The 55039-nt window shown below is 62.9% G+C and carries 60 protein-coding genes and 1 pseudogene (2 of these 61 running past the window's edge); 42 read left to right on the top strand and 19 right to left on the bottom strand.

Annotated elements, in window-relative coordinates; all coding sequences use genetic code 11:
• The 3 genes in view from LB541_RS00585 to LB541_RS00575 are tightly spaced (at most 28 nt apart) and all read left to right on the top strand, a layout consistent with a single transcriptional unit that may run on beyond the window.
• On the top strand, window positions 1-687 hold the 3' end of the coding sequence (locus tag LB541_RS00585) for a RelA/SpoT family protein (protein ID WP_140565002.1). 1542 nt of this gene lie to the left of the window's left edge; only the last 687 of its 2229 coding nucleotides appear in the window; its start codon lies beyond the left edge, outside the window; its stop codon occupies window positions 685-687.
• Window positions 688-715: 28 nt separating this feature from the next.
• On the top strand, window positions 716-1294 hold the full coding sequence (pyrE, locus tag LB541_RS00580) for an orotate phosphoribosyltransferase (protein ID WP_140517801.1): 579 nt from the start codon (window positions 716-718) through the stop codon (window positions 1292-1294).
• A gap of 10 nt (window positions 1295-1304) precedes the next feature.
• Complete coding sequence (locus LB541_RS00575) at window positions 1305-1685, top strand: VOC family protein (protein WP_140666271.1); 381 nt, start codon at window positions 1305-1307, stop codon at window positions 1683-1685.
• Window positions 1686-1691: 6 nt separating this feature from the next.
• Here LB541_RS00575 and LB541_RS00570 read toward each other — a convergent pair whose 3' ends face one another.
• Window positions 1692-1865 carry a hypothetical protein gene (locus LB541_RS00570; protein WP_224617592.1) on the bottom strand — a complete coding sequence of 58 codons (174 nt, stop codon included), beginning with the start codon at window positions 1863-1865 and terminating at the stop codon, window positions 1692-1694.
• A gap of 209 nt (window positions 1866-2074) precedes the next feature.
• Here LB541_RS00570 and LB541_RS00565 point away from each other — a divergent pair, with 209 nt between their 5' ends.
• The 9 genes from LB541_RS00565 to LB541_RS00525 all read left to right on the top strand — a co-directional run bounded on the left by LB541_RS00565 (window position 2075) and on the right by LB541_RS00525 (window position 9601).
• On the top strand, window positions 2075-2674 hold the full coding sequence (locus LB541_RS00565) for a DUF2062 domain-containing protein (protein WP_224617589.1): 600 nt from the start codon (window positions 2075-2077) through the stop codon (window positions 2672-2674).
• A complete protein-coding gene (gene acpS / locus LB541_RS00560) occupies window positions 2671-3084 on the top strand; it encodes a holo-ACP synthase (protein WP_140494597.1) in 414 nt (137 codons plus the stop codon). The genes LB541_RS00565 and acpS overlap by 4 nt, the downstream gene beginning before the upstream one ends.
• A 77-nt stretch (window positions 3085-3161) precedes the next feature.
• Complete coding sequence (gene lepB, locus LB541_RS00555; RefSeq protein WP_140517805.1) at window positions 3162-3911, top strand: signal peptidase I; 750 nt, start codon at window positions 3162-3164, stop codon at window positions 3909-3911.
• A gap of 4 nt (window positions 3912-3915) precedes the next feature.
• On the top strand, window positions 3916-4641 hold the full coding sequence (rnc, locus tag LB541_RS00550) for a ribonuclease III (protein WP_140494593.1): 726 nt from the start codon (window positions 3916-3918) through the stop codon (window positions 4639-4641).
• A complete protein-coding gene (gene era / locus LB541_RS00545; protein WP_140494591.1) occupies window positions 4638-5570 on the top strand; it encodes a GTPase Era in 933 nt (310 codons plus the stop codon). Before rnc ends, era begins: the two co-directional genes overlap by 4 nt.
• A gap of 5 nt (window positions 5571-5575) precedes the next feature.
• On the top strand, window positions 5576-6466 hold the full coding sequence (locus LB541_RS00540) for an aminoglycoside phosphotransferase family protein (RefSeq protein ID WP_224617588.1): 891 nt from the start codon (window positions 5576-5578) through the stop codon (window positions 6464-6466).
• Between the two features lie 581 nt (window positions 6467-7047).
• Window positions 7048-8184 carry a porin gene (locus tag LB541_RS00535; RefSeq protein WP_140580884.1) on the top strand — a complete coding sequence of 379 codons (1137 nt, stop codon included), beginning with the start codon at window positions 7048-7050 and terminating at the stop codon, window positions 8182-8184.
• A gap of 131 nt (window positions 8185-8315) precedes the next feature.
• Window positions 8316-9086, top strand: coding sequence for a DNA repair protein RecO (gene recO / locus LB541_RS00530; protein WP_140494585.1), 771 nt, complete (start codon window positions 8316-8318; stop codon window positions 9084-9086).
• On the top strand, window positions 9083-9601 hold the full coding sequence (locus LB541_RS00525; RefSeq protein WP_140555803.1) for a PaaI family thioesterase: 519 nt from the start codon (window positions 9083-9085) through the stop codon (window positions 9599-9601). The genes recO and LB541_RS00525 overlap by 4 nt, the downstream gene beginning before the upstream one ends.
• Window positions 9602-9646: 45 nt before the next feature.
• Here LB541_RS00525 and LB541_RS00520 read toward each other — a convergent pair whose 3' ends face one another.
• Window positions 9647-10111, bottom strand: a complete 465-nt coding sequence (locus tag LB541_RS00520; protein WP_140580886.1) for an NUDIX domain-containing protein — start codon at window positions 10109-10111, stop codon at window positions 9647-9649.
• A gap of 255 nt (window positions 10112-10366) precedes the next feature.
• Here LB541_RS00520 and LB541_RS00515 point away from each other — a divergent pair.
• The 8 genes and pseudogenes from LB541_RS00515 (at window position 10367) to LB541_RS00480 (ending at window position 18348) form a co-directional block, all read left to right on the top strand.
• Window positions 10367-13098 (top strand): annotated as a pseudogene (locus LB541_RS00515) (DUF2339 domain-containing protein).
• Window positions 13099-13159: 61 nt separating this feature from the next.
• Entirely contained in the window at window positions 13160-13402 is a 243-nt protein-coding gene (locus LB541_RS00510) for a type II toxin-antitoxin system VapB family antitoxin (protein ID WP_140494579.1), read from the top strand.
• Window positions 13402-13818, top strand: a complete 417-nt coding sequence (locus LB541_RS00505; RefSeq protein ID WP_140494577.1) for a type II toxin-antitoxin system VapC family toxin — start codon at window positions 13402-13404, stop codon at window positions 13816-13818. Before LB541_RS00510 ends, LB541_RS00505 begins: the two co-directional genes overlap by 1 nt.
• A 157-nt stretch (window positions 13819-13975) precedes the next feature.
• Window positions 13976-14488 carry an RNA polymerase sigma factor gene (locus LB541_RS00500; protein ID WP_140494575.1) on the top strand — a complete coding sequence of 171 codons (513 nt, stop codon included), beginning with the start codon at window positions 13976-13978 and terminating at the stop codon, window positions 14486-14488.
• 2 nt (window positions 14489-14490) lie between these two features.
• The gene (locus LB541_RS00495; protein ID WP_140517812.1) at window positions 14491-15282 is read left to right on the top strand and encodes an anti-sigma factor family protein; all 792 of its coding nucleotides are present in this window, start codon (window positions 14491-14493) and stop codon (window positions 15280-15282) included.
• Between the two features lie 207 nt (window positions 15283-15489).
• Window positions 15490-16587, top strand: coding sequence for a GNAT family N-acetyltransferase/peptidase C39 family protein (locus tag LB541_RS00490; protein WP_140657959.1), 1098 nt, complete (start codon window positions 15490-15492; stop codon window positions 16585-16587).
• Between the two features lie 5 nt (window positions 16588-16592).
• Window positions 16593-18056 carry a RimK family protein gene (locus tag LB541_RS00485; protein ID WP_140494569.1) on the top strand — a complete coding sequence of 488 codons (1464 nt, stop codon included), beginning with the start codon at window positions 16593-16595 and terminating at the stop codon, window positions 18054-18056.
• A 19-nt stretch (window positions 18057-18075) separates the two neighbouring features.
• The gene (locus tag LB541_RS00480) at window positions 18076-18348 is read left to right on the top strand and encodes a DUF3303 domain-containing protein (protein ID WP_140520682.1); all 273 of its coding nucleotides are present in this window, start codon (window positions 18076-18078) and stop codon (window positions 18346-18348) included.
• A gap of 18 nt (window positions 18349-18366) precedes the next feature.
• Here the strand turns inward: LB541_RS00480 and LB541_RS00475 are convergent, their stop codons facing one another.
• Window positions 18367-19284: a LysR substrate-binding domain-containing protein gene (locus LB541_RS00475; protein WP_140520681.1), complete on the bottom strand. Its 918-nt coding sequence runs from the start codon at window positions 19282-19284 to the stop codon at window positions 18367-18369.
• A 115-nt stretch (window positions 19285-19399) separates the two neighbouring features.
• Between LB541_RS00475 and LB541_RS00470 the strand changes: the two genes are divergently transcribed.
• Window positions 19400-20290, top strand: coding sequence for a fatty acid desaturase family protein (locus LB541_RS00470; RefSeq protein ID WP_140520680.1), 891 nt, complete (start codon window positions 19400-19402; stop codon window positions 20288-20290).
• A 9-nt stretch (window positions 20291-20299) separates the two neighbouring features.
• On the opposite strand, the gene LB541_RS00465 is transcribed toward LB541_RS00470, so the two are convergent.
• The 3 genes from LB541_RS00465 to LB541_RS00455 all read right to left on the bottom strand — a co-directional run bounded on the left by LB541_RS00465 (window position 20300) and on the right by LB541_RS00455 (window position 23994).
• Window positions 20300-22438 (bottom strand): putative bifunctional diguanylate cyclase/phosphodiesterase, encoded by a 2139-nt coding sequence (locus tag LB541_RS00465; protein WP_140686394.1) that lies wholly within the window; start codon window positions 22436-22438, stop codon window positions 20300-20302.
• A 69-nt stretch (window positions 22439-22507) separates the two neighbouring features.
• Window positions 22508-23134 carry an HD family hydrolase gene (locus tag LB541_RS00460; protein ID WP_224617586.1) on the bottom strand — a complete coding sequence of 209 codons (627 nt, stop codon included), beginning with the start codon at window positions 23132-23134 and terminating at the stop codon, window positions 22508-22510.
• Window positions 23134-23994, bottom strand: coding sequence for a YgfZ/GcvT domain-containing protein (locus LB541_RS00455; RefSeq protein ID WP_140520678.1), 861 nt, complete (start codon window positions 23992-23994; stop codon window positions 23134-23136). The genes LB541_RS00460 and LB541_RS00455 overlap by 1 nt, the downstream gene beginning before the upstream one ends.
• Before the next feature lie 82 nt (window positions 23995-24076).
• On the opposite strand from LB541_RS00455, the gene LB541_RS00450 reads away from it, so the two are divergent.
• The gene (locus LB541_RS00450) at window positions 24077-25408 is read left to right on the top strand and encodes a dihydroorotase (RefSeq protein WP_140555787.1); all 1332 of its coding nucleotides are present in this window, start codon (window positions 24077-24079) and stop codon (window positions 25406-25408) included.
• 52 nt (window positions 25409-25460) lie between these two features.
• The gene (locus tag LB541_RS00445; protein ID WP_140555786.1) at window positions 25461-25676 is read left to right on the top strand and encodes a hypothetical protein; all 216 of its coding nucleotides are present in this window, start codon (window positions 25461-25463) and stop codon (window positions 25674-25676) included.
• A gap of 115 nt (window positions 25677-25791) precedes the next feature.
• Here LB541_RS00445 and LB541_RS00440 read toward each other — a convergent pair whose 3' ends face one another.
• The 4 genes from LB541_RS00440 to LB541_RS00425 form a co-directional block, all read right to left on the bottom strand.
• Window positions 25792-26586, bottom strand: coding sequence for a hypothetical protein (locus tag LB541_RS00440; RefSeq protein ID WP_181167196.1), 795 nt, complete (start codon window positions 26584-26586; stop codon window positions 25792-25794).
• 69 nt (window positions 26587-26655) lie between these two features.
• On the bottom strand, window positions 26656-26913 hold the full coding sequence (locus LB541_RS00435; RefSeq protein ID WP_008874920.1) for a hypothetical protein: 258 nt from the start codon (window positions 26911-26913) through the stop codon (window positions 26656-26658).
• A 387-nt stretch (window positions 26914-27300) separates the two neighbouring features.
• Window positions 27301-27675, bottom strand: a complete 375-nt coding sequence (locus LB541_RS00430) for a TIGR02301 family protein (RefSeq protein ID WP_140494550.1) — start codon at window positions 27673-27675, stop codon at window positions 27301-27303.
• A 62-nt stretch (window positions 27676-27737) separates the two neighbouring features.
• On the bottom strand, window positions 27738-28172 hold the full coding sequence (locus tag LB541_RS00425; RefSeq protein ID WP_140494548.1) for an NUDIX hydrolase: 435 nt from the start codon (window positions 28170-28172) through the stop codon (window positions 27738-27740).
• A 123-nt stretch (window positions 28173-28295) separates the two neighbouring features.
• Here LB541_RS00425 and LB541_RS00420 point away from each other — a divergent pair, with 123 nt between their 5' ends.
• Window positions 28296-29072, top strand: coding sequence for an SOS response-associated peptidase (locus LB541_RS00420; protein WP_140517820.1), 777 nt, complete (start codon window positions 28296-28298; stop codon window positions 29070-29072).
• A gap of 65 nt (window positions 29073-29137) precedes the next feature.
• On the opposite strand, the gene LB541_RS00415 is transcribed toward LB541_RS00420, so the two are convergent.
• Window positions 29138-29293, bottom strand: coding sequence for a hypothetical protein (locus LB541_RS00415; RefSeq protein WP_140494544.1), 156 nt, complete (start codon window positions 29291-29293; stop codon window positions 29138-29140).
• Between the two features lie 416 nt (window positions 29294-29709).
• Here LB541_RS00415 and cysS point away from each other — a divergent pair, with 416 nt between their 5' ends.
• The 9 genes from cysS to rarD all read left to right on the top strand — a co-directional run bounded on the left by cysS (window position 29710) and on the right by rarD (window position 37593).
• A complete protein-coding gene (gene cysS / locus LB541_RS00410) occupies window positions 29710-31158 on the top strand; it encodes a cysteine--tRNA ligase (RefSeq protein ID WP_224617577.1) in 1449 nt (482 codons plus the stop codon).
• Between the two features lie 268 nt (window positions 31159-31426).
• Window positions 31427-31771, top strand: a complete 345-nt coding sequence (locus tag LB541_RS00405) for an endonuclease domain-containing protein (RefSeq protein WP_246674178.1) — start codon at window positions 31427-31429, stop codon at window positions 31769-31771.
• The gene (locus tag LB541_RS00400; RefSeq protein ID WP_224617575.1) at window positions 31768-32154 is read left to right on the top strand and encodes a VOC family protein; all 387 of its coding nucleotides are present in this window, start codon (window positions 31768-31770) and stop codon (window positions 32152-32154) included. Before LB541_RS00405 ends, LB541_RS00400 begins: the two co-directional genes overlap by 4 nt.
• A gap of 6 nt (window positions 32155-32160) precedes the next feature.
• On the top strand, window positions 32161-32652 hold the full coding sequence (locus tag LB541_RS00395; protein ID WP_140494536.1) for a GFA family protein: 492 nt from the start codon (window positions 32161-32163) through the stop codon (window positions 32650-32652).
• Window positions 32649-33125, top strand: a complete 477-nt coding sequence (locus LB541_RS00390; protein WP_140520673.1) for a GFA family protein — start codon at window positions 32649-32651, stop codon at window positions 33123-33125. Before LB541_RS00395 ends, LB541_RS00390 begins: the two co-directional genes overlap by 4 nt.
• A complete protein-coding gene (pip, locus tag LB541_RS00385; RefSeq protein ID WP_140517824.1) occupies window positions 33122-34081 on the top strand; it encodes a prolyl aminopeptidase in 960 nt (319 codons plus the stop codon). The genes LB541_RS00390 and pip overlap by 4 nt, the downstream gene beginning before the upstream one ends.
• 187 nt (window positions 34082-34268) lie before the next feature.
• Window positions 34269-35885 carry a citramalate synthase gene (cimA, locus tag LB541_RS00380; RefSeq protein ID WP_140494530.1) on the top strand — a complete coding sequence of 539 codons (1617 nt, stop codon included), beginning with the start codon at window positions 34269-34271 and terminating at the stop codon, window positions 35883-35885.
• A 3-nt stretch (window positions 35886-35888) separates the two neighbouring features.
• Window positions 35889-36401, top strand: coding sequence for a hypothetical protein (locus LB541_RS00375; protein WP_140494528.1), 513 nt, complete (start codon window positions 35889-35891; stop codon window positions 36399-36401).
• A 265-nt stretch (window positions 36402-36666) separates the two neighbouring features.
• Entirely contained in the window at window positions 36667-37593 is a 927-nt protein-coding gene (gene rarD / locus LB541_RS00370) for an EamA family transporter RarD (RefSeq protein ID WP_140494526.1), read from the top strand.
• Here the strand turns inward: rarD and LB541_RS00365 are convergent.
• Window positions 37571-38569: a transporter gene (locus LB541_RS00365; RefSeq protein ID WP_224617573.1), complete on the bottom strand. Its 999-nt coding sequence runs from the start codon at window positions 38567-38569 to the stop codon at window positions 37571-37573. The genes rarD and LB541_RS00365 overlap by 23 nt on opposite strands.
• Window positions 38570-38746: 177 nt before the next feature.
• A complete protein-coding gene (locus LB541_RS00360; RefSeq protein WP_140555775.1) occupies window positions 38747-39037 on the bottom strand; it encodes a muconolactone Delta-isomerase family protein in 291 nt (96 codons plus the stop codon).
• 119 nt (window positions 39038-39156) lie between these two features.
• Here LB541_RS00360 and LB541_RS00355 point away from each other — a divergent pair, with 119 nt between their 5' ends.
• Window positions 39157-40053 (top strand): LysR substrate-binding domain-containing protein, encoded by an 897-nt coding sequence (locus tag LB541_RS00355; RefSeq protein WP_224617572.1) that lies wholly within the window; start codon window positions 39157-39159, stop codon window positions 40051-40053.
• Window positions 40054-40082: 29 nt separating this feature from the next.
• Here the strand turns inward: LB541_RS00355 and LB541_RS00350 are convergent, their stop codons facing one another.
• A complete protein-coding gene (locus tag LB541_RS00350) occupies window positions 40083-40694 on the bottom strand; it encodes a TIGR00730 family Rossman fold protein (protein ID WP_140517827.1) in 612 nt (203 codons plus the stop codon).
• Between the two features lie 128 nt (window positions 40695-40822).
• On the opposite strand from LB541_RS00350, the gene LB541_RS00345 reads away from it, so the two are divergent.
• From LB541_RS00345 to LB541_RS00335, 3 genes are all read left to right on the top strand, one after another.
• On the top strand, window positions 40823-42190 hold the full coding sequence (locus LB541_RS00345; protein WP_140517828.1) for a LysM peptidoglycan-binding domain-containing protein: 1368 nt from the start codon (window positions 40823-40825) through the stop codon (window positions 42188-42190).
• Between the two features lie 121 nt (window positions 42191-42311).
• Complete coding sequence (locus LB541_RS00340; RefSeq protein WP_140494514.1) at window positions 42312-42659, top strand: ArsR/SmtB family transcription factor; 348 nt, start codon at window positions 42312-42314, stop codon at window positions 42657-42659.
• Between the two features lie 25 nt (window positions 42660-42684).
• Entirely contained in the window at window positions 42685-44568 is a 1884-nt protein-coding gene (locus LB541_RS00335) for an ABCB family ABC transporter ATP-binding protein/permease (protein WP_140494512.1), read from the top strand.
• 31 nt (window positions 44569-44599) lie between these two features.
• On the opposite strand, the gene LB541_RS00330 is transcribed toward LB541_RS00335, so the two are convergent.
• Window positions 44600-45481, bottom strand: a complete 882-nt coding sequence (locus tag LB541_RS00330; protein WP_224617567.1) for an SMP-30/gluconolactonase/LRE family protein — start codon at window positions 45479-45481, stop codon at window positions 44600-44602.
• A 232-nt stretch (window positions 45482-45713) separates the two neighbouring features.
• On the opposite strand from LB541_RS00330, the gene LB541_RS00325 reads away from it, so the two are divergent.
• The 3 genes from LB541_RS00325 to LB541_RS00315 all read left to right on the top strand — a co-directional run bounded on the left by LB541_RS00325 (window position 45714) and on the right by LB541_RS00315 (window position 48596).
• On the top strand, window positions 45714-46985 hold the full coding sequence (locus LB541_RS00325) for a DUF4375 domain-containing protein (RefSeq protein ID WP_140517831.1): 1272 nt from the start codon (window positions 45714-45716) through the stop codon (window positions 46983-46985).
• 90 nt (window positions 46986-47075) lie between these two features.
• Window positions 47076-47774: a phosphatidylserine decarboxylase gene (locus tag LB541_RS00320; RefSeq protein ID WP_140520667.1), complete on the top strand. Its 699-nt coding sequence runs from the start codon at window positions 47076-47078 to the stop codon at window positions 47772-47774.
• Window positions 47775-47777: 3 nt separating this feature from the next.
• On the top strand, window positions 47778-48596 hold the full coding sequence (locus tag LB541_RS00315; protein WP_140494505.1) for a CDP-alcohol phosphatidyltransferase family protein: 819 nt from the start codon (window positions 47778-47780) through the stop codon (window positions 48594-48596).
• A gap of 118 nt (window positions 48597-48714) precedes the next feature.
• Here the strand turns inward: LB541_RS00315 and LB541_RS00310 are convergent, their stop codons facing one another.
• Complete coding sequence (locus LB541_RS00310) at window positions 48715-50937, bottom strand: AMP-binding protein (protein WP_140672057.1); 2223 nt, start codon at window positions 50935-50937, stop codon at window positions 48715-48717.
• A gap of 135 nt (window positions 50938-51072) precedes the next feature.
• On the bottom strand, window positions 51073-51480 hold the full coding sequence (locus tag LB541_RS00305) for a tautomerase family protein (RefSeq protein ID WP_140657941.1): 408 nt from the start codon (window positions 51478-51480) through the stop codon (window positions 51073-51075).
• 113 nt (window positions 51481-51593) lie between these two features.
• Here LB541_RS00305 and LB541_RS00300 point away from each other — a divergent pair, with 113 nt between their 5' ends.
• Complete coding sequence (locus LB541_RS00300) at window positions 51594-52457, top strand: LysR substrate-binding domain-containing protein (RefSeq protein WP_140657939.1); 864 nt, start codon at window positions 51594-51596, stop codon at window positions 52455-52457.
• A 168-nt stretch (window positions 52458-52625) separates the two neighbouring features.
• Here the strand turns inward: LB541_RS00300 and LB541_RS00295 are convergent, their stop codons facing one another.
• Both LB541_RS00295 and LB541_RS00290 read right to left on the bottom strand, forming a co-directional pair.
• Window positions 52626-53528, bottom strand: a complete 903-nt coding sequence (locus tag LB541_RS00295; protein ID WP_140657937.1) for a DMT family transporter — start codon at window positions 53526-53528, stop codon at window positions 52626-52628.
• A 55-nt stretch (window positions 53529-53583) separates the two neighbouring features.
• On the bottom strand, window positions 53584-54471 hold the full coding sequence (locus LB541_RS00290) for a DMT family transporter (RefSeq protein ID WP_140520663.1): 888 nt from the start codon (window positions 54469-54471) through the stop codon (window positions 53584-53586).
• A gap of 323 nt (window positions 54472-54794) precedes the next feature.
• Here LB541_RS00290 and LB541_RS00285 point away from each other — a divergent pair, with 323 nt between their 5' ends.
• Window positions 54795-55039: the beginning of a VOC family protein gene (locus LB541_RS00285; protein ID WP_224617565.1), read on the top strand. Its footprint extends 337 nt past the window's final position; only the first 245 of its 582 coding nucleotides appear in the window; its start codon is at window positions 54795-54797; its stop codon lies off the right edge, out of view.

Raw genomic sequence — 55039 nt, 5'->3', positions numbered from 1 at the left:
GTCCTGCACCGGCTGGCGCGCAAGGACATCGAGGATGTGCTGGCATCCGTCGGCCGCGGCGAATTGGCGTCCACCGACGTCATGAAAGCCGTCTTCCCCGATTACAAGGACGAGCGCGTCACGCCGGCGGCGCCCAAGCAGCGCGAGGAAGGCTGGTCGAAGATTCGCAACGCCGCCGGCATGCTGTTCCAGATCCCGGGCCGTGCCGCGCGCAAGGACAAGGACCAGCCGCGCGACGGGGCGGTGCCGATCCGTGGCGTGCGCGGCGACCTGCCGGTGCGTTTCGCGCCGGAAGGGGCGGTGCCTGGCGACCGCATCGTCGGAATCGTACAGCCGGGCACCGGCATCACCATCTATCCGATCCAGTCGCCGGCGCTGCAGGCTTTCGACGACCAGCCCGAGCGCTGGATTGACGTGCGCTGGGACATCGACGAGCGCACCAAGGAACGCTTTCCCGCTCGTGTTTCCGTCACCGCCATCAATGCACCGGGATCGCTCGCCGACATCGCTCAGGTCGTTGCCTCGAACGATGCCAACATCCATACGCTGTCAATGGTGCGCACCGCGCCCGATTTCACCGAAATGCTGATCGATCTCGAAGTCTGGGATCTGAAGCATCTCAACCGGCTGCTGTCGCAGCTCAAGGACAATTCGAGCGTCAGCGATGCACGGCGTGTCAATGGCTAACTCGGCTGATCTACACGGGGATAGACGGATGAATACGGACGAAGTGCTAGATATTTTTCGCCAGGCTGGTGCTGTCCTGGAGGGGCATTTCATCCTGACGTCGGGTCTGCGCAGCCCGGTCTTCCTGCAGAAGGCGCGCGTGTTCATGCATGCCGATAAGACCGAGCGGCTGTGCAAGGCGCTGGCCGAAAAGATCCGCGCCGCCGTGCCGGGTAAAATCGACTATGTCGTCGGCCCGGCCATCGGCGGGCTGATCCCGGCCTACGAGACTTCGCGCCATCTTGGCGTGCCGGCGATCTGGGTCGAGCGGGAAGGGGGCGAGTTCCGGCTGCGCCGCTTCGAGATCGCGCGCGGCGCGCGTGTCGTCATTGTCGAGGACATCGTCACCACTGGATTGTCTATCCGCGAGACCATCGACTGCCTGCGCGAACTTGGCGCCGAGGTCACGGCGGCGGCCTGCATCATCGACCGCTCCGCCGGCAAGACCGATGTCGGCGTGCCGCTGATCGCCCTCGCCGAGTACGAGGTGCCGGCCTATCCGGCCGATCGGCTGCCGCCGGAACTCGCCGCCATACCGGCGATCAAGCCGGGCAGTCGCAATATCTGAGAGGGGCGGGATGATCATCAGTATCGATCATTTCGTGCTGACGGTGGCCTCACTCGAGGCGACCTGCGCCTTTTACCAGCGCGTTCTGGGCTTTAAGCGCATCGATACGCCGAGCCTGCCGACAGCCCTGGCTTTCGGCAACCAAAAGATCAATGTCCACGAGGTCGGCCGCACCTTCGAGCCGAAGGCGAAGTCGCCGACGCCCGGAGCCGGTGATTTCTGCCTGATCACCGATCGGCCGCTCGGCGAACTCCTCGCCAGTCTCGAAGCCGATCGTGTGGCGGTGGAACTTGGACCAGTAGAGCGGATCGGCGCACGCGGCCGCATGATGTCTGTCTATTTCCGCGATCCCGACGACAATCTGATCGAGGTCAGTGAATATCTGGAATAGCCGCCGTTAAATCCGCGCGAGATCGAGCAGCATTGCGCAGCGCCGGCTCACCGGCATGCCGTGCGCGATCCAGGCGAGGTCCGGTATGGAACGAAACGCCAGCCCGGCGGATTGCTCGATATCGGGCAACTCTTTCGCGTCGTCCTCTCGCGCTGGTCGAATGGTGGTCATGCCGGCCATCCTTCTCTTCTCCTCAGTTTCGCCTCAATGGCGATCTTGTTACCCCCTGCGGCAGACCATCGCGGCAGCGTTTCGTTGTTCCGAAGGCAGCCTGTCGCTATATCAAAGTCGTTGTTGCCTTCCTGCGCCCCGGAAGCGCAAGATAAGTTGCTGTGACCTGGCTTGGGTGGCAGGACGGCGGGTATTGGTAGATCAGGAATTGGAATAGAGTGCTTTTTCGACGCCGCGAGCCTGATGGCCTCTTGGAGCGGGTGCGTACCTATCTATGGCCGCGCCGGTCGTTTTCGCGCTCGCTGCAGTACTTCTCCAAGCGCATCCTGCGGCTGAAGGCCACGCCGCATGCGGTGGCGGCCGGCGTCGCCGCTGGCGTCTTTGCTTCGTTCTTTCCGGTGGGTTTCCATTTCGCCATTGCCGCGGTGCTGTGCTGGCTCATAGCCGGCAATCTGGTGGCGGCCGCACTTGGCGCCGTATTCTTCGGCAATCCACTGACGTTCCCGCTGCTGTGGGGCGCCTCCTGGGAGACCGGCAAGCTGATCCTGCACAGCCGCCTGCCGGCGCACGGCCCGCCAGCACATCTGGGCGAGATGCTGCACAACCTTTCCTTCGCGCAATTGTGGGCCCCGGTGCTGAAGCCGATGCTGATCGGTGCGATACCGCTTGGACTGGCCTTTGGGGTTCTGTTCTACGCCATCACGCGCTGGGGCATGAACGCCTTTCGCGAGCAGCGGCGCAAACGGCTGGCAGAGCGCGCGGCCCGCCATGAGCAATCGTCTCACCCAAGCGCAAGCATCGGTTCCACCGCGCGATGATCATCGGCATCGGCAGCGATCTGATCGATATCAGACGCATTGAAAAGTCCTTGGAGCGCCATGGCCAGCGCTTTATCCAGAGAATCTACACCGAGGTCGAGCAAGCCCGCTCCGAAAACCGTCGGGCGCGGGCGGCCTCCTACGCCAAGCGCTTCGCAGCCAAGGAGGCCTGCGCCAAGGCACTGGGCACCGGCCTGGCGCAGGGCGTGTTCTGGCGCGACATGGGTGTCGTCAATCTTCCGAGCGGCGCGCCCACCATGGCACTGACCGGTGGCGCCGAGGCGCGGCTGAACGCGATTCTGCCAAAGGGCCATCGGGCGATGATCCATCTCACCATCACGGATGATTTTCCGCTTGCTCAAGCCTTTGTGATCATCGAAGCGTTGCCCGTCGAACAAGCGCCACATTGATTGCATCTGACCACCGGCATGACGTTGCCCAGCGCGCGCCGAGACTCTATACCATCCAACGCACAATCGAGGACGACATGAGCGTGGCTGAAAAACCCCAGAAGAAATCCGGCGGGCTTGGCGAAACCGTCAGCGTCATCGTCCAGGCGCTCTTGCTTGCCTTGGTCATTCGCACGCTCTTGTTCCAACCCTTTTCGATCCCGTCGGGTTCGATGCGGCCGACGCTGCTCGAGGGCGACTATCTCTTCGTCACCAAATGGTCTTACGGCTATTCCCGTTATTCGCTGCCCTTCGGCCCGGACATCTTCTCGGGCCGCATCTGGGGCTCCGAGCCGAAGCGCGGCGACGTGGTGGTGTTCAAGTTCCCGCCGGACCCGTCCGTTGACTACATCAAACGTGTGGTGGGCCTGCCCGGCGACAAGATTCAGGTGAAGGACGGGCAGCTGTTCATCAACGGCGTCGGAGTCCCGCGCGTGAAGACCGGTCAGATCGACAATCCCGACATCACCGAAAAGGACTATCCGATCGACGTCTATCGCGAGACGCTGCCCAACGGCGTCAGCTACGACACGCTGGATCTGTCGCCGAACTCGATCGGCGACAACACGCGCGAGTTCGATGTTCCGCCCGGTCACTATTTCATGATGGGCGACAACAGGGACAACTCCGCCGACAGCCGATTCTCCGTCGGCTACGTTCCGGCCGAAAACCTGGTTGGCCGGGCCAACCTTGTTTTCTTCTCGATCGCCGGCAAGGCGAGCCCGCTCGAAATTTGGAAATGGCCGTCGCTTATGCGTGCTTCGCGCCTCTTCCACTTCGTTAATTAGGGTCATGGCGGCGACAAGACGGCTGACCGCCGACGCGCTCGCCGAAGCGCTGGTGGAACGCACGGGCCATGCCTTTGCCGACCGCCGGCGCCTGCAGCGTGCCTTGACCCATGCCAGCGCCCGCGGCGCCAATGCCGGCACCGACTATGAGCGCTTTGAGTTCCTGGGCGACCGGGTTCTCGGCCTGGTGGTGGCCGATATGCTGCTGGCCGCGTTTCCCGATGCGGCGGAAGGCGAATTGTCGCTGCGTTTCAACGCGCTGGTCAATGCCGAGGCGCTGTCGGAGATCGCCGAACATATTGGTCTGCCGGAGCTGATCCGCGCCGGATCCGACGTTCAAGGGCTCGAGGGACGCAAGCGCGTCAATCTGCGCGCCGACGCACTGGAATCGCTGATCGCCGTGCTCTACCTCGACGGAGGGCTGGAAGCGGCGCGCGCTTTCATCCACAAATATTGGCAGCCGCGCTCGCAGGCGTCGGGCGCCGGCCGACGCGACGCCAAGACCGAGTTGCAGGAATGGGCGCATCAGGCGGCAAGCGCCGTGCCCGTCTACCGCATCGATAGCCGCGAGGGGCCGGATCACGATCCGCTGTTCACCGTCAGTGTCATGGTTGGTGGGTTCCAGCCGGCTGTCGGCAGCGGCCGCTCCAAACGCGAGGCCGAGCAGGCCGCCGCCGCCGCCCTTCTGATTCGTGAAGGTGTCTGGATCGATCAGGGAGACGCGGCATGACAGCCACGGAAGACACGGTTCCGGCCGCGCCTGCGGCCGTTACGCATTCCGGCTTCGTAGCGCTGATCGGTGCGCCCAATGCCGGCAAGTCGACGCTGGTCAACCAGCTTGTCGGCGCCAAGGTGTCAATCGTCACCCACAAGGTGCAGACGACGCGTGCCATCGTCAGAGGCATCGCCACGCACGACAACGCGCAGATCGTCTTCGTCGATACGCCGGGCATCTTCAAGCCAAAGCGGCGTCTCGACACGGCAATGGTGACGACAGCCTGGGGCGGCGCCAAGGATGCCGATATCGTGCTGCTCCTGATCGATGCCGAGCGTGGCATTAGAGGTGATGCCGACGCCATTCTCGAACGCCTGAAGGATGTGCGCCAGCCGATGGCGCTGATCCTCAACAAGGTCGACCGCGTCAAGCCGGAGGCGTTGTTGGCTCTGGCGGCAGCAGCGAACGAAAGAGTGCCGTTCAAGCGCACCTTCATGGTTTCGGCGCTGACCGGCTCCGGCTGCAAGGACCTTCTCGATTACCTTGCCGAGGCGCTCCCGGTGGGGCCCTGGTATTATCCGGAAGACCAGATCTCCGATCTGCCGATGCGCCAGCTCGCCGCCGAGATCACTCGCGAGAAGCTCTATCTCAGGCTGCATCAGGAACTGCCCTATTCCTCGCACATCGAAACCGAGAAATGGGAAGAGAAGAAGGACGGCTCGGTGCGCATCGAGCAGGTCATCTATGTCGAACGCGACAGCCAGAAGAAGATCGTGCTCGGCCACAAGGGCGAGACCATCCGTGCCATCGGCCAGGCGGCGCGTATGGAAATCGCCGGCATCCTCGAGCAAAAGGTGCATCTGTTCCTGTTCGTCAAGGTGCGCGAGAACTGGGGCGACGATCCCGAACGCTACCGTGAGATGGGGCTCGAGTTTCCGCACTAGGATGGATGGATAGCAAGTCGAACATCGACGCAGCTTTGGTCAGCCGGTTGATCGCGGCGCAATTTCCTCGCTGGAGGGATCTTGCGGTTCGGCCGATTGAACCTGGCGGATGGGACAACAGAAGCTTTCGTCTCGGCGACGAGATGACCGTTCGGTTGCCCAGTGCCGCCGCCTATTCCCTGCAAGTGGAGAAGGAACATCGCTGGCTGCCGAGGCTGGCGCCGCTGTTGCCGCTGCCCATCCCTATACCGCTGGCGATGGGAGCCCCGGCCGAAGGCTATCCGTGGCATTGGTCCGTCTACAGGTGGATCGAAGGTGAGACTGCAAAGCGCGAGCGTATCGCCAACCTGTCGGAATTCGCGGCGGACCTGGCCGGCTTTCTGATTGCGCTGAAGCGGATCGACCCGGCTGGCGGACCGGGGCCGGGCCAACACAATTTCTTTCGCGGCGGGCCGCTGAACGTCTATGACGGCGAGACGAGACAAGCGATCGCGGCGCTCGACACCCGTATCGACGCCGGCGCGGCAAGCGCTGTCTGGGAAACGGCTCTTGCCGCCCCTTGGCAAGGCCCACCCGTCTGGTTCCACGGCGATGTCAGTTGGGGCAATCTTCTGGTTGAACACGGCAGGCTAAGCGCGGTGATCGACTTCGGCACCTCCGGCGTCGGCGATCCCTCATGCGATCTGGCGATTGCCTGGACGTTGTTCGAGGGGCAAAGCCGTGAAGTGTTCCGCGCTGGCCTCGGCGTCGACGACGCGACCTGGGCGCGCGGCCGCGGCTGGGCACTGTGGAAGGCGCTGATCACCGCCGCCGGCGAGATAGACGTCAACTCGGCCGAGATCGAACAATCCTGGCACGTGATCGACGCGGTGTTGGCCGACCACAAGCGCCGGTAATAATGACCCAAACCGTTGGCTGGTGGCTATCGACCAGGGACGCCGAGGTTCCGTTGGGTCGACTTCTCAGTTGGCCAGCGCGGATTCTTGCAGACGAGTCCGCCGACGTTGGATTGATCTTCCCATCATGGCCCATGGTCCGTCGCGGCGTGCCCGTGACCCGCTGAAAAGACTCCTTCGAGGGGATCGGCTTCGGTTTCACGTGGCTGGGGAATGGCTAGGTAGAAACGACCACGGAAGTGGATTTATTTAAGCGAAATTTCTCAAACAATCGGTATCCGTGGAATATCATCATAAAATTGGAGCATACAGGGAATTATTTCGGAAATATGACAATGTTCCACTTGTGCGGTTCCGTAATTTGAAGTGAATTCTCCAGTGATATTTCTGCAACACGGATTTAATCTATGTCATCAATCCCGAATGTTTGTGGAATTGTCATTGAAGGCGGAAGATTGATGGGTATGTTCGCCGCGAAAAGGGGACGCGGTGCGGGCCTTTTTCGTTGTGGTGAGGCGGGAAAATATATCCGCCAACCAAAATCCGAAGCCATTTTTAACTTTGACTGGAGAGGTCAGAAAATGAACATCAAGAGCCTTCTTCTCGGCTCAGCCGCGGCACTGATCGCGGTCTCCGGCGCTCGCGCCGCTGACGCTGTCGTCGTCGCCGAGCCGGAACCCGCTGAATACGTCAGGATCTGCGACGTCTACGGCGCCGGCTACTTCTATATCCCCGGCACCGAGACCTGCCTGCGCATCGGCGGCTATCTCCGCTATGACATAGGCGTCGGCGACAGCGGCACGCTGGATGGCGTCAACGACGTTGCCGATCACATGGACGGCGATAGCCACGACACCTACTACAAGAACATGCGCTTCGCGCTGAAGACCTGGACCGGCCAGGAAACCGAGCTCGGTACGTTGAAGACCTACACCGAGACTCGCTTTCAATTTGGCAACAGCAGCGGCGACTATGAGACTGGCGGCACTGGCTGGCAGGCCGGCAACAAGGCGACGACCCTCAACTTCGCCTGGATTCAGCTCGGCGGTCTGCGCGTCGGTAAGGATGAAACGGCATACGATTCGTTTATCGGCTATGCCGGCAACGTCATCCAGGACACGATCATCCCGTACGGTATCAAGGATACCAACGTCGTGCAGTACTATTTCGACGCTGGCAGCGGCTTCTCGGCCGTGGTCTCGCTCGAAGAAGGTACCGGCGTCAACACGATCGACAGCTATGTTCCGCATGTCGTCGGCGGCTTGAAGTACAAGGGCGACTGGGGTGCGGTCACCGGCGTCGTCGCCTATGACAGCAATTACGAGGAAGTGGCCGGCAAGGTTCGCTTGGACGTCAATGTCGGCAAGGAACTGACGCTGTTCGTCATGGGCGGCTACGGCACCAACGACAACATCAACGACTTCGGCACGGGCCGCACCCAATACAAGCCGTGGGGTGGAAACTGGGCGATCTGGGGTGGCGGCACCTACAAGTTCAACGACAAGACCTCGTTCAACGCCCAGATCTCCTATGACGACTGGAAGAACCTCGGCGTCGCTGCCAACGTCGCATACACGATTGTGCCCGGTTACACGATCACGGCTGAAGTCGATTACCTCAATGCAGGAAAATTCGACGACGCCGACTTCAACAACTGGACCAAGGCCGACAAGAAGAGCAGCGTCGGCGGCATCCTCCGCTTCCAGCGCTCGTTCTAACGGATCGACTGACCCCACCAGACCGCCCGCCGCTATGCTGCGGGCGGCTTTTTATGCACCCTTGCGAGAGCCAGCCCAGGCACCAAGCCCGTACCTTGATTTCGCCACCCGATCGGTGAAATGCTCCAGGCATGGAATGGCGCGACGAGGGAATCATTCTCGGCACCCGCAAGCATGGCGAAACCAGCGCCATCCTCGAGGTGATGACGCGTGCGCATGGCCGCCATCTCGGCCTCGTGCGTGGCGGGCGCTCGCGCAAGCAGCAGCCTGTTCTCCAGCCCGGCAACCGTGTCGACCTGCTTTGGCGGGCGCGCCTTGATGAGCACCTCGGCACGTTCCAGGCCGAAGCGATCGAGATGAATGCGGCCAGGTTGATGGAGAGTGCGGTCGCCGTGTATGGCCTGCAGACCATGGCCGCGCATCTGCGCCTGTTGCCCGAGCGCGACGCCCATGGCGGCCTCTACGAGGCGCTGTCGGTGATGATTGTGCATCTCGATGACGTCGATGCGGCCGGCGAACTGGTGGCCCGTTTCGAGCTCCTGATCCTCGACGAACTGGGTTTCGGTCTCGATCTCAGCCAGTGCGCCGCGACCGGCACGCGGCAGGATCTTGCCTATGTCTCGCCGAAATCGGGCCGAGCGGTGTCGCGGGAAGCCGGCGCGCCCTGGCGCGACAAGATGCTGGCGCTGCCGGCCTTCCTGCGTGGCTCCGGCCTGCGCGCCGATCCGGCGGCGATCCAGGATGCCTTCCGGCTCACCGGCTTCTTCTTCACCCGTCACGTCTACGAGCCGCGCGGCATCGAGCAGCCGGACGCGCGCTCCGGCTTCCTCGCCGCGCTGCGCAAGCACCACACGACAAAAGGCCTGTCGGGAGAAACCGCCGCGAGAGAAATCATCACATGAGCGAAGTGGAACTTTATCCAGGCCGGGTCTCGCCGCTCGGCCTCGGCACCATTCCGCATGCCGACATGCTTGCCTACACCGGCCTGGAACTTTTGCAGCGCATCATCGATGGCAAATATCCGGCGCCGCCGATTTCCTTCCAGCTCAGCTTCGCGCTGACCGAAGTCTCGGAAGGCCGTGCCGTGTTTCGGGGTGTGCCGAACGAGCGCCACCTGAACCCGTTGGGGGGCGTGCATGGCGGCTGGGCGGCGACACTGCTCGATTCGGCGCTTGCCTGCGCCGTGCAGACGCTGCTCGCAAAAGGCGAGGCCTATACGACGGCGGAATTCAAGGTGAACCTGACGCGGCCGATCACGCCCAGGACCGGAGAGGTGGTCTGTGAGGGCAAGGTCATTCACAAGGGCCGCACGCTGGCCGTTTCGGAAGCGACGCTGAAGGACGCCGGCGGCAAGCTGCTGGCTTTCGGCACCGAGACATGCTCGATCTTCCCGGCCTCCAATCTGGCGGCACGATAGGAATCGTCCTAAGGCGCACTGGGCGAGCGGTGATAACAGCGGATGTTATCCGGCATTTTGCCGTTCCACGAAATCGTCCAGGATCGCGCGCTGGCCTTTGAGTATCTTGAGACCGGCCTCCAACTCTGAAAACCAACCGGCCCGGTCCACTTCGGGAAATGCCTTCATGGATCCCGACCGTGGTGGCCACTCCATGGTGAACATGTTGCTTTTGATGGCATCGGTGTCGACGTCGGCCTCGACGCTCCACGCACTCACGATCTTGCCGCCAGGCTGCCGATAACTGCCGACAGGCTGGAAGTCGCCGTTGATGGCGACGCCGAGTTCTTCTTCCGCCTCACGTTGGGCGGCTTTCAACTCGTCCTCGCCTTCGTCGACGAGCCCTTTGGGGATAGACCATGCCCCCTCGTCTTTTCTTGCCCAGAACGGTCCACCCGGATGGACGAGCAGGAACTGGAGGGCCCCGGCGTTTCGCCGGTAGATCAGCAGTCCTGCGCTTCGTTGCGGCATACGTATTCCCATGACATCGCTTGGAGAACCCTTTGCGGCCAAGGTATCATAGGCCATCGGCTGCGGGTTTGGCAGGCAATGTTCCGGAAACCGGCCATTCGCAAGCGATGCCGAGGGCCAATGGGCGCAAGCCGCTGGCTTTCGACGCCGAAACATGCTCGATCTTTCCAGCCGCCGATCCGACGGCCGTTGGCTGGTCGTTTGCAGGCCACATTTGATTGTCAGTAGCAACTGGTCTGGTTTGGGGGAGCCGCCATGTTTGAAAGCCTGATCGGCCTTGTCGCCATCATCGCGCTGTTCGTCATCATTTCGCGCCAGCAGAGCCGCATCGGACTGATCGAGCGTGAGCTAGGCGCACTGCGGAGCCTCGTCCTTTCCGGCGCCGTGCCGCCTCTCGCCAAGCAGTCCGAACCGGCGGCGACCGAGGGCCAGCCGGCCGAAGCCGTTGTTGCTGCGGCCGTGGTCGTTTCGCCAACGGCCAGCGAGGCAGCCACCGGGCAGGCGCTGCCGGCTCTGGAAACCGACGCCGTGACGGACGAGGTCAAGCCGGGACCATGGACACCAGGCGAGGCGGCGCCCAAGGTAGCCGAGCCTGTCGCAGCGGTGAAAGCGCCCGGCAAACCCGATATCGAAACGGCGCTCGGCACCCGCTGGGCGGTCTGGGTCGGCGGTTTGGCACTGGCGCTGGGCGGCCTGTTTCTCATCCGCTACACGATCGAAGCCGGAATTTTCGGCCCCGGTGTGCGGCTGACCATGGCCGGGCTGCTCGGCCTTGTGCTGATTGCAGCCGGCGAATTCATTCGCCGCACCGGCTTCAGGGTGCCCGTGCAAGGCGCCGCAGGCGCCTACATCCCGGCGATCCTGACTGCGGCGGGCGCCTTCATCCTGTTTGGCGCCGTCTATGCCGCACATGGCATCTACGGATTTATCGGGCCGGCGCTCGCCTTCACGCTGCTCGGCGCCATCGGCATAGCGACGATTGCCGCCGCCCTTGTCCACGGCCAGGCGCTGGCTGGTATCGGCCTCGTCGGCGCCATGGGGACGCCGATGCTGATCGCTTCTCGGGCGCCCAATCCCTGGGCCCTGTTCGGCATCTGGCGATCGTGCTTGCCGCCAGCGGCGTCATTGCCCGCATGCGCGATTGGAAGTTGCTGATGACGGCGGCCTTTGTCGGTACCGGCATCTGGACGATCCTCTACATGACCGATGCGCCGGGCGCGAATTTATCCGTGATCCTGTTCGTGAACACCGTCACGCTGGCCGTGCTCGCCTTCGTCTGGCTCGGCCGCCGCAGCGACGAAAGCGGATCAGGCAGGGCTTTCGACTGGCCCTCCGTCGCGCCGGGCTTGTTTGTTGCCCTCTCGGCGCTGGACCTTTCGGTCGATGCGGCCTTCGTCGCTGCCGGCGATGCCTTGCCGGGAGCCGTCGTGCTCGCCGCGATGGTGGCCGTCGCGCTCTACCGCCCCCCGGCGCTGCCACTGCTCTATGCGGCGGGACTGGTGACGGTGCTGATCTATCTCGGCATCATCCCGCCGACTTCGATCGCTTCCGATTTTTCCGGCGACGTCTTGGGTATCGACGCCGTGCCCCTGGCGACATCGAACGCACTGACCTTGCGCATCGGTGTTGCGCTTGGCCTTGTCTTCATCGGCGCCGGTTTCTGGGCCGCCCGCAAATTTGCCGCCGCGCCCCACTTCCGCGCTGCGTCATGGGCGGCGTGGGGCGTCATCGTGCCGTTGGTCGTCCTGCTGGCACTCTGGTTCACGTTCGGCAATCTCGACCGCGATCTTGCCTACGCCGCCGTGGCGGCGCTGCTGGTCGTGGTTTTCGCTGCCGGCGGCGAGTGGATCGCGCGCGGCGAGCAACCGCCGTTGCAGGGCAGGGCGGCCGTATCCTTCGCGCTCGGCGGAGCCGCGCTCGCAGGCCTGCTGATGCTGCATATGGCCTTCAGTTCCGGCTGGACAACCATCCTGCTTGGTGCGGCCGCAATCGTGCCGGCGCTGGCCACACGCTGGCGTTCCTATCCGGTGCTCGGCTGGATTTCGGTCGGCGCGGTCGCGGCGGTGCTTGGACGTGTCATCTTCGATCCGACCGTCGTCGGTGCCGGGTTCCTGTCGACGACCCCGGTTTTCAACTGGCTGCTGCCGGGCTATGGCGTGCCGGCGCTCGCCTTCGCTTTCGCCGCCTGGCAACTGGCCCGCACCACCGACGGCCGGCCGCGCCTGGCCATGGAAGCTTCGGCGGCGCTGTTTGCACTGCTGACGCTTGCCATGCTGGTGCGCCACGCCATGCATGGCGGTGTCCTCAACAGCGATGCGCCCACACTTGCCGAACAGGCCATCTACACGCTGATCGCGATCGGCGCCGGCGCCATACTCGTGGCCATCGACAGGCGCTCGCCAAGTTCCGTGCTACGCTACGGGTCCATGGCGGCGGGCGTGATTTCGGTCGCCTTCATCGTCGTGCAGCATTTCCTGGTGCTGAACCCGCTCTTCACCGACGAGTCGACCGGGCAGATCCCGGCCTTCAACCTGTTGTTCCTCGCTTATCTCCTGCCGGCGGTCGCGGCCGGAGGGCTTGCGCTCTATGCCCGCAACAAGCGGCCGAAATGGTATGCCGCCATGCTGGCGCTGGTGGCGGCACTGCTTGCCTTCGCCTATGCCACGTTGTCGGTGCGGCGCCTGTTCAAGGGCGAGTTCATCGGCTTGTGGAGCGGCCTTGGCCAGTTGGAAACCTACACCTATTCGGCACTCTGGCTGATCATCGGCGTGGCGCTGCTGACCGCCGGCGTCTGGCTGAAATCACAGGTGCTGCGCATCGCCTCGGCCGCATTGATCGCGGTCGCCGTACTGAAGGTGTTCCTCTTCGACATGTCGGAGCTGGAGGGTGTGCTTCGCGCACTGTCCTTCATCGGCCTTGGCGCCGTGCTGATCGGCATCGGCCTGTTTTACCAGCGGCTTTTGACCAGGGCGGCGAAAGAGACTTGAGGGTTAGCATTGTTTGAATATTCAAAATGGAATATATGAATATTCCACGGGAGATATTCAAATGCCGCTCTATATCCGCGACGATGAGGTAGATGCTCTGGCGACGAAATTGCAGCGCGAGACGAATGCGCCGAGCAAAACGGAAGCCGTGCGAACCGCGCTTTTGCACGAACTTGAACGAAGCCGCGCCCGCAAACCGCTGCGGGAGAGGATTGCCGTTCTTCAAGCGCAAGCAGCGGCGTTGGGGCCGTCCGACACCACCTTCGACATCAAGGCATTCATGGACGAGATGTGGGAAGACTGATGTTTGTCGACGCATCGGTTGTCGTTGCAATTCTCGCCAAGGAATCGGGTTGGGAGGAATTGCTGAAGCGGATCGCCGACGTCGACGGTCAGCTGTACATTTCAGCGCTTGTTCGGCTCGAAGCTACGCTTGCCCTCGGGCGAGTGAATGCCGGTGCCAAAAAGCCGACTCCCGAAATGCTGTCTGCGGCGCGCGATCTGGTCGATGCGTTCATTGTTGAGATCGACGCTCGCAATGTAGCCATCAACGAGGATATCGGGGGGCGCGCCATTGATGCCAGCATCCGGTACGGCAAAGCGGTCGGTCATCCGGCCGACCTTAATTTTGGTGATTGCTTTTCCTACGCCTGCGCCAAGGCTCTTGATGTTCCGTTGCTCTTTAAAGGCAATGACTTTCTCAAGACCGATTTGGCATAGTTGGCCTCCTATTGATTGCGGGAATAAACCCGCCGCTTCCATCGTTACATCATTGCTTGGGTGACCGGGGCGGTGGACCGCTTCGCACTGGCTGCTTGCGTCGCGCCGCGAAGGCGCGTTCAATCTGATGAATAGGGCAATTCCGAAACCAGCGGTCATGGACGAAAAGAAGGCAGCAATCCTCGGCGAAATACCGCGCCTGCGCCGCTACGCACGCTCGTTGTTGCGCGACCGCGACGCCGCCGACGATCTCGTCCAGGACTGTCTCGAACGGGCCCTCATGCGGCTCGACAACTGGCAGACGGGAGAAAGCCCCAGGAGGTGGCTGTTTACGATCATGCATCATTTGTTCATTGACCAGATGCGCAAAGTGAACCGGCGCGGCGAAGCCGCGATGCTGTCGCTGGAAGCGGGCGAGGCGGTTGCACAGCCGGCCGAGCAGGTGGAAAGCATCGCCTCGCGCGAGATCGTCGACGCATTGCAGGCGATCAGCCCCGACCGCCGTGCCGCACTCGTCATGGTCGCGATCGAAGGCTTTTCCTATGCCGAGGCCGCCAACATCCTGGGAGTGCCGGCGGGAACGCTGATGTCGCGCATCGCGCGCGGGCGCGAGGAGTTGCGCGGACTGCTGGACGACACGGCACGCCGCCGTTCGATAAGGATCGTCTAGAAATGATCCGCCGCGATTTCTCCGAACGCGACATCCACATGGCACTCGACGGCGAGTTGCCGGCCGATGAGCGCGCCGCCTATGACGCATGGCTCGACGCCACTCCCGAGATGAAGGCGAAAAGCGCCCGTTTCATCGCCGACAGGACGGCATTGCGAGATGCCTTCGCTGGCGTGATCGACGAGCCGGTGCCGGTGCGGTTGCGCAAGGTGGTGCTTGGCGAGACGCCAGCCAGGACGCCAATGCCACGCTCGCGCTGGTGGCTTGCCGCCGCCGCTGCCGGTCTACTGGCCGCGGGCGGGCTTGGCGGCTACTTTGCCGGCAGCGACGGTATTGGCCGGGAAGATCAGGCCGAGGATCAGTTGGCCGAGCAGGCGATCGCCGCGCATGTCATCTATGCCGCCGAGAAGCGGCATGCAGTGGAAGTGCCGGCAAGCGACAAGGATCATCTGCTGACCTGGCTGTCCAACCGGGTCGGATTGAAGCTGGTTGCGCCGGACTTGACCGGCAGCGGGTTCCAACTGGTCGGCGGCAGGTTGCTGCCGGCTGGCGAGAGCAAGGCGGCAATGCTGCTCTATGAAGACGACAAGGGCGAGCGCATATCGCTCTTTGTAACGGCCGAATCGGTGGAGAACGCCAGGGGGACCTACGCTTCGGCGCAAGCCGGCCCGCAGGCCGTCTACTGGCTGGACAAGGGCTATGGCTGCGCTGTCGTCGGCTCAGTGCCGCGCGAGCAATTGGCCATCGTGGCCAAGAGCGCCTACAGCCAGCTTCTGGCCGGCCTGGCGAGTTGAACAGCATCGTTTTTTTGGCGGCGCCGCCTACTCGAAAACGGTGACCTGGTTCAAAGCCTTTGTCCTCCCGGGCTGGCGCCGAATCTGTCACAATTCGGCCCTAATCGAGGTGCGATAGCGCTGGATGGGCGCTGCCGTTCTGGGCTGGTGTCTGGACGTTTCGAATAGGGCCTTCATCACAACCCAATCGAGGTTTTCCAAGCCCGCATGCCTGCCGAGATCCGCACGGCCCGCGCGACTGACGTCGATGATCTCGCCGCCATCGAGAAAGCTGTTTTCTCCAGCGACCGCATTTCCCGTCGCTCCTTCCGACAGTTCATCGAGCGCGAGACCGCCGAGACGCTGGTCGCCGAAAGAGATGGCCGCGTCGCCGGTTATGCGATTGTGCTGTTTCGCAAGGGCAGCGGCGTGGCGCGCCTTTATTCGATCGCCACCAGTCCCTTTTTTGGCGCCCTCGGCATCGGCCGCCGGTTGCTAACGGCGGCGGAGGAGGCGGCCTTCGAACACGACCGCATGATGCTGCGCCTAGAAGTGCGGGAGGATAATGCCCGCGCCATCAGCATCTACGAGCGGGCCGGCTACCGCAAGATCGGTCGCGAACCCGATTACTACGAGGACGGCGCCACGGCGCTGCGCTACGAGAAGACTTTGCGCGGCGAACTTCCGGCCGCCACCAGCGTGCCGTTCTACCAGCAGACCTGCGAATTCACTTGCGGTCCCTGCTGCCTGATGATGGCCATGGGCAATTTCGATCACGACTTCGTACCGGACCCGGTCAGGGAAATTCGTCTTTGGCGCGAAGCGACGACCGTCTTCATGATGTCGGGCCCGGGTGGCTGCGAGCCGTTCGGCCTTGCGGTCGCCGGCTATGAGAGCGGCCTTGCGGCCGAGATTTACGTGTCTTTCTACGGCGCGTTGTTCCTCCAGTCGGTGCGCAGCGCGGACAAGCGCCGGGTGATGGAACTGGCCCAGGTCGACTTTCGCCGACGCGCGGAACTTTACGGCATCCCGGTGAATTACCGTTCATTCACCATCGACGACATTCGCGCCGCGATCGCGAAAGGAAAATTGGTGCTGGTGCTGATCAGCGGCTTCCTGATGTTCGGCAAGAAGGTGCCGCACTGGGTGTTGGCCATCGGCGACGACGGCGACCATATCCTGATCCACGATCCCTGGGTTGAGGACGAGAGGCAGGAGACCATCCTTGATGCCGCCAACATTCCCGTGCCTTACGGCATCTTTATGAACATGGCGCAGTTCGGCCGCGACGGACTGCGCGCCGCCATCACTCTGGGGAAGCGCTGATAACAATGACCTGGGTTATCTTAACTGGCCGGCAGAGCGATCTCGACCAGGTGGCGACACCGCACAAGATTATCACGAACCGCGACTATCTCGCGCATCCGGCGCTGTTTCGCGGCCAGCGTCCCAAAGTCATCAACCTGTCGAACAATTACGGCTACCAGAGCCGCGGCTATTATGCCTCTCTGCTGGCGGGTTCGCGCGGCCACAAGGTCATCCCGACCGTCGAAACCATGATCGATCTGTCGGAGCGCAAGCTTTACGAACATGCGCTGCCCGAACTGGAACTGGCGCTCAACAAGTGCCGTAAGGATCTTGGCGGCGCTTTTCCGGCGAAGGTCTGCATCTTCTTCGGCATTGGCCCGTCCAAGGTGTGGGACCGATTCGCCAAGCTCCTGTTCGACTGGTTCCGCGCGCCGGCGCTCGAGGTCCACATCAAGGATAGTGCCGAATGGGCCTCGATCCGCAAGATCGGCTTTCATCCCCTGGCGCGCATGACCGAGGAGGAGGAGAGCTTCTTCCTGCAATGCCTGGACACCTATACCAATCGCGAATGGCGCGACACCAAGGGCCGCACGCCGGCGCGCTACACTTTCGCCACGCTGGTCGATCCGCATGAGGAATTGCCGCCCTCGGAAATCTCCTCGCTGCGCTACTGGGCCAGGATCGCCGAAAAGATGGGCGTCGAAATCGAGCCGATCACCAAGAGGGACCTCGCCAAGCTCGCCAATTACGACGCGCTGTTCATCCGCGAAACCACCTCGATCTCCAACCATACCTATCGTTTCGCGCGCCGCGCCCAGCAGGAAGGCATGCCGGTCATCGACGACCCGCTGTCGATGATCCGCTGCACCAACAAGGTCTATCTCAACGAGCTGATGGCCTACAACAAGGTGCCGGTTCCGCCGACCGTGATGATAGCCGGCACTTCCGACCTTGAACTCGCGGCGCAGACGCTGGGTTTTCCGCTGGTGCTGAAAATCCCGGATTCCTCCTTCTCGCGCGGCGTCAAGAAATGCGCCAATTTCGAGGAATTGAAGACACTCGCCACCGAATGGCTGGAGGATTCCGATCTTCTGATCGCGCAGAAATTCATCCCGACCGAATATGACTGGCGTGTCGGCGTGCTCGGCGGCCAACCGCTGTTTGCCGTACATTACCTAATGGCCAAGAAGCACTGGCAGATCGTCAACCACAAGGCCAGCGGCAAGCCCGACCAGGGCGGCATCAAGACCTTCACGCTGAAGGAGACGCCGCCCCATGTCGTCGAGACGGCAGTCAAGGCGGCGCGCTGCATCGGCGACGGCCTCTACGGCGTCGACCTCAAGGAGACCAAGGACGGCGTCTTCGTCATCGAGGTCAACGACAATCCCAACCTCGATCATGGCTGGGAGGACTCCGGCGAGAAGGACGAGGTCTGGGTACGGCTGACGCAATGGTTCCTGGAACGTTTGGAGCGGCCGGGCCGATAATTATCCGATTGGGGCAGAGATGCTGTTTTTGGTGACCGAGGATTTTCGCGGCTGCGACCGCAAGGAGATCTACCGCCGCTTCCGCGATTACGGTCGCCTGAACCCCGAGGAGCTTCTGGTGCACCATAGCTGGATCGCGGCGGACATGAGCCGCTGTTTCCTGCTGGTGGAGACCGACGACGTCACGCTGCTGCAGCGCTGGGTGATCGAGTGGGCGGATCTGGTGGAGTTCGAGATCGTGCCCGTGGCGGCGAACAAGGACATGGTCGAGGCATTGAGCGGGCACCTCTGACCATCGCCGCTTGCCGGCTCAGCGGAGCGCCGGCGAGCCCACCGCGCGCTGGCATTCATCGACCAGCCAGTCACGGAACGCCGCCACGACGTCCCTTCTTGCGCTCCGCTGCGGAATCGTCAGGCAATAGGGCTGGCGCAGCGCAATCGCCTTGGCGACAGGCCGGACCAGCCGGCCGTCCTCCACGGCCTCGGCGCAATAGATCCCTTGCGCCAGCGCCACGCCCAGTCCCGAAATGGCGAGGTCGAGCGCCGCGCGCGAGGAGTTTGCCGATAGGCCGCGCTGAATGCCGCGCCCAGGCGCGATGCCGGCCGCCTCGAACCAGCTGCGCCATGAGGGAAAGGATGCGCCGGTCGGTCCCCAGTCGGTGTGGATCAGGGGCAGCCCGGCGAGCGGACCGCCATCCGCCTTCAGCACGCTGGCAAGCTTTGGCGCGCAGACGGGATAGACCGCGTCCTGGACAATGTCCTCGATCGGGTGCTCACGATAGTGCGGACCGTAGGAGAGCCTGACGTCGATCAGGTCGCGGTCGAACGACACCGGGTCGTCATCGCCCCTGAGAGATATGTCGACGGCACCGTGGATGGCGATGAAGCCGGCAAGGCGCTCGGAAAGCCAGCCCATGGCCATGGACGGAGGGACCGAGACAACGAGCCGCGGGCGGAACGCATCGCCTGCAAGCTGGCGCGAGACGCTGCCGATTTCCTGGAAGGCCATGGTCAATCGAGGCAGCATCTCGACGCCAGCCTCGCTCAGGACGACACGCCGGTTGGCGCGGTGGAAGAGCTTGCGGCCAACTTGCTCCTCGACGATGCGGATGAGCTGGCTGACTGCGGCGGCCGAGACCGATAGCTCTTCCGCCGCCGCGGCGAAGCTGCCGGTGCGCGCAGCCGCCTCGAAGGCCTGAAGACCTCGCAACGATGGCAGTGCAACCATGGCGGTGACCAAAAAGATAAGCTCAGCTTATCTATATTGCAGAAATCCTCGTTGTTAGAAAGGTTTCTTGCTGGGGTATGCTGACCGAATGAATTCAATCAGCCGGAATGCCCCTATGGATCATCGTGACGTGATCGCCTCGCTGACGAATGAGGAGCGCAGCCGGCTAACCGGCAAGTCGGATGGGCCCGGCCTTGTTCAGCTCGCTTTCCACCTCGGCGCGATCCTGCTCCTCGGATCGTTGATCGCCGCCAAGGTGCCGTTCTGGCCGCTGCTGATGCTGCCGCAAGGCATACTGATCGTGTTCCTGTTCACGCTGCTGCATGAGACGGTGCATCGCACGGCTTTCGAAAGGCAATGGCTGAACGACGCAGTCGCGCGTGTCTGCAGCCTGGCGATCGCGCTGCCGGCCGACTGGTTCCGCTATTTCCATTTCGCCCATCACCGTTTCACACAGGATCCCGAACGCGATCCGGAACTGGCTTTCCCGAAGCCGGAAACCTGGCGGCAGTACCTGGTCCACGTTTCCGGACTTCCAGTGTGGTTGGGGCATTTGAAGACGCTCTACGCCAATGCTGTGGGACGTTGCCAGGACAGCTACGTGCCCCCCAAGGGGCGTCCGAAGGTACGCGCCGAGGCGCGCGCGATGATTGCCTTCTACGCCGTCGTGCTGATGCTCGCGCTGTGGTTCAAGGCGAAGGTGCTGCTCCATGTCTGGATCTTTCCCGCGCTGCTCGGCCAGCCGTTCCTGCGGCTCTATCTGCTGGCCGAGCATGGCCGCTGCCCCTTCGTCGCAAACATGCTGGAGAATACCAGGACGACGCTGACCAACTGGGCTGTGCGCAAGCTTGCCTGGAACATGCCCTTCCATGCCGAGCATCACGCCTATCCGGGCGTGCCCTTCCACCGGTTGCCGGAGTTTCATGCGCTGATCGAGCGGCATCTGAAGGTTGTCGAGCCGGGTTATATCGGCTTCCATGAAAAATACATCGAGACGCTGCGCTGATTTATGGCGTCAGCCGGTCTGGCTGCGCACCGCGCTCGATTTCAACAGGTGCTGAATCTCCGCCGCCTTTGACGGCACGCCGATCAGATAGCCTTGCGCCTCCACGCAGCCGTTTCGGCGCAGCATGTCGAGCTGTGCTTCGGTTTCTACGCCTTCGGCGGTGACGGTGATGCCCAGTTCGGCGCCCAGTCCGATGATGGTGCGCACGATCGCTGCGGTGTCGAGATTGCCGATGTCGGAGATGAAGGAACGATCGATCTTGATCTTGTCGACGGGAAAGCGCCTGAGATAGCCGAGTGAGGAATAGCCGGTGCCAAAGTCGTCGAGCGCGATGCGGATGCCGAGTTCACGCAACTGTCGCAGCGTCTTCAGGACGGCTTTGCTCTCGTCCATCAGCACGGTTTCGGTGATCTCCAGTTCCAGTCGTCCGGCCGGCACGCCTGAAAAGGCCAGGGCGGAGATGACGCTGCGAGCAAAGCCGCCGCTTTTGAGCTGCACGGCGGAGACATTGACCGCAATGCGCAGGCCAGGTGGCCAGGCTGCCGCCGTCGCACAGGCCTTTCTCAGCGCCCATTCGCCAAGCGGCACGATCAGCCCGGTTTCCTCGGCGACCGGAATGAATTCGTCCGGCGCCACAGTGCCGCGCGACGGCGAATGCCAGCGCATCAGGGCCTCGGCGCCGACAATCTCGCCCGAAGCTATGGCCATGATCGGTTGGAAATCGAGATCGAATTCCCGGCTCGGCAGCGCCGTATCGAGATCGGCTTCGAGCGCCCGGCGCGCGCGCACCGTGGCATCCATGCCGGGCTCGAAGAAACGGTACAGGTTGCGCCCTTCGCTTTTTGCCCGGTAGAGCGCCATGTCGGCGTTTGTCAGCAATGTATCGGCGTCCCTGCCATCGCCGGGAGAAAGCGCGATGCCAACGCTGACGCCAACATGCATGTCCCGGCTCTTGTCATGAAATGGTTTGGCGATGGCCTCGACAATGCGTTTCGCCAGTTTTTCCGCGCTGGCCAGGCCCTCGACGTTGAACTGGACGATCACGAACTCGTCGCCGCCAAAACGGGCGACGATATCTGCGTCGTTGTCCACGCAGCGCAGCAGTCTTGCGGCCACGCCTTTCAGCAGCCGGTCGCCAGCCGGATGTCCCAGCGTATCGTTGACGACCTTGAAGCGGTCGAGGTCGAGCGAGAAGATTGCCAGCGGTCCCGCGGCCGCATCCTCCAGTGCCCGGTCGAGCCGGTCGCGAAACACCGAGCGATTGGGCAACCCGGTCAGCACGTCGTGATGCGCAAGATGGGTCATGCGCTCCTCGGCAAGCCTGCTCTCGGTCACGTCGTCGAAAGTGGCGACCCAGCCGCCGCCGCTCATCGGCCGGCGGGCAACCATCAGCGTTCGTCCGTCGGCGAGCCGGCGGGGGGTCGACCGCGTCTGGCCGGCCAGCACGCGAGCCTCGGTCCTCGAAACTTCGTCCTCGACATCTATGGGCGCATAGACGCCAAGCCGCACCAGCCGTTCGAGGAGTTCGCGGTGAGTCATGCCGAGCGGCAGATCCGCCTCGGTCACACCATAAAGCTCCAGGATGCGCTGATTGCGTACGATCAGCCTGCCGCCGGCGTCATACATCAGCAGGCCCTGCGACATGTTCGCGAGCGCCGCGTCGAAGCGGCGATGCTGTTCCTTGAGATCCTGTTCGGCGCGCCGCTGCTCGGTGATGTCTTCGTAGATCGAAACCCAGCCGCCCGATGCCAATGGCCGGTGCGAGATGCTGATGATGCGTCCATCAGAGAGCGCCTCCTCATAGGTCGAGGGTTTCGCTCCATCGATATAGGGCTTGCGGATGGCGTAAAGTTCTTCGGCGCTTTGCGAGGCGATGCCGACATCGACGCTGTGCCGCAGGATGTCGATGAAATGGATGCCCGGCTGCGCCACGTTGGCGTCGAGGCAGAAGATGTTGATATAGTTGCCGTTGCAGATGATCATGCGCTCGTCGGCGTCGAACATGCAAAGACCATGCGACATGTTCTCGACGGCGGCCGAAAAGCGTTCGTTTTGTTCGCGCAGTTCGTCTTCCATATCACGACGATCCACGCCTTCGGCCCCCTGTTCAGGGACGGTCGAACCATCCTTGTCGTCAACGACGGGCATGAGCGTGCCTGCGGCTCGTGATCGAACACCGCACTGTCGGCTGTTCCGGTTAATTTAGCGTTTTCTACCCTACGCCGTAGCAACCTTGCGCCGCGACTTCTCGATCGCGGAAAAACGCTTCAGGAAGGCATTCTGTGCCCAGGTTACCGAGCGCGGCGTGAAATCGAAGCGCTCGGCACTGAAGCCGCGTGGACGACCGAAGAACTCGGTCGCCTCCGCGGTCGAAAAGCCGGCGAGCAGCGTTGCCTCGAAATAGGCGGCGATCTGGTCCGCGCGCTTGATCTCCTTGCGCAGGCCGGCGCCTGGTTCCGGCGGTAGCGAGAAGCGCAGATGGATGGCGCGCTGCAAGCGCAGTTCACAGTCCTTATAACTGCCGCCCATCACCGATTTGAACGGCGAGATCATGTCGCCGATTACATATTCGGGCGCATCGTGCAGCAATGCCATAAGCCGGGCGTCCGCCGGCGCATCGGGCATCAGGTCGCAAAACAGCGCTTCCACCAGCAACGAATGCTGGGCGACCGAGAAGGCGTGCTCGCCGCGGGTTTGGCCGTTCCAGCGCGCGACGCGGGCGAGCCCGTGGGCGATGTCCGAAATCTCGATATCGAGGGGTGAGGGGTCGAGCAAGTCGAGCCGGCGGCCGGACAGCATGCGCTGCCAGGCGCGTGGCGGCGCACCGATGCGGTCGGCCGCCATCAGGCCTCCTCCGTGCCGGCGGCTTCCTGGGGAAAGCTGAATTTGGCGAAAGGTGGAATGGCCACCGTAACCGGCACGTCTCCGGCCAGGATCGGCTGGCCGGCGTCGAGCGCTGTCTTGACCCTGTCGATACGGGCGATGCCGAGGCCGATCGTGCCGGCATTCGAGCCGAGAGTGCCCACCGATCGCCCGTCGACGGTCAATTCGGCGCCGGCCTCAGGCAAGGCCCGTTCGGCCCTGACGATCAGCACCCGCCGCCTTGCCGTGCCACGATGCTGCATGCGCGAGACGACCTCCTGGCCGACATAGCAGCCCTTCCTGAAGCCGACGCCACCGGTCTCGTCGAGCAGCACGTCATGCGGGAAGGCGTCGCCGAGCTGGTAGTCGGTGCCGCTCTCGGCAATGCCATGCGCGATGCGCAAGGCCTGCCATGCGGCACCGTCGTCAGTCTCTTGAGCGCTGCCATAGGAGCGGGTGACGCTTTCATCGCGAAAGCGCCGGTCGGCCAGCACGGTTGAATCCTTTTGTGAGGGAGCTGACTCATTTCCCCAGGCAATGGAGACAAGCGTCTGTTCGGATTTGGCAATCTCGACCTTGGCGCGCAACTTGTACAGCATCAGCCGGCGTACGAAATCGTCAGCGATCTCGGCGCGGCATTCGAGGCGGAACGCGTTTTCGCCGGCCCGTGAGATCAGGAAGTCAAACAGGATCTTGCCTTGCGGTGTCAAAAGCGCGCCCGGTTTTGCCTCGCCGGCGCCGAGCGCGTCGAGATCGGTGGTCAGGATGTTCTGCAGGAAGTGTTCGGCATCCGGACCGGAGACGGAGATCAGCGCGCGGTCTTTCAGCAGGGCAAAGGGCATGGGGCGGATAAAAGCCTGATCTTGCAAAACAGATGGCCATTACGTAAGCCGCTGACACTTCCCCTGCAAGAGATCGATCAGCATGGCCAACACCTACGACCTCATCCTGACAGGCGGCATGGTGGTCAACCATGACGGCGAGGGGCAACGCGATGTCGGCGTGAAGAATGGGCGCATCGCCGCCATCGGCGATCTGCGCCAGGCCTCGGCCGGCGAGACGATCGACTGCCGGGGCCTGCATATCCTTCCGGGCGTCGTCGACAGCCAGGTGCATTTCCGCGAGCCGGGACTGGAGCACAAGGAGGATCTGGAGACTGGATCTCGGGCGGCGGTGCTCGGTGGCGTCACCGCCGTGTTCGAAATGCCCAACACCAATCCATTAACCACCAGCGAAGAAACGCTTGCCGACAAGGTCCGACGCGGCACCGGCCGTATGCACTGCGACTTCGCCTTCTGGGTCGGCGGCACCCGCGACAACGCCAACGATGTCGCCGAGCTCGAGCGCCTGCCGGGCGCGGCCGGGATAAAGGTTTTCATGGGCTCGTCCACCGGCGACCTGCTGGTCGAGGACGATGAAGGCGTCGCCTCGATCCTCAGGAACACCCGCCGCCGCGCCGCTTTCCATTCGGAAGACGAGTTCCGGCTGCGCGAACGCCTTGGCGAGCGCATCGGGGGCGATCCTTCATCGCATCCGGTCTGGCGCGACGAGATCGCCGCCTTGCGCTGCACCGAGCGGCTGGTGCGCGTCGCGCGGGCCGCCCGTGCCCGCATCCACGTCCTGCACATCTCCACGGCCGAGGAGATATTGTTCCTCGAACAGCACAAGGATGTCGCCACCTGCGAGGCGACACCGCACCATTTGACACTGTCGGCGGACGACTACAAACGGCTCGGCACGCTGATCCAGATGAACCCGCCCGTCCGTGCCCCGCGCCATCGCGACGGCGTCTGGCACGGAATCGCGCAAGGCATTGTCGACGTACTCGGTTCCGACCATGCCCCGCACACATTGGCCGAAAAAGCAAAACCATATCCGGCATCGCCCTCGGGCATGACCGGCGTGCAGACGCTGGTGCCTATCATGCTCGACCATGTCAATGCCGGTCGGCTGACCTTGCAGCGCTTCGTCGATCTTTCAAGCCACGGCCCGCAGCGCATCTTCGGCATGGCCAGGAAAGGCCGTATCGCCGCCGGCTATGATGCCGATTTCACAATCGTCGACATGAAGCGGCGCGAGACCATCACCAATGCACAAGCCGGCTCGAAGGCCGGCTGGACGCCTTATGACGGCAAGGAAGTCACCGGCTGGCCGGTCGGCACTGTCATTCGAGGCCAGCGCATCATGTGGGAGGGCGAGATCGCGACGCCGGGCCAGGGCAGGGCAGTGGAGTTCTCCGAAGCGCCGCCCGCATAGGCATTTCACATCGTTGGATTTCTTAGGCACGATCCACTAAGTTGAGTGGGTTATGCGCACAGATATCACGCCAATGATTGTCCCCGCTGAGTTTCCGGAGCTACACGCACTCGTCTGGAGCCGCGATGCAACGCGCCCGATTCCTGCCGAGGAAGCTTTCGCCATCTACGAGCGCAACTGGCGGTTTGTCGATCAAGAGCGCCTTACAACATCTGAAAGGCTGCTTATCCAGAACCTGACGGAAAAATTCGGCCAGGGCTTCTTTTGACCACTGGCTGAAGTTTCGTTTCCTTCCTGATTTCTCCGCAACTGGAATATTAACGGGCCCGATGCAGCCATTCGACGAGGCGATCCGCACGAATAGGCACTCGCGTGTCCGAGTTTCAGTCGCCGGCGACGAAAAACGTCCATTGCCCAGCGGGCGTGATGCCGACGCGGTAGAAGATGTAGGCGCCGAACTGCTTCATGTCGTCGAAGTCACTCGCGGTGACGATCTTGAACAGCTCGACCCGTTGCCTGGCGTCGAGCTTGTCCAGGGGTAGAGCGAAGAAATACGGCCAGACATAGAGCTCTTGTGGCGTCCCGGCATCGACATGGACATAGCCGGCATTGAGCACCTCCTCCAGTATGGCAAGAATCTCCTGGCCATCCTGGTCGCCGGAGAGCCCCTTGAGGAAGGTAATGGCATCGCCATCTATGTCGGTCAGTGACAATTGGGTCATGCCGTCGCCCTTGCCGATCAAAGGCCTCAGTCTTTCGACGTCGCCGCTCTCGCAGGCTTCGATGATCAGGTCATGCATGCGCCGCACCGGTTCAGGCAGCTTGCCGAGGTCGTAGACGACCTCCGGCGTGGGCGCGTCGGGATCGACGCGCGGCCTGTTGGTGGCACCGTCGCCGTTCGGCGGGGTGACCGGCTCGGCCTTGTCCGGAGTGGTTGGCTGGCTGGTCGAAGATGGCGTTCCGACCGGATCGGGTATCGGCACGGTGCTTCCCGGCGACGACACGTCGTCGTCCACCATCGGTTGGACCGGCGACGGGAATTCTTCGCGCTTGATCTCGCTCAGCGCATAAGCGGGGCTGCTTGCCAGACACGCAACCAAGGGAATTGCGGCACTGCACGCGGCGAAACAGATGCAAAGGACCAAGCCGCGCGGCTTGCCTGACATCGAAAAATCCACTGCCCGTTTCTCCCTGCTTCCGGGCATGATGCCCGAGCGGCATTTGCCGTCAAAGAACCGGACGTCGGTTCAGTGCCGCAGCCGTTCGGGTTCGAAGGCGCCAGCAATGACCTTTTCACGCATGCGGTCGAGCAGGGCAAGGGCCGATGTCTCGCCGTTGGCGCGCAGCATTTCGCCGAACGCGGTTTCAAGCGCCGCTTCGGCGATGATCTCGGGTTCTATGCCTGCCGAAAGACCTTCGGCCCAGGCCTCGCTGTGGCTCTCCACCGCGGTCAGGCGCTTTTCTTCCCTGACCAGCGCGTCGATGTCGTTGACACCATGTTCCATAAGCGATGTCCACCCTTGCAAGCAGCGATCCGTCGATGGATCAGGCTTGATCTGTTCCGTTTACACGCAGCCGCAAATAAGTCTTTGTAAATACGACATTTTTTTGATCGTTCTTTACAGGAGGCCGGTTGCGCTTGCGAAGCTGCATTCAATCCTGGTCAAACTTAGCCGATTAGGCGTGCCTGCGGGGTGAAAACCTTCAGTTTGAGTTAATTCCACATCCGCGCGCTAACGTTTCATTAACGCTGTTGCATAAGCGCAACAAAAGGATTGCACCATGACAGTTCTCGACACAAGCTGGATATGCCCGCAGTCGTCGCCAATGGACCGGATATCTGTTGATGAAGGCCGGATGCGCTCTTGCGAGGGCACTTTGGGCGATATGCGCTAGTTGCCGTAGCGCGAGGCGATGTCGCGCGACAGGGTCTCGCCTTCCTTCATGTAGCGGCCGATGGCTTCGGTCGCCGACGCGGTGCATTGCGTGTAGGTGCCGCCGAATGAGCGGTAGCCGCGATTGAAGCTGGCGATGAAGCGGGCGCGCCGTTGCGGATCCGGGTTCTCCGATTCGAGCAGCTTCTGCATCTCGCCGCGCCACTGGTCGCCCTTTTCGCCGCACAGATTGCGCAGGAAATGCAGCGACCCCAGAACCTCCGCCAGCCGCATCAGCCCCGGTTCGAAGGGTGCCTCGGCGCTGAACGCCGGTCGTGCCGCCACAGGGCTGACGGCAAGGCATGTCGCGAGAAGGAGAGGAAGGCAACGCATAAGTCAATCTGGCCAAACAATTTGCCGCCTGCAAGGCGATTGTGCCGGGCGAATTCCGGATTTCAGGGTCGCTCAGGGGTTTGCGACGGCCGTCCGAGCAGTTCCTCGGCGACCGCGAGCACCGAACCGGCAAGCGGCAGATCAGCCATTTCGGCCAGCGTGTAGAAGGCGGCGGTCTCGGCGTCGTCGCTGGCCACGGCCTCGCCGCCGGCATGGGCCGCACCGAATACCGTCAGCAGGTAATCGACCGGATGCCCGTCGAGCGTGCCGTCGATGAGGATTTCGCGCAGCCGTCGGTAGTTTTCGGCCTGCAATTGCGTCTCCTCCAGCAATTCGCGCCGTGCCGCCTGTTCCAGCGTCTCACCGGCTTCGACCTTGCCGCCCGGGAATGCATAGAACCCTTGCGAGGGTTGTCGCGCCCGCTTGACCAGAAGCACGGCGTCGCCGCGCACAACGGCGACCGAGACCGCGGGAATGACTTTTCGCACTTCGTCCATGGATATCCGATCGCCCTGATTTACGGCAGCCTGTTGTGGACCGGCCGACGCCGGACAGCTTTAGCGGTTGCAGTGCTGCTGTTCCATCGCCACTTTCGAAACCGGACATCAGGACCAATAGACATGTGCGGACGTTTTGCCTTGACCGCGACACCGGACCAGACAGCCGCTTTCCTCGGGCTGGCGGAGGTGGAGCAGTTTCCTACGCGCTACAATATAGCGCCGACGCAGCCGGTGCTGATGGCGATCTCAGGCCCGCCGCGGGCGCCGGGTTCCAACCTGCCGGACCGCCGGCCGATGCTGGTGCGCTGGGGCCTGATCCCCGCCTGGGTAAAGGATGTCGGCGAATTTCCGCTGCTGTTCAACGCACGCTCCGAAGGCGTGATCGAAAAGGCCTCGTTCAAAGCCGCCATGCGCCATCGCCGGGCGCTGGTGCCGGCATCAGGTTTTTACGAATGGCGCCAGGCGCGGCCCGGAGAGGCGGGCGGCAGGAAGGGGCAGCCTTACTGGATCAGGCCGCGGCATGGCGGGTTGGTCGCCTTTGCCGGGCTGGTTGAAACCTATGCGGAACCGGGCGGCTCGGAGTTGGACACCGGCGCCGTTCTGACGGTCGAGGCCAATGCCGACATCGCGCATATCCATGACCGCATGCCCGTGGTGATCGCACCTGAAGACTTCACCCGCTGGCTCGATTGCCGCGGACTTGAGCCGCGCGACGTCGCCGACCTGTTGCGGCCGGCGCAACGCGACTTCTTCGAAGCGATTCCGGTCTCCGACCTCGTCAACAAGGTCGCCAACACCGGGCCGGAGATTCAGGAGAAGAGGGAGATCGGGCCCGAGCCCGAGAAGGTCAAGCGCCGGAAACCCGGCGCGGACGACAGTCAGATGACGCTGTTTTAGCAGGAACTCTGTTCGAGGTGCGGTTTGGCGCCTCGTTCCGACCCTTGGGCCGATCGCGCACTGCTTCAGGCAGCGCGGGGCGATACGATTTTCTGCACCGGCTTTTTCTTCTTCGCGGTGTGGAGCAGGGCGGCGACGATCGCGGCCGGGCCGATTGCGCGATAATGGTTTGCCAGCGCTGGTTGCTTGGCGCGGTTGGCTTCCTGCTTGCTTCGAGGCATGTGTCTCTTCCCAGATAACGTTTCCGTGTCTGCGTTTGGCGGCCGAATCCGACCAAATCGTGACGCAGGTTGATCTAGCCGGCGTATGTTTCATGACTGTGCCGACATGTTTAATAAAATGTTTCAGTGGCTGATTCCGTGTGATCGGGCGACGCATTTGCCGGTTCTGGCGTCGTTTTTCTCGGGATAAGCGACTTGACGGCAACACTGGCCAAGGCGATAAAGCCGCCTATGAAAACGTCTTTCGCCATTTGTGGCATTTGCATTATTGGCTAGCTTCGCGCTGGTCCGGACGTTTTCGCCTCATCTTCCCCTAGATTGGACAAACGCCCCGGCCAGCAGGCTGGAGTCCGTTTTGCGCCTCGGCGCGGAACTGGCTTCATCCAGGCAAAAGTTCTGAACCGGAAAGGCATGGAATGTCTGACGCATCGAAGGGCCTGCGCCTCTACAACACGCTGACGCGCGCGAAGCAGGATTTCGTCCCGATCGACGCGCTGAACGTGCGCATGTATGTCTGCGGTCCGACCGTCTACGACTTCGCCCATATCGGCAATGCCAGGCCGGTGATCGTCTTCGACGTGCTGTTCCGGCTGCTGCGCCATCTCTATGGCGAGATGCATGTCACCTATGTGCGCAACATCACGGATGTCGACGATAAGATCAACGCACGCGCGCTGCGCGATTTCGGCGGCGAGATATCAGCCGGCGGACTGTCGCTCAACGAGGCGATAAGGCGGGTGACGGAGAAGACCGCGGGCCAATTTCACAAGGACGTCGCGACGCTCGGCTGCCTGGAGCCAACAGTCGAGCCGCGCGCCACCGAGTTCGTCGAGCCCCGCGCCGACGGCAAGGCAGACATGATCACCTTGATTCAAAGCCTGATCAAACGCGGCCATGCCTATGTTGCCGCAGGCGAAGTGCTGTTCGACACCGCTTCGATGCCCGACTACGGCCAGTTGTCGAAGCGAAATCTCGACGAGCAGCAGGCGGGTGCTCGCGTTGCAGTCGAGGCGCACAAAAAGAATCCTGGCGACTTCGTGTTGTGGAAGTTGTCGTCCCCGGAGGAGCCGGGCTGGCAGAGCCCATGGGGCAGGGGCCGGCCGGGCTGGCACATCGAATGCTCGGCCATGTCCGCCGCCTATCTGGGCGAGGTCTTCGATATTCATGGCGGCGGTCTCGACCTGATCTTCCCGCACCACGAGAACGAGATCGCCCAGTCACGCTGCGCGCACGGCACCGATGTGATGGCCAACATCTGGATGCACAACGGCTTCCTGCAGGTCGAAGGGCAGAAGATGTCGAAGAGCCTCGGCAATTTTTACTCGATCAACGAGCTGCTGGAGACCGAAACGTTCGGCGGCCGCAAATGGCCCGGCGAGGTGCTCAGGCTGGCTATGCTGATGACCCATTATCGCGAACCGATCGACTTTTCCGTGCGCAAGCTCGAGGAAGCGGAGAACACGCTGCGCAAGTGGAAACGCGCGGCCGATCTGGCGCCGGCGGTCGGGCAATTGCCGGACGAGGTCGTGCAGGCGTTGTCGGATGATCTCGCCACCTACGCCGCCTTCCAGGTTTTGACCCAGTTGGCCGGCGAGGCGGTCGACTTCGGCGGCGATGGCGAAAACGCCGCCGCGGCCTCGCTGAAGGGTGCGCTTGCCTTCCTGGGTTTCGATGTCGGCGCGGCCAAGGTCGACGAAGCCGCGGTCGCCAAGGCGATCGCCAGGCGCCTGGAATTGATCGCCGCCAAGAACTGGGCCGAAGCCGACCGCATCCGCGACGAGTTGTTGGCGCAAGGCGTACAACTGAAGGACGGCAAGGACCCGGTCACCGGCGAACGTGTGACGACGTGGGAGGTGAAGCGGTGAGGGCGACTGTTCTTGTGGCGGGAATGGAGAGGTTGGCGCGAAGCACCCCCCTCTGTCCTGCCGGACATCTCCCCCTCAAGGGGGGAGATTGGATATCACCGAGGCTTTCGCCAATCGCTGACGTTGGAGGTTGGGCACCGTCAGCGAAACTGCCGATCTCCCCCCTTGAGGGGGAGATGTCCGGCAGGACAGAGGGGGGCGCCTCGCCGTGATCCATTATCGTGTGTCTCCTGTCAATCGAGGCAATGCGCGCAAGATGCGCAAGGCTATGACCGACGCCGAACTGAAGCTTTGGAATGAGATACGCGCACACCGACTCATGGGGCTGGCGTTTCGACGTCAAATGCCAATAGCGGGCTACATCGTCGATTTTGCTTGCCCTAACAGGAAGCTGATCGTTGAGCTGGATGGTTCTCAGCACGCCTCTCATGAGGTCTCGGCGTCTGACACCGCGCGAACAGCCAAGCTCACAGCGCTCGGCTGGACCACCCTGCGCTTCTGGAACGATGACGTGATCCGCGATATCGACAATGTCTGTCAGCATATCGTGATTGCGGCCGGCCTGGCTGGCGCGGAAGTGCCGGAACCAGCAACGGAGGAGTTCGTTTCATGATCGACCATCTCGGCATCGACGTTGCCGATTTCGAGGCTTCGAAGGCTTTCTATGACAAGGCGATGGCGCCGCTTGGCGCCTCGCTGCTCCATATGGTGCCGCTGGAATACACCGGCGGCGCCAAGGTCGGTGGCTACGGCCGCGATCGGCCGGTGTTCTGGCTGCAGGAAGGCAAGGAGGGGCAAAAGGCCCGCCAGCACGTTGCCTTCACCGCGCGCAGCCGCGCCGAGGTTGATGCTTTCCATGCTGCCGCTCTCGCCGCCGGCGGCAAGGACAATGGCGGGCCGGGCCTGCGCCCGCACTATCATGCGGACTACTATGGCGCCTTCGTCTTCGATCCCGACGGCAACAATGTCGAGGCCGTCTGCCATGATGCGGAGTGACCTGCCATGAGCCTCGACAACCGGCCGATCTACACCGGCGGCTGCCAGTGCGGCGCCGTGCGCTTTCGCGTCGAGGGCGCACTCGGCGATGCCTCGGTCTGCCATTGCCGCATGTGCCAGAAGGCGAGCGGCAATTTCTACCTTCCGCTGGTCTCGGTGCGCGGCGCCAAGGTGGACTGGACGCGCGGCGAGCCCAAGCGCTTCCGCTCGTCGAACGCTGCCTGGCGCGGCTTCTGCGCCGAATGCGGAACGCCGCTGACTTTCGAGGCGCCGGACGGCATGGCGTTGGCGATTGCTGCGTTCGACGCTCCGGCTGATATCGCGCCGACCATCCAGTGGGGCACCGAGGCAAAGCTGCCTTACGTGGATTCCATTCCAGAATTGCCGGGCGAGGATACGATGGCGGATATGGGTTCGGCCCCCTATCTGGCAGAGCTTGTCTCCTACCAGCATCCCGACCACGACACCGAGCAATGGCCGCCGGAGAAAACATCATGAGCGAGACCATTCGAACCGGCGGCTGCCAGTGCGGCGCCGTGCGCTTCCGCATCAAGGGCAAGCTTGGACGCCCGTCCATCTGCCACTGTCGCATGTGCCAGAAACAGTTCGGTTCCTTTTTCGGCGCCCTGGTGACAGCGCCGAAGGACGGCGTCGAATGGACACGTGAGGAGCCGAGCTATTTCCAGTCCTCGGTCAACATCGATCGCGGTTTCTGCGCCCGCTGCGGCACGCCGCTGACCTACCGCCAGCCCGGCGGCCTGGAGATCGCCATCGGCGCCTTCGACGATCGCTCCGACCTGGCGCCGCAGATCCAGGTCAATTACGCCGGGCGGCTGCCTTGGGTGGAGACGATCTTCGACCAGCCCGTCCACCAGGATCCAGACTATTATGCTAGGCAGGAGGAGATCATCTCCTTCCAGCATCCCGACCATGAAACGACGGACTGGCCGTCCAAAGGTTTGCAACTATGAGCTCTGAACTGCGCACGCTTTATCCCGAGATCGAAGCTTTCGAGAGCGGTATGCTCGACGTCGGCGACGGCCACCAGGTCTATTGGGAACGCTCCGGCACCAAAGGCGCCAAGCCGGCGGTATTCCTGCATGGCGGGCCGGGCGGCACCATCTCGCCAAAGCATCGGCGGCTGTTCGATCCCGATCTCTACGACGTCATCCTGTTCGACCAGCGCGGTTGCGGCAAGTCGACGCCGAATGCCTCGCTGGAGGCCAACACCACGTGGCACCTGGTCGCCGATATCGAGCGCCTGCGCGAAATGGCCGGCTTCGACAAATGGCTGGTCTTCGGCGGTTCCTGGGGTTCGACGCTGGCGCTCGCCTACGCCGAGACGCACCCGCAACGCGTCAGTGAGCTCGTCGTGCGGGGCATCTATACGCTGACCCGCCCCGAGCTCGAATGGTACTATCAGTTCGGCGTCTCCGAGATGTTTCCCGACAAGTGGGAGCGCTTCCTGGCGCCGATCCCCGAGGCCGAGCGCGGCGACATGATGGCCGCCTATCGCAAGCGGCTGGTGGGGTCCGACAGAAACGCGCAGATCGAGGCGGCCCGCGCCTGGAGCCTGTGGGAAGGCGAGACGATCACGCTTTTGCCCGAGCCGGAGACCAGCGGACCGTTTGGTGAGGACGACTACGCCGTCGCCTTCGCCCGCATAGAGAACCACTACTTCGTCCATGCCGGTTGGCTGGAGGAGGGACAGTTGCTGCGCGATGCCTGGAAGTTGAAGGACATTCCCGGCACCATCGTCCACGGCCGCTACGACATGCCGTGCCCGGCACGCTACGCCTGGGCGCTGCACAAGGCCTGGCCGAAGGCGGATTTTCACCTGATCGAGGGTGCCGGCCATGCCTATTCCGAGCCGGGTATATTGGACCGGCTGATCCGGGCGACGGATGGGTTTGTGGGGAAAAACTGATGTCGGCGCTCACCCCCCTCTGGCCTGCCGGCCATCTCCCCCTCAAGGGGGGAGATTGGCCATCACCTGGGGTTTCGCAAATTTTCAGCGCCGCAGGTGATGGCGGGACATTCGAACTGCCGATCTCCCCCCTTGAGGGGGAGATGTCCGGTAGGACAGAGGGGGGCGTTCAAGCGCCCACAGGACGATGAAAAAGCAACGCCTCTACCTCTTCGACACAACACTTCGCGATGGCCAGCAGACGCCCGGTATCGACTTCTCGGTCGAGGACAAGATCGCCATCGCCAAGCTGCTCGACGAATTCGGCCTCGACTATGTCGAGGGCGGTTACCCCGGCGCCAACCCGACCGACACGGCCTTCTTTAGGGAGAAGCGAACCGCGCAGGCAAAGTTCGTCGCCTTCGGCATGACCAAGCGGGCGGGGGTGTCGGCTTCCAACGATCCTGGGCTTGCCGCACTCGTCCAGTCGCGGTCGGACGCCATCTGCTTTGTCGCCAAGAGCTGGGACTATCATGTCCGTGTGGCGCTCGGCTGCACCAATGAGGAGAATCTGGAGTCCATCAAGGCCTCGGTGGAAGCCGCCATTGCCGCGGGGAAGGAGGCGATGGTCGATTGCGAGCATTTCTTCGACGGGTTCAAGGCCAATTCGGATTATGCGCTGGCGTGCGCCAAGACCGCTTATGATGCCGGCGCGCGCTGGGTGGTGCTGTGCGACACCAATGGCGGCACGCAGCCCTCGGAACTACGCGCAACCGTCGAAAGGGTCGTCGCCGCGGGCATTCCCGGCGACCATCTCGGCATCCATGCCCATGATGACACCGGCCAGGCGGTGGCGAATTCGCTGGCCGCGGTCGAAGCGGGCGTGCGCCAGATCCAGGGCACGCTGAACGGCATTGGCGAACGCTGCGGCAACGCCAATCTGATCTCCATCGTGCCGACGCTGGCGTTGAAGCCGGCCTTCGCCGACCGTTTCGAGACGGGGATTTCCGCCGAGGCGCTTACCGGCATTTCGCGCTTGTCGCGCGCCTTCGACGAACTCTTGAACCGCGCTCCGGAGGCGCAGGCGCCCTATGTCGGCGCTTCAGCCTTCGCCACCAAGGCCGGCATCCACGCTTCGGCGCTCGCCAAGGAACCTGCGACCTACGAGCATGTGCCGCCGGAAGCGGTTGGCAACCGCCGCCGCGTCATGGTTTCCGACCAGGGCGGCAAGGCCAATTTCCTGGCCGAGCTGAAGCGGCGCGGCATCGATGTGCCGAAGGACGATCACCGGCTCGACGCATTGATATCGGTGGTCAAGGAGCGTGAGGCCTCCGGCTATGCCTATGAGGGCGCCGACGCCTCCTTCGAGCTTCTGGCACGCAAGATGCTGCACGGTTTGCCCGAGTTCTTCCATGTCACCTCGTTCCGCTGCATGATCGAACGCCGCTTCGATGCCAATGGCCAGTTGAAGACGGTGTCGGAAGCGGTGGTCAAGGTGCTGGTCGAGGGCGAGGAGAAGATGTCGGTGGCCGAGGGGCACGGCCCCGTCAATGCGCTCGACATCGCGCTGCGCAAGGATCTCGGCAAATACCAGGGCGAAATCGCCGATCTGGAACTCGCCGACTTCAAGGTGCGTATCCTCAATGGCGGCACCGAGGCGATCACTCGCGTTCTGATCGAATCGCATGATGCGACCGGTGCCCGCTGGTGGACGGTCGGCGTTTCCGAAAACATCATCGACGCCTCGTTCCAGGCGCTGATGGATTCCATCATCTACAAGCTGATGAAGAACCGGGACATGGCGGGTCTGGTGGCGGCGGAGTGAGATATGGACGTCAACCTCTTCTTCAAAGAGATGTACTCCTTTGAAATTGAAAGGAAGGATAAGTTAGACGGCTCTGTCGGGGTTATGCTGACGGCCGTCACCGGAATTATTGTCTCGATGGTCTTTGTCGTAAGTGATATTGGTGAGAAGAACCCCTATCCGGACAAGAGGATGATACTTTCTCTATTTGCGGTATGTGCATTTGTTTTAGGGGGTTCTATATTATTTCTGCTCATAGGATTTTACGGCAGAACCTACAAATATGTTGATTATCCGAGCGAAATGATGAAATATTATACCGAGTTGGAGTCGTATTATCGAGAGAATAATCAGGCAGCTGAGAGGGAATTTGCTGACGCAGTGACACGTCAATTTGTGTTATTTGGGACGCACAATGCGCGGGCAAATGACGAAAAAACAGAAAATTATTTTCAGGCGAAACGCTGGTTTGCCTGGAGCTTGTTGCCCTTCGCTTGCGGAATCATAACTTACGGTCACTATCTTATTTTTGGCTGAGGAGTGATTGAAATGGGCGATGACAAAGACAAAGAAGACGAACGGCCGCGTGACGAACAGAAACCGCAGCCGCCGCCTGGGCGGGAAATCCGGGAGGGCTATGAGCCACCTCTAGAGAGGTAGCCTACTCACGGTAGAACAAAGCGTTGCGTTGGCAGGCGTGTAGCGGAGCAAGGCACACCGCTTGAACCATCAGCGAAAGTCCATTGATCCATCAGAACTTTGCGATGGTCTTGCCAAGGTTACTGGGCCATAGCGTTGGGCCATGGCCGCTGAAGCAATTACCCAGGACGCAGTTTCAAAAGCCCGCCGCGGCTTCCTGCTGGCGCTGGGTGCCTATTTCTTGTGGGGTTTGCTGCCTTTCTACATGAAAGCGGTTGCGCACCTGCCGCTTGCCGAGGTGATTGCCCACCGCATCGTCTGGTCGGTGCCGATCGCCGCCGCGGTTCTGGTCTGGGCCGGCCGCACGGCGGATTTCAAGGCGGCAATCCGTTCGCCCCGCACGATCGCCATGGCGGCGCTGACGGCGGCGCTGATCTCGGTCAATTGGGGCGTCTACGTCTGGGCGATCGCCGTCGACCGCACCGTAGAAACCGCCCTTGGCTATTACATCAATCCCCTGGTCAGCGTCGTGGTCGGCGCCCTGCTGCTCGGCGAGCGGCTCGATCGGCTGCAGATCGCGGCCGTGGTGCTTGCGGCGATCGCGGTCGCCGTGCTGACGATCGAGGCTGGCAAGTTGCCATGGGTATCGCTGGCGCTGGCCTTTTCCTTCGCCGCCTACGGTTTTTTCCGCAAGACGCTGCCGATCGGCCCCAGCCAGGGTTTTCTGCTCGAAGTGCTTCTGTTGTCGGTGCCGGCCTTGGGTTATATCGCCTGGCTGATCGCCACCGGACAGGACCATTTCGTTTCCGGCAACGGCGTCGATGCGGCGTTGCTGGCCGGTTGCGGGCCGGTGACCGCGGTGCCGCTGCTGCTGTTCGCATTCGGCGCCAGGCTTTTGCGTCTCTCCACCATAGGCATCATGCAATATATTGCGCCGACCATTGTGTTCCTGATCGCCGTGCTGATCTTCAAAGAGCCGTTCGACACCACCCAGGCTGTCGCCTTTGCCCTGATCTGGGCGGCGCTGGCCATGTATTCCTGGTCGATGCTGGCGACGGCGCGCCGGGCTACATCTGCCCGAGCCGCCTGACGAAGAGATAGGTCGCTCCGGCGATCAGCATCGAAACCGCGGTCACCACCCAGAAGCCTATCGGCGTGTTGACCAGCGGCAAGCCGCCGACATTCATGCCGAACAGGCCCGAGATGATCGTCATTGGCAACAGCACTGCGGTCATCACCGACAGCACGTAGAGCAGCCGGTTCGACTGCGTCGTCAGCTTGGCCATCAGCTCGTCCTGCAACAGCCTGGCGCGCGCCTGCAACTGCTCGCCATCATAGTGCAGCGTCTGCGCGCGGTGCGAAAGCCGTGCTGCCATGTCGTTGATCGAATCGGGCAGGTCGTTGCGGTGCGAATGGTCGAGATGGCGAAACAGATTGATCAGGGTCGCCATCTGCCGGTGGATCACCACCAGGTGCCGGCGCGTATCGACGAGCGCCTGCCGCTCATTGTGCCATGCGTCGCAGACGATGCGGTCCTCGATGCCGTCGAGACTGTCGCCAAGTGCAGCGAGTTCCACCGCCATGCCGTCGAACGACTGGCCCACGACCGCCTCGATCAGCTCGGCCGGCGAGCGAAACTTGCGCGAGCCGTTCTCGATCGCCTTGCGGATATTGTCGACCGACTGCAAGGGCTGCTTGCGGGCGCCGACCAGCATGGTGTCGTTGAGGGCGAAACGGAAATGGCCGAGCCCGCCGGCTTCCGCCGAATAGTCGTGACGCAGGTCCGGCAGGTCGCCGTAGAGCCAGTCATCCTCGAGGTCGATGTGGCAGCCATGGCTGGCGGACAGGAAGGCCTCGCGCACTGGCGCCGGCAGGGCCTGTTCGGCGGCGATCTCGTGGCGTGCGCGCATGTCGGAAAGCTGGTAGCTGCGCCACGTCCAATGCGCGCCGGCGGCATCCTTGGTGCGCAGGCCGTCGGCGGTGAAATGATAGATGAAGAACAGCCCATGCTCGTCTGGCAGGTAGGGCGACAGGTCGGCGCCTTCCGGGGCGAGAGCAGTATCCATGGTGTAGTGCCGGATGCATATTTCGAGCATCGCACCGCTTGGCGGCGCGTGATTGCAACATCTATCATGGGCGGCGGGGTTTCGTGTGACGGTTCCTTGACAGCCGATCACACTCTCTTGAGCGGCCGCGGCAGTGCGGCGGCGCCTTTCGCCGCCACCGCATTGCGACTGCCACACTTAGCGCTTCGGACCGAAACCGGGATAAGGGTTCAGCGGCACGATTGCGGCAATGTCCATCATGCCGGCCTTGACCAGCGGCAAGCTGCCGAGATGACTGCGCACGTCGGCATCGCTGGCCGCCTCGAACATCATGCCGCTCCCGGGAATGTCGCCACGGTTCCAGACCTGGCGAACCGCGCCCTGGGCATAGAGCGTGCGCCGCTGCTCGGCCTCGCCGGGCAGCAGCGGCGCGAAATCGGCATCGGTAAACTTTTCGGTGTTGCGGGTGAGAAGGGCAAAGAACTGCATGTCGGTCTCCTGTTTGTCAGCGGTTGATGACAGCAGGTATCGCGCTGGGTGGTCAGACTGTCAAAGACCGATTAGGCTAAAGTTGAGACCTTTGGGGACTGGATGCCGCGAAGCAAAAAATGTTCGACTTGCGCCAGATCAGATATTTCGTCGCAGTCGCGGAAACCGGCAATGTCGGTCGCGCCGCCGAACTGCTGCATATTTCGCAGTCGCCGCTGAGCCGGCAGATCATGCAGCTTGAACAGCAGCTTGGCGTGATCCTGTTCGAACGGGTAAAACAGCGCGTCCATCTCAATGCCGAGGGCCGCGCCTTTCTCGCCGAGGCCCGCGCGCTGCTGTCGAACGCGCGCCGGCTGGAGGAACTTGGTCGAAACCTTGCCAGCGGGTCTGTCGGGCGTCTTGCCATCGGTTATGTCGAAGGCGCCGTGCATTCCGGGCTTGTCGCCGCGATGCTGCGCCAATTCCGCCGCGACCGGCCGGATTTTCATCTCCAGTTGAGAAGCCTGCGCTCGGCGGCGCAGATCGAGGAGCTGCGGCAGCGGTCGCTGGATCTGGGCCTGGTCTATTCGCCGCCCGCCGCGGACGATCCCGATGTCGCCAGCATGCCGCTGCGCCACGAGCCGCTGGCGCTGGCGATGCTCGAAGGCGATCCGCTCGCCGAAGTGGCCGATATCCAGCCGCACCATCTCGACGGCCGCGTCTGGATCACCGTCGTGCGCCAGCCCGACGACACCAATCGCGGCCAGTTCCTGGCCGCCTGCGCCAAGGCGGGTTTCCTGCCCGATATCGCCTATGAGACGGCGGACCCGTTGACCTCGCTCGGCCTTGTCAGCGCCGGCCTCGGCCTTGCCACCGTCCAGTCGAGCCTGCGCATCGCCGCGCCGCCCGGGATCCTGTTTCGGGACCTGCCATGGTTTGAGCGCAAGGTCTCGATCCATCTCGCCTGGCGGCGCCAGGATCGGCGGGCGGTAATCGATGATCTGCGGCTGGCCGGCAGTAGGGCAGTAGGGCAGTAGGGCAGTAGGTTCTGTCTTCAGCTACAGCCTTACATCTTGTCTATCACCGACTGCACGCCCTCCGTCGGCGCATCGACCGAGGAGCCTGCCACCATGATGGCGGCGACGATTGCCTCGGGGTCATTGACGACCAGCGGCTTGACCCGCTGTGCGGTGTGAATGAAGCCTTCGGTTGCCATATGGTCGATAAGCGCCAGCATCGGATCCCAGAATCCGCCGACATTGCCGAAGACGATCGGCTTGCGGTGATGGCCAAGTTGCGCCCAGGTCATGACCTCGACGATCTCCTCGACTGTGCCGATGCCGCCCGGCAGCGCCACAAAGGCGTCGGATTTCTCGAACATCTTATGTTTGCGCTCGTGCATGTTTTCGGTGATCACGAGCTCGTCGAGCCGGTCTAGCGCGGTTTCGGTTGCTTCCCTGTTGATCAGGAAGCGGGGAATGATGCCGGTGACCTTGCCGCCGGCCTTGAGCGCGCCTTCAGCGACGGCGCCCATGATGCCTTTGGTGCCGCCGCCATAGATCAGCCTGAGGCCGGAGCGCGCAAGCGATCGCCCGAGCAGGTGACCAGCCTTGACATAGGTTTCATCACGGCCCGGAGACGAGCCGCAATACACGCAGACGGATCGAATCGTATTCATGCCGATGATTGGTGATTGGGTCTGAAAGCGCGGTCAAGCCCTAAGGGCCGAGAAGTCCGGGCTTTTTCTTGTCGGTGATGGTAAAACAGGCTAGACCGGCGTTAGGTGGCTAAGGGGCAGGGAAGTAGATGGCGATCAATCCGTTGAAGGCGTTTCTGTTCGCGGCGGGTGGGACCGTTGCGGTCGCGGGAACCGCCTATGTGTCGGGCGCGCTCGACCCATATTTCAATCGCACGCCGCCGGCGGACGTCGCGGCGCAGGCTCCGCCTGTGGCGCCGAAGCCGGCCAATCCGGGCACGGAAGCGCGGCTGCCGCAGGCTGCGGCACCGTCCGCTCCCACCTCTGAGGCAACCGCGCCTGCCGTCGCGGGTCCGATCGCCCCGACCTTCGACGTGGTGCGCGTTGAAGGCGATGGTTCGATCGTCGTCGCCGGCAATGCGGCGCCCAATTCAAAGGTCGAGATCCTCAACGGTTCGACCGTGATCGGCTCGACGGTCGCTGGTCCCGATGGCGCCTTCGTCATCGTGCTCGATGATCCGCTGAAGCCCGGTGACTATACGATTGCCTTGCGCTCCACCGCCGGCGATGTGGTGACCGCTTCGGCCCAGACGGCCGTCGTCTCCATTCCCGCCAATGCGAGCGGTCAGGTGCTGGCCATGGTCGAGGAACCGGGCAAGCCGGCCGAACTGCTGACCGTGCCCCAGCCGCAGACAACACCGGAAGCGCCTGCAGCCGCGGCTCCGGCGCCAGGCGCGTCCGCCGCCATCGAAGCAACGCCTGCTCCTGCGGCGCCGACAACGCCGCCCGCGCCATCCGTGGCCGAACCCAAGATCGTCGTCGAAGCGGTCGAGATTGACGGCAGCAAGATTTTTGTCGCCGGCCTCGCCGACCCGGGCCGCAAGGTGCGCGCCTATGCCAACGACATCCTGCTTGGCGAAGCGCAGACATCGCCGAATGGCCATTTCCTGGTTGAGGCGAGGCGCGACGTACCGGTCGGCAGTTACACCATCCGTGTCGATGGCCTCGATGCCGACGGGGTGAAGGTGGTGGCCCGCGCCGCCGTACCGTTCGAGCGCGAACCGGGCGAGGCGGTCGCCGCCGTGGCGCCTGCTGGATCCAAGGCGGCCGATGCAAAGTCTGCCGAACCGTCGGCTGCCGCTGAAGCGCCCGCCAACCCGGCGGAACCGGCTCCGGCCGATGCAGTGGCCACGCCGCCTTCCGATGTGGCCGAGACTGTTTCACCTAAGCTCGAACATGCCAACGGCGCCGTGATCATCCGCCGTCACGACACGCTGTGGCGGATTTCGCGGCGCGTTTACGGCTATGGCATGCGCTACTCGACCATCTATCTCGCCAACCAGGACCAGATCCGCAATCCCGACCGCATCTGGCCGGGACAGGTGTTCAAGGTCCCGCCACGGTCGAAGGAAGGCGAGGCCGCCGACCTCAAGGCGATGGGTGACCAGATGACGACGCATTCGGCGAAGACGGAGTAGGCAAGCGTCAGCGGGGCGGCTGCAAGCCGTTCCGAAGCCGATCCTTCGCAGCCCTCCGCCTGCAATCTCCCCATCCGGCCAGCTTGCCTCGTCATCGTTCATCGTCTATCGCCGATGAACGATGACCGAATCCCTGCCTGAACCGGACCGCGCGACGAGCGCGCCAACCTCTTGCACCACCGACAGCCACTCCATCGCGGCCCGCTTCGCCGCGCTCTCGCACCCTGCGCGCATCGAGATCCTGAAACGCCTGTCCGCCAGCGGTTTCTGCTGCTGTCGGGACGTTGTCGACCATCTCGATCTCGCCCAGTCGACCGTCTCGCAGCATCTGAAGATCCTGGTCGAGGCGGGGCTGGTGCGCTTCGCGCCTGACCGCCAGCGCTCGCGCTACGAGGTGGACCAAGCCGCGCTTGCCGGCGTGTCGGCTTCGCTGAGCGCGCTCGTCGTTTCCTGCTCGACCAGCCGCTGACCCTCTCACCCAAAAGGCAAGAAAAGTGGCCGAAAAAACCGTCTCCGCCGATTCCCCGACCTTCAAGACGCTGCTTAACCTCTGGCCCTATATGTGGCCGGCGGATCGTGCCGATCTGCGGGCGCGCGTCACCTGGGCGACAATTCTGCTGGTGGTTGCCAAGCTGACATTGGTCGCGGGACCCTATTTCTTCAAATGGGCGACCGACGCCTTGGCCGGTGACGGCAGATCGACGCCGCCGCTGCCCGCCTTCCTGCTCGCCCCGGTCATGTTGGTTGTCGCCTACAATGTGGTGCGGCTCGTGCAACTCGGCTTCAACCAGTTGCGCGACGCGCTGTTTGCCCGCGTCGGCCAGTACGCGGTGCGCCAGCTTGCCTTCCGCACCTTCGTCCACATGCACCAGTTGTCCCTGCGCTTCCATCTCGAACGGCGCACCGGCGGCTTGTCGCGCATCATCGAGCGCGGCACCAAGGGCATCGAGACGATCGTGCGCTTCATCATGCTCAACACGGCGCCGACCATCCTCGAATTCGCGCTGACCACGGGCATCTTCGCCTACACCTATGGCTGGAAATACGTAGCCGTGGTGGCGGTCACCGTCTGGCTCTATGTCTGGTTCACGGTTCGCGCCAGCGACTGGCGCATTTCGATCCGCCGCGACATGAACGACAGCGACACCGACGCCAACACCAAGGCGATCGACTCTCTGCTCAATTTCGAGACGGTCAAATATTTCAACAACGAGGCCATGGAGGCCGAGCGCTTCGACCGCTCCATGGCGCGCTACGAGATGTCGGCGACGAGAATCTGGACGTCGCTCGGCTGGCTGAATTTCGGCCAGGGCGTCATCTATGGGCTGGGCACGGTCATCGTGATGTGCATGTCCGCGCTCGAAGTGCAACGTGGCACGCAGACCGTCGGTGATTTCGTCTTCATCAACGCCATGCTGATGCAGCTCTCGGTGCCGCTCAATTTCATCGGCTTCATCTACCGCGAGATTCGCCAGGGCCTCACCGATATCGAGCAGATGTTCGACCTGCTCGACGTGCCGCAGGAGATCGTCGACAAATCTGATGCCAGGCCGCTCGCGATCGAGGCCGGCAAGGTCGAATTCCGTGACGTGCATTTCTCCTACGACCCGAACCGCAAGATCCTGAAAGGCATCAGCTTCGAGGTGCCGGCCGGCAAGACCGTCGCCATCGTCGGTCCTTCGGGCGCGGGCAAGTCGACCATCTCGCGGCTGCTGTTCCGCTTCTACGACATCCAGTCGGGCCAGGTGCTGATCGACGGCCAGGATGTCAGGGAGGTGACGCAGGAGAGCCTGCGCGCGGCGATCGGCATGGTGCCTCAGGACACCGTGCTGTTCAACGACACCATCGCCTACAACATCCGCTACGGCCGCATCGGCGCCAGCGAGGAGGAGGTGCGCAAGGCGGCCGAACTCGCCCAGATCGGCCCCTTCATCGAGCGGCTGCCCGAGGGTTACCGCTCGATGGTCGGCGAGCGCGGGCTGAAGCTTTCCGGCGGCGAGAAGCAGCGCGTGGCGATTGCCCGCACCATCCTCAAGGCGCCGCCAATCCTGATGCTCGATGAGGCGACTTCGGCGCTGGACAGCCATACCGAACAGGAAATCCAGGCCGCGCTCGACCTGGTCAGCCGGGGCCGCACCACCATCGTCATCGCCCACCGGCTGTCGACGGTGATCACGGCCGACGAAATCATCGTGCTCAAGGACGGCCAGATCGCCGAACGCGGTACACATGCCGATCTGATGCGCAAGCACGGGCTTTACGCCTCGATGTGGGACCGCCAGCGCGAGGCGACCGAAGCCGAGGAGCGTCTGCGCATCGCCCGCGAAAGCGACGAACTGGGTGTGGTGGTGCGCAGGCGCACGTCGGAGCTGTCGTAGCGGCGTTGGCTATCTCCGTCGCTTTCGCCAATCAGCGTGTGCCCGAAATGTAAGACGGCCATCCCGCGCCAGGCGAGGAAACAGCGACGCCCAGCACCTGACCAGTGCGGGCGTCGCTCGACATGTGGTCGAAGCCGCGCCACTCGGCTGCGGTGATGAACAGCGTCCTGCCGTCGACACCGCCCAGCATGCAGGCGAAGCAGCCGCGATCGGCGGTCACGGTCTGCAGCAGCTCACCGCCTTCGCGTACCTGCGCACAGCGCTTGTTGGGAACATCCGCGTACCAGACCGTCCCTTCGGCATCTAGGCAGATGCCATCGGGATAGCCGTCGACATCGGCCCACACCCGCCGATTAGCCAGAGTGCCGTCGGCGGCTATGTCGAAGGCGGTCAGCCGGTTGGAGTGGGATTCGGCAATGATCAGCGTCCTGTTGTCCGGGGTCACAGCCATGCCATTGGCAAACGCGATATTCCCAGCCACTTGCCTGGCCGTCCCGTCCGGCGTGATCAGCACGATCGTGCCCGGGCCGAAATGCTGGCCGGGTGCCGGCGCCGGGCCGCCGCCATTGACATAGATATTGCCGCGCCCATCGACGACGATCTCGTTCCAGGGGCTTTTCGAAAGGTCGCGCAGATCGGCATGGGTGACGAGCCTGCCATCCACCTCCTGCCTTAGCAGCAGGCCTTCGCGGCCTGAAATCACGAGCAACCTGCCATCCGGCAGCCAGTCGATGGAGTAGGGCAGGACCGCTGGCATGGTGAGCATCACCCTGCTCTTGCCGTCTTCGCTCACGGCGACGATCTCTCCGGTACCCCAGTTGCAGAGCCACAGGCGTCCCTCATGCCAACGCGGCGATTCCCCGAAAGCGAGGCCCATGGTGATAATCTTGGCGTTCTCGGCAACGGATGACATTGGCTGGCTCCTTGGCTGCGTGACCCACGTCACCCTTCCGAAGGCGTCGCGAGGCACTGTCCTGCCAAGGACGGGCGAGCGTATGGCTTGCCGACATTGCGGCCGACAATTCTGAAAGGCTAATACGCGATGGTGATCCCGCCAAATCTGCACATACCTGGGTCTCTTTCAAATCTAAAAGCAGGTGATATTGTCACCTCGGGAACAACCAGCCGCGGTTGCTTTGCGGTCTATGAAAGCATTTTCGATGTTCGGATTTTTCTTTCGCAAGTCTAAAAAAACGTCTGAAAAACTCGCGCCGAATGCTGCCAGGTGGCCACAGGTCAGGCTGCCGCTGCCGGTTTTTGTGCGCCGTTCAACAGTAGAAAAGGCAATCGATAGCCCCTCGGAACTCGTCTTCGCCGTTGAGATTTTCATCCATACCATGACTTATGAAGGGCTCTACCGATATCCGGAGATCAGCCCGAGGGCGATGCAGGTTTCCCACGCAAACTCGTACTCGGCTGAGGTGAAGAATGGCGGGCACAGTCAATTCATCTACAATGGCGCAGAGGAAACCAACGCCATGATTACGAACGCCCGAGTTGGACTCGCTGCTAGCGGTGCGAGCGGCCAATTGGCGACTTTGGAAAAGATGTCCTCCTGGATTGCCGAGCATCCCGATGAGGCGGCCGAACAAACGGGCTTCGAGGGTGGTTGCGACGATTTTCTGGATGCGCTTGACGGTGAGTTCTACCACGCAGATGAGGCTGCACCGATGCAGGGTTTCTTGGCGCGCTGGATCGTCTCGTGGCCTGATCTACAGATTGTCGAAGATGACGACTACAGCGATGTTATACACGGTCTGGTGATGGCCAACCCGCAACGCGAAGCCAGGCTTCTTCATCGTTCGATTAGCAAGCTGGTGCGCCAGATGATCGGCTGGCGCGACGTTGGGGCCGGTCTCGCCTGCGCCAAGGTGTCTCCGCCTGAGGTCAGATTGGGCTTTGGCATGGCAAGAATGCTGGATGTCGGGGGTGAGATGCAGATGGTTTTCCAACTGCGTACCAGTGCGAAGGAGCCTCGGCTATGCGTTGCAACTGAGACGCACGCCGATATCTACGAATACATCGCGGCGGAAGACCCACCGGTCATACGCCCGGGTGAGAATTCTTTGGGAGCCATCGCTCCGCGAGTAGGCAACCGACTTGGCCACGCTGAAGGCTCGGAAATCAAAATGGTTGTCGAATTGGCTGAGCAGTATCATGCCCCGGCTGCTGTCGACCTTCTACTGCGCAAAGCCGGATTCGACCCGACGGACGCCATCGTTTCAGCGAACTCAATCGTGCAAACGGCGGAAGGCGTGGTCGTGAACTGGGTGGTGTTGGCGTCTGACCGGGCCTTCCTCTTGCTGTCTTCGTGGAATGGTAGTGTGCTCTTGCGTGGCAAAGATAACGAAAAGCTTGCCGACGCTACAATCCCGGAACTCGCCGAGCACTTTGATCGTTCCGCTGCTGCGGGCTAGCTCGTCCACCCTCCTTCCCCATTGTCGCGTTGCGGGCAGAGGGTGTTTCGGTTATTGAGGCCGAACCTGAAACAGGGACTGCCCCATCCCATGAGCCTTGTCGATACGGTCAAGAACGCGTTCGTACCGATCCATCGCGAGGGCTATCCGTTCATCGCCGCCTTCGGCGCGGGCACGCTTTTCCTCGGCTATTTCTCCTCGATCCTGTTTTGGATCGGGCTCATCCTCACCGCCTGGTGCGCCTATTTCTTCCGCGATCCCGAGCGGGTGACGCCGGTCGATGACAGTCTGGTGGTGAGCCCCGCCGATGGCGTCATCTCGGCGGTCGGCCCGGCCGTGCCGCCGCGCGAGCTTGGCCTCGGCAATGCCGAAATGACCCGCATATCGGTGTTCATGAACGTCTTTTCCTGCCACGTGAACCGCGCCCCGGTGCGCGGCAAGATTTCCCGTATCGAGCATCGGCCGGGGAAATTCCTCAATGCCGAACTCGACAAGGCAAGCACCGAGAACGAGCGCAACGGGCTGGTCATCGACAGCCCCAACGGCACCGTCGCGGCAGTGCAGATCGCTGGCCTCGTGGCGCGGCGCATCGTCTGCTGGGCCGAGACCGGCGGCTCGATCGCCATCGGCGAGCGTTTCGGCCTGATCCGCTTCGGCTCGCGCGTCGACGTCTTCCTGCCGGAGGCGGCGACACCACGCGTGGCCGTCGGCCAGACGGCGGTCGCCGGCGAAACGGTGCTGGCGGAATTCGGCGGTATCGCCGCCACGCCTCTCGTGCGGATCTCCTGACCGGTGGGCGCGCCGTTCAAGAAATTCGAGGCGCATGCCAGCGGCGGCCCGCGCATCCGCGAAATCCCGATGCGCATGGTGCTGCCCAATCTGGTTACGGTGCTCGCCATCTGTGCCGGCTTGTCCGGCATCCGCTTCGCTTTCGAGAACCGCTTCGAGCCCGCGGTGGTCATGGTGCTGCTCGCCGCGTTCCTCGACGGCATAGACGGCCGGTTGGCGCGAATGCTGAAGGCGACGTCGAAATTCGGCGCGCAGATGGATTCGCTGGCCGACATCGTCAATTTCGGCGTCGCGCCCGCGCTGGTGCTTTACGCTTTCCTGCTCGACCGCGCGGGATCGCCGGGCTGGATTGCCGCCCTTTTGTTCACCATCGCCTGCGGCATGCGGCTCGCCCGCTTCAATGTTCTTGACGAGGAAAAGGCCGAGCGGCCGGCATGGCAGACCGAATATTTCGTTGGGGTACCGGCGCCGGCGGGCGCCGTGCTGGTGATGCTGCCGCTTTATCTGTATTTCCTGCGGCTTGGGCTGGAGCCCGGCCGCCCGGCCGCCTTCATCGCCACCGGCTTCACCGTACTGGTCGCCTTCCTGCTGGTCAGCCGTTTGCCGGTCTATTCGGGTAAGAGCGTCAAGGTGCCGGGTGACAAGGTATTGCCGGTCATCCTGGGGGTCGTGCTCTACATCCTGCTCTTGATGACCTATCCCTGGTACACGCTGACGGCCTCCGTCGCCGGTTATCTCCTCTTCCTGCCCTTCAGCGTGCGTGCCTATTCGAAGCGCGCCAGGCTGGAAGGCGAGCAGGTGCCGCCTTCGGATATAGGATAACGCTGTTATCCCTCTTTGAAGGCGGGGATGTCGCCGAAGGCGACAGAGGGTGCATTGAAGGCCAGCGCTTTGCGCCCGGGCCTGCGATTTAGGCGAGACGACCCTTCAGGCCGTTCGCCTACGCCGCCGCACTCAGCCCCAGACGATCGATGGCCAGTCTGCGGGCCGACACATAGTCGGTCTTGCCCGAGCCCAGCGCCGGGATCTCTTCCACCTTGACGATGTCGTTGGGCACCATCAGTTCGGCCGCCCCGGCCTTCTTGCCGAATTGGCGCAGTTCCTCGGCACTCGCATCGTCGGCGGTGGTGACCAGCACGATGCGCTCGCCGCGCCTTTTGTCGGGCACCGCCACGGCGGCATGGCGCTCTTCCGGCCACAGCGACTGCACCAGCATCTCGACCGCACCCAGCGACACCATCTCGCCGGCGATCTTGGCGAAACGCTTGGCCCGGCCGCGAATGGTGATGAAGCCCTCGCGGTCGACCGAGACGATGTCGCCGGTGTCGTGCCAGCCCTCGAGCCGCTGCAATTCGCCCGGTCGGTCGGCGGTCATGTAGCCCATCATCATATTCGGACCGTCGAGCCACAGACGGCCGGCGCCCTCGATGCCGTCGACGGGTTCGAGCTTCATGCGGATGGCCGGCAGCAGCCGCCCGACGGTGCCGTCGCGGCTATGGATTGCGGTATTGACGGCAACCACGGGCGCGGCCTCGGTCAGCCCAAAGCCTTCGATGATCTCGGCCTGGAAACGCTCCCGATAGGTGCGGCGGGTTTCCGGCTTCACCGCTTCGGCGCCGGCGACGACGAAGCGCAGGCTGGAAAAATCGCCGTCCTTGGCGGTGCGCGCGTAATTGGCGAGGAAAGTGTCGGTGCCGAACATGACCGTCGGCTTCACCTTACGGGCGATCTCGGGGATGATCTTGTAGTGGAGAGGCGAGGGGTAGAGGAACAGCTTTACGCCTGTAACCAGCGGCAGGATGGTGCCGCCCGTCAGCCCGAAGGAGTGGAACACAGGCAATACGTTGAGCAGGATATCGGCCGGCGAGATGGTGATACGGGCTTCCGCCTGCATTGCGTTGGCGTAAAGATTCTTGTGCGACAGCACCACCGCCTTCGGCGTGCCTTCCGAACCGGAGGTGAACAGGATTACCGCGGGTTTGGCTGCGTCCTGGCGCTGCAGCGGCCAGCGCCACAGCAAGGCGGCGGTAAGCTTCTCCAGCGCCGTCACGCTTGCGCGTGTATTCTCCAGCCAGAGAAATTTCGCGCCGCCCTTTTCGACCGCCGCGACGATATCGCCGAGGTCGGCCTTCTCGATGAAGGCGCGGGAGGAGACGACCGTGCGGATCACCGCCGTGCGGATGGCGGCGGTGACGCTGGCCGGACCCGCGGTGTAGTTGATCATCGCGGCCACCCGACCGGCCGAGAGCAGCCCGACCAGGGACAGCACCACGCCATTGGCGTTGGGCAGGAGCAGGCCGACCGCTTCGCCGGGCGCCGTCACCGCCTCGAAACGCCTGCCCAGCACGCGCGCGCCGATGAACAGTTTTCGATAGCTGAGCGCGCCCGAGACGACGTCCTCGATGATCGGATGGGATGCGCCGACCCTGGTTGCGGCATCACGCATGGCCAGGAACAGGCCGCGATCGAGATCGGCGGCTGCGAAGCGCGCCTCGGCGAAGCGGTCGAACAGCGCGTTGGTGTTCGAGGCCTGCTCGGGAATGCGCGCCACCAGCTCGGCGATGGTCATTGGTTCCAATGCGCTGATCGACAGGCGCGGGAACCAGCGCCGGGGCACGATGCTGGCCGGCGTCAACGAGACCGGAAGGTCGCGGGCGCCGCCGACGAAGATCGGCACGATGCGGGCATCGGCCTGCATGGCGATGCGGGTGACAGCGCGAAACAGCCGGAACGACTTGACGTCGGGCTCGACCGCGTCCGGCAGGTAGACGGCAAGCCGGCCCTTGCCCTTCAGCACGCGCACCAGCCTGCGGCTGACGAAGACGTGTTCGGCGTTGAAGGCGATGGTGCGGCCAAGCTCGCGCCACGGCTCCAGCCATGGCGCCCTGGCCGAGGCTCCGTCGAGGATGTGCAGCGTGTCGTCAGGCAGCAGCGACAGCATCAGCGCCGGTTCGAAGTGCGACTGATGTGAGATGACATAGATGACTGGCGCCGCCGCATCGCGCGCGATTGCGATGCGGCTGTCGCTGATCCGGTAGGCGAGCTTGAACGGCACGTAGAGCAGCGCCTGGGCAAAGCTCAGGCCGAGGCGGAACTTTTCCACTACCCCGATCAGCAGCCAGGCCACGACCAGACCCGCAAGCAGCGCCAGTGTCAGGATCATGCCGCGTCTCTCCCAACGTTCCTTGCACCTCGGCTCTGCGGCCGCTTCGGCAAGAACCTAGACGATGTGCGGGCAAGGTCAATGCGCAAGGGCCTCTTGCCGCCTCTCACGAAGGGAAGGCAAAAGCGGCATCCTTTACGCCGCCTTCAGTCTCCCGCTGATGAAGCGGAATTCCTGCGTTTTGCCGCCAAAACCGTAGGCGGCGGCCGGCACTTCGTGGACGAAGGCGTAGCTTTCTTCGTGCACGGACCCGAGCAGGCGCCCGAAGGCGGCGAAGATCGCCTTGAGATAGGCTTCCAGCTCGAGCTTGGTGTTGGTGCCGTCGACCACCTTGATGTCGAGCCAGAACGTATTGGTCCCATGCTCGGCCAGCGACGTGCCGCCGGCGAACCAGTGCTGCGGATCGAGATAAGAGACGGCAACCGCCGTTATGGTCGGATCCTTGCGAAGGTGCGTGGCGGTGAGTTCGGTCGCCTCCTTGGCGATCCTGGCGGACAGCGTCGCGTCGGGCTTCCCGGTGACGCTGACGTTGATGATGGGCATTGTCCTTCTCCTTGGTTCTGGCGGCCTCTGTCAGCCGATGACGCAACTCTGTCACCAACCAGGAAACATGAAAATCGAATTGTTTTCAGAGAATACTTCGATAATATCGAATTATGAAAACGCTCGATCCCGACCTCTTGAGGACATTCCTCGCCTTCGCCGACGGCGGCTCGCTGGCGCAGGCGGCCTCTATCGTCGGCCGTTCACCGTCGGCTGTGACGGCGCAGATGCAGCGGCTGGAAGAGGCTGTCGGCGAACCGCTGCTGGCACCGCAGGGCAGGGGCCGCAGCCTGACGCCGACCGGTGAGGAGCTTGTCGGCCATGCCCGGCGTATCCTTGCAGCGCATCGTGAAGCCTGGCTCGGCCTGAAGGGCGCAAAGGCCGACGGACGCATCGCGATCGGCACGACGCAGGATTTCGCCGACAGCGGCTTGCCCGATCTGCTGCGTGCTTTCGCCGAAAGCCATCCGCGTGTCAGGATCGAGCTGCGCGTCGGCCGCTCCGCCGAGCTGGCGCAAGCCCTTCAGGGCGGTAGCCTGGATCTGGCGGTCGTTATGCGGCAGGCGGCGACGCCGGACGAAATCGGCATGTTGCGCGAGCCGATGATGTGGCTCTGTTCGCAAAAAGGGCTGGCTGCGCGACAGGACGAATTGCCGCTTGCGCTGCTCGATCCGCATTGCGGCTTCCGCGAAGCGGCGATCTCGGCGCTCGATTCGGCCGGCCGGCGCTATCGCATCGCGGCCAGCAGCGCGAGCTTGGCCGGCCTGCGCACGGCGGTCAAGGCCGGCATTGCGCTGACGCTGCGCACCGCGCGCTTTGCCCATTCCGGCATCGTCGAAGCACCGCGCACGTTCGACCTGCCGCCCGTGCCCGTTGCCGAATTCGCCATCCGGCTGCGCGCCGATGCCGAGAACCCGGCGCGGGATCTGGCCGCACTGCTCGGCACCGGCCTGGCTGTGCCAGGACTTTTTGGCTGACGGCCGCCTGTCGTCCCGCGCGGGCCAAAGAAAAAGCCGACCTTGCGGTCGGCTTGGAGTAGGACGGACCGAGGGGTTTGGGGGGACTCGGGGGGTGGTCCGTCGGCTCAACAATGCCTGAACGGGATGATGGTTCCGTGACTGCGCAAATTTTTTTTGGCTCGGCTTTCACAACGGCCCTGGCGCTTGTTGCTGCTTTGCCGACAGCCAGTCGCGGCCGGCATGGGCAAAGACCGCGCAAAGCACGATCGCGCCGCCGATCATGCTGGCCATGGGCGGTATCTCGGCCAGGAAAAGGAACGCAAACAGGATCGCGAACGGCACTTCGGCAGAGCCGAGCAGGCCGGATTCAGCCGCCGGGATGAGCCGCGCGCCTTCCGTCCACAGGATCGAGGAGAGTGCGAAGCTCGAGCCGAAGGCGACGAGCAGCACGGCATCCCTTGCCGAGACGGCAAGCGGGTCGGTGACGAACCAGCCGAGTATGAACAACAGCAGGGCCGAGACCGCGCCTGCCCAGACCGCCGGCGTGTCGCGGAAGGCGCGCACCATGATCATGTAGAGCGCGCTGCCGATCGTCATCAGCAGCGCCAGCCCGTCTCCGAACAGATTGCCAGTGCCGAAGCTCGACCAGACCATGACCGCGACGCCGCAAAGCGAGAGGGCGGCGGCTAACATCGTCTGCAGGCGGAAGGGTTCGCGCACCAGCAGGAAGGCGAGCAGCGCGGCAATGAAAGGCGACGTCGCGTAGATGACCGTGACATTGGCGACGAAGGTGAATTTGAAGGCGCAGATGAAGGCGATGCTGGCCAGCGCGCCTTCCACCGCCAGCAGCCAGCCGCGCCAGCCGAGCCGCAGCGTTTCGCGGTTGCCGGAGCGGTGGCGGCGCCACAGCACATAGAGGCTGATCAGGATCGAGCCGACGAAACCGCGCCAGCAGGTGATGGTCAGCGGATCGGCATGGATCGATTTGGTCAGCACGCCGGTCAATCCGAACACCGCCGCCGACGACGACACCAGGATGATGCCAAGTGTCCGTTCTGCGGTGTCGGTGGCGGCTGCTACATCGGTCATGAAAGCCAATTTACGTGGTTCTGTCCTGACATCGTAGTGTCAGAAATCTGGCCCGTCACAGCCGTTTGCGGAAATGCTCGCCGCCGACGATCAGCAGCCCTGCGGTGATGATGAGAGCAGCGCCGAAAAACACTTCGCGACGCGGCACGTCGCCCCAGATGGCGAAGCCGAGCGCGAAGGCCCACAACAGCGAAGTGTATTCCAGCGGCGCGATGATCGAGGCCGGCGTCCGTTTCATGCCTTCGAAGAGAAGATACTGCGCCAAGCCGCCGAGCGCGCCGACGCTGGCAAGCAGAAGCAGCTCGCTCCAGCCGGGCGTCTGCCACCAAACCAGCGCGGGCACCGCCGAGAATATCAGGAAATAGAAATTGTTGAGCATGAGCTGGATCATCGAGCGCTCGGCAAGTGCTGTCTTGCGCAACAGCACGATGGCGACGCCCCACAGGAAAGCGGCGGCCAGCACCAGCAGCACCGGCACGGACAGGCCGAGATGGGCAGGGTCGCAGGCGACAAAGACGCCGGCGAAGCCGATCGCCACCGCCAGCCAGCGTAGCATGGGCACTTTTTCGCCAAGCATCACCACCGAAAGCACGATGACGATGATCGGGGCCGCGTAATAGACGGTGGTCAGTTCGGCGAGCTGCAGGCTGCGCGCGGCATTGTAATAACAAAGCCACGCCGCCAGGGTGAAGACGCTGCGCAACAGCATCGGCCACACGATCGGCGACCGCGCCGTCTCCGCATAGAGATGCCGTCCGCCGATCGCCGCGCAGGCGGTCAGTATGGTGATGCTGCGGAAGAACAGGATCTGCCAGACGCTCATGCCGGCTACCAGCAGCTTGATCGAAGCGTCCTGCGTCGAAAAAAGCAAATAGGCGGCGCCGGTCAGGAGGATACCGGCGAGAACCCTTTCGCGTGTTTCGAGAATGGCGACATCGGCCATGCGACAAGCGGCCTTGTGTGAAAACGGCTCCGGCCCCTGTCGGCTCCGCTCCCGCCAGCTATAGGGGCGAAACCTTGCATGGCGCTGCTCCAGCGCCGTGCTTGCGTTGGGGCAGGGCCGATCCCGATGCGGCTTCTGGCGCGGCGCGACTGATTGGTTTAGCATCGTCTCACAAAGCCGGCGCGTAAGGTTCGGCGAGCCAAGGGAACGGTGCGGATCAGGAAGCCAGCGCTCGCATAAGAGACGCCATTCGCATCATGCGCGGTGGGCCTGACAGCTGGCACTTACGGATATCGAAACGCCGACATCAGGGGGAGAACGCAATGCAGAAACTGCAATCGCAAGGCGTCCATCACATCACGCTGGTCGGCGCCGGTCGCCAGACATCGATCGATTTCTGGGAAGGCGTGCTGGGCATGCCTTTCATTTTCGAGCAACCCAACCTCGACAAGACAGCCGAAAGCCATCTCTATTTCGATCCGGGCGACGGGCGGCTGATCACCATCTTTACCGACGAGACCCGCACGCCGGCAAAGCGCCGCACCCCGACCGATACCGGCTGCGTCCA

It is taken from the genome of Mesorhizobium sp. BR1-1-15, from assembly GCF_020165475.1.
Classification (GTDB): domain Bacteria; phylum Pseudomonadota; class Alphaproteobacteria; order Rhizobiales; family Rhizobiaceae; genus Mesorhizobium.
This window is presented reverse-complemented; position numbering and strand designations above follow the sequence as displayed.

Bases quoted from the DNA above. Each gene is read 5' to 3' on its own strand.
- LB541_RS00420 (WP_140517820.1), top strand. From the start codon at position 28,296: ATGTGCGGACGTTTTGCCTTGACCGCGACACCGGACCAGACAGCCGCT.
- LB541_RS00345 (WP_140517828.1), top strand. From the start codon at position 40,823: ATGGCGATCAATCCGTTGAAGGCGTTTCTGTTCGCGGCGGGTGGGACC.
- LB541_RS00295 (WP_140657937.1), bottom strand. From the start codon at position 53,528: ATGACCGATGTAGCAGCCGCCACCGACACCGCAGAACGGACACTTGGC.
- LB541_RS00575 (WP_140666271.1), top strand. From the start codon at position 1,305: ATGATCATCAGTATCGATCATTTCGTGCTGACGGTGGCCTCACTCGAG.
- era (WP_140494591.1), top strand. From the start codon at position 4,638: ATGACAGCCACGGAAGACACGGTTCCGGCCGCGCCTGCGGCCGTTACG.
- LB541_RS00520 (WP_140580886.1), bottom strand. From the start codon at position 10,111: ATGCCGCAACGAAGCGCAGGACTGCTGATCTACCGGCGAAACGCCGGG.
- LB541_RS00470 (WP_140520680.1), top strand. From the start codon at position 19,400: ATGGATCATCGTGACGTGATCGCCTCGCTGACGAATGAGGAGCGCAGC.
- LB541_RS00570 (WP_224617592.1), bottom strand. From the start codon at position 1,865: ATGGCCGGCATGACCACCATTCGACCAGCGCGAGAGGACGACGCGAAA.
- LB541_RS00535 (WP_140580884.1), top strand. From the start codon at position 7,048: ATGAACATCAAGAGCCTTCTTCTCGGCTCAGCCGCGGCACTGATCGCG.
- pip (WP_140517824.1), top strand. From the start codon at position 33,122: ATGAGCTCTGAACTGCGCACGCTTTATCCCGAGATCGAAGCTTTCGAG.
- LB541_RS00495 (WP_140517812.1), top strand. From the start codon at position 14,491: ATGATCCGCCGCGATTTCTCCGAACGCGACATCCACATGGCACTCGAC.
- LB541_RS00405 (WP_246674178.1), top strand. From the start codon at position 31,427: ATGACCGACGCCGAACTGAAGCTTTGGAATGAGATACGCGCACACCGA.
- LB541_RS00330 (WP_224617567.1), bottom strand. From the start codon at position 45,481: ATGTCATCCGTTGCCGAGAACGCCAAGATTATCACCATGGGCCTCGCT.
- LB541_RS00490 (WP_140657959.1), top strand. From the start codon at position 15,490: ATGCCTGCCGAGATCCGCACGGCCCGCGCGACTGACGTCGATGATCTC.
- LB541_RS00360 (WP_140555775.1), bottom strand. From the start codon at position 39,037: ATGCAGTTCTTTGCCCTTCTCACCCGCAACACCGAAAAGTTTACCGAT.
- recO (WP_140494585.1), top strand. From the start codon at position 8,316: ATGGAATGGCGCGACGAGGGAATCATTCTCGGCACCCGCAAGCATGGC.
- LB541_RS00485 (WP_140494569.1), top strand. From the start codon at position 16,593: ATGACCTGGGTTATCTTAACTGGCCGGCAGAGCGATCTCGACCAGGTG.
- rarD (WP_140494526.1), top strand. From the start codon at position 36,667: ATGGCCGCTGAAGCAATTACCCAGGACGCAGTTTCAAAAGCCCGCCGC.
- LB541_RS00510 (WP_140494579.1), top strand. From the start codon at position 13,160: ATGCCGCTCTATATCCGCGACGATGAGGTAGATGCTCTGGCGACGAAA.
- LB541_RS00480 (WP_140520682.1), top strand. From the start codon at position 18,076: ATGCTGTTTTTGGTGACCGAGGATTTTCGCGGCTGCGACCGCAAGGAG.
- LB541_RS00350 (WP_140517827.1), bottom strand. From the start codon at position 40,694: ATGAATACGATTCGATCCGTCTGCGTGTATTGCGGCTCGTCTCCGGGC.
- LB541_RS00340 (WP_140494514.1), top strand. From the start codon at position 42,312: ATGACCGAATCCCTGCCTGAACCGGACCGCGCGACGAGCGCGCCAACC.
- LB541_RS00400 (WP_224617575.1), top strand. From the start codon at position 31,768: ATGATCGACCATCTCGGCATCGACGTTGCCGATTTCGAGGCTTCGAAG.
- LB541_RS00455 (WP_140520678.1), bottom strand. From the start codon at position 23,994: ATGCCCTTTGCCCTGCTGAAAGACCGCGCGCTGATCTCCGTCTCCGGT.
- LB541_RS00475 (WP_140520681.1), bottom strand. From the start codon at position 19,284: ATGGTTGCACTGCCATCGTTGCGAGGTCTTCAGGCCTTCGAGGCGGCT.
- LB541_RS00450 (WP_140555787.1), top strand. From the start codon at position 24,077: ATGGCCAACACCTACGACCTCATCCTGACAGGCGGCATGGTGGTCAAC.
- LB541_RS00460 (WP_224617586.1), bottom strand. From the start codon at position 23,134: ATGGCGGCCGACCGCATCGGTGCGCCGCCACGCGCCTGGCAGCGCATG.
- acpS (WP_140494597.1), top strand. From the start codon at position 2,671: ATGATCATCGGCATCGGCAGCGATCTGATCGATATCAGACGCATTGAA.
- lepB (WP_140517805.1), top strand. From the start codon at position 3,162: ATGAGCGTGGCTGAAAAACCCCAGAAGAAATCCGGCGGGCTTGGCGAA.
- LB541_RS00435 (WP_008874920.1), bottom strand. From the start codon at position 26,913: ATGGAACATGGTGTCAACGACATCGACGCGCTGGTCAGGGAAGAAAAG.
- LB541_RS00300 (WP_140657939.1), top strand. From the start codon at position 51,594: ATGAAAACGCTCGATCCCGACCTCTTGAGGACATTCCTCGCCTTCGCC.
- cimA (WP_140494530.1), top strand. From the start codon at position 34,269: ATGAAAAAGCAACGCCTCTACCTCTTCGACACAACACTTCGCGATGGC.
- pyrE (WP_140517801.1), top strand. From the start codon at position 716: ATGAATACGGACGAAGTGCTAGATATTTTTCGCCAGGCTGGTGCTGTC.
- cysS (WP_224617577.1), top strand. From the start codon at position 29,710: ATGTCTGACGCATCGAAGGGCCTGCGCCTCTACAACACGCTGACGCGC.
- LB541_RS00310 (WP_140672057.1), bottom strand. From the start codon at position 50,937: ATGATCCTGACACTGGCGCTGCTTGCGGGTCTGGTCGTGGCCTGGCTG.
- LB541_RS00325 (WP_140517831.1), top strand. From the start codon at position 45,714: ATGAAAGCATTTTCGATGTTCGGATTTTTCTTTCGCAAGTCTAAAAAA.
- LB541_RS00355 (WP_224617572.1), top strand. From the start codon at position 39,157: ATGTTCGACTTGCGCCAGATCAGATATTTCGTCGCAGTCGCGGAAACC.
- LB541_RS00365 (WP_224617573.1), bottom strand. From the start codon at position 38,569: ATGGATACTGCTCTCGCCCCGGAAGGCGCCGACCTGTCGCCCTACCTG.
- LB541_RS00525 (WP_140555803.1), top strand. From the start codon at position 9,083: ATGAGCGAAGTGGAACTTTATCCAGGCCGGGTCTCGCCGCTCGGCCTC.
- LB541_RS00395 (WP_140494536.1), top strand. From the start codon at position 32,161: ATGAGCCTCGACAACCGGCCGATCTACACCGGCGGCTGCCAGTGCGGC.
- LB541_RS00465 (WP_140686394.1), bottom strand. From the start codon at position 22,438: ATGCCCGTCGTTGACGACAAGGATGGTTCGACCGTCCCTGAACAGGGG.
- LB541_RS00320 (WP_140520667.1), top strand. From the start codon at position 47,076: ATGAGCCTTGTCGATACGGTCAAGAACGCGTTCGTACCGATCCATCGC.
- LB541_RS00425 (WP_140494548.1), bottom strand. From the start codon at position 28,172: ATGGACGAAGTGCGAAAAGTCATTCCCGCGGTCTCGGTCGCCGTTGTG.
- LB541_RS00305 (WP_140657941.1), bottom strand. From the start codon at position 51,480: ATGCCCATCATCAACGTCAGCGTCACCGGGAAGCCCGACGCGACGCTG.
- rnc (WP_140494593.1), top strand. From the start codon at position 3,916: ATGGCGGCGACAAGACGGCTGACCGCCGACGCGCTCGCCGAAGCGCTG.
- LB541_RS00430 (WP_140494550.1), bottom strand. From the start codon at position 27,675: ATGCGTTGCCTTCCTCTCCTTCTCGCGACATGCCTTGCCGTCAGCCCT.
- LB541_RS00290 (WP_140520663.1), bottom strand. From the start codon at position 54,471: ATGGCCGATGTCGCCATTCTCGAAACACGCGAAAGGGTTCTCGCCGGT.
- LB541_RS00500 (WP_140494575.1), top strand. From the start codon at position 13,976: ATGGACGAAAAGAAGGCAGCAATCCTCGGCGAAATACCGCGCCTGCGC.
- LB541_RS00445 (WP_140555786.1), top strand. From the start codon at position 25,461: ATGCGCACAGATATCACGCCAATGATTGTCCCCGCTGAGTTTCCGGAG.
- LB541_RS00375 (WP_140494528.1), top strand. From the start codon at position 35,889: ATGGACGTCAACCTCTTCTTCAAAGAGATGTACTCCTTTGAAATTGAA.
- LB541_RS00505 (WP_140494577.1), top strand. From the start codon at position 13,402: ATGTTTGTCGACGCATCGGTTGTCGTTGCAATTCTCGCCAAGGAATCG.
- LB541_RS00415 (WP_140494544.1), bottom strand. From the start codon at position 29,293: ATGCCTCGAAGCAAGCAGGAAGCCAACCGCGCCAAGCAACCAGCGCTG.
- LB541_RS00540 (WP_224617588.1), top strand. From the start codon at position 5,576: ATGGATAGCAAGTCGAACATCGACGCAGCTTTGGTCAGCCGGTTGATC.
- LB541_RS00390 (WP_140520673.1), top strand. From the start codon at position 32,649: ATGAGCGAGACCATTCGAACCGGCGGCTGCCAGTGCGGCGCCGTGCGC.